The organism is Bradyrhizobium sp. CCBAU 11434, assembly GCF_028128895.1.
GTDB lineage: Bacteria > Pseudomonadota > Alphaproteobacteria > Rhizobiales > Xanthobacteraceae > Bradyrhizobium > Bradyrhizobium zhengyangense.
Window position 1 is genome coordinate 1 of the sequence record NZ_LBJX01000077.1, and the last position, 47,500, is coordinate 47,500.

Genomic DNA, 47,500 nt, shown 5'->3' on the forward strand with positions numbered 1-47,500 from the left:
CGATGGTGATGTTTTGACTAGATCAAGCCGCAAAACGTGACGCACTTATGTGTGTTTTGACGCTCTTATGAGGTGCATCACAGAGGCGGCGCAAGCCCTACGGATCCAGCTCCGTATCCCAGTAGAGGTAGTCCAGCCAGCTGTCGTGCAGATAGTTCGGCGGGAACAGGCGACCGTTGCGGTGGAGCTGGTGCACGGTCGGTGCGAACGCGTTCTGGCGCGGAAACATCTTTGCCTGAGCCGGCGTGAGATTGCCCTTGCGCAAATTACAGGGCGAGCACGCCGCGACCACGTTCTCCCAGGTGGTCTGGCCGCCTTTGCTGCGCGGGATGATGTGATCGAAGGTGAGGTCTTCCGGCGAACCGCAATATTGGCAGGCGAAACGATCGCGCAAGAAGACGTTGAACCGGGTGAAGGCGGGATGCGTGGTCGGCTTGACGAAGGATTTGAGCGAAACCACGCTCGGCAGCTGCATTTGCAGCGTGGGACTGTGAACCGCCTGGTCGTAATGCGCTACGATATTGACGCGGTCGAGGAACACCGCCTTGATCGCGTCCTGCCACGACCACAGAGACAGTGGGTAGTAACTCAGCGGCCGGAAGTCCGCGTTCAGGACCAGCACCGGCCAACTGCCTTGCGAGACATGTGCGTTCAAGTAACGCTCCCGGCCTCCAATATACGCTGCGAAGCAGCATGTACTGACATACTACATGCAGCGTGACGGGATTGTGAAGCCCGTTGAGCGACTTATTCAGGCGCATGCAATGCGGCGGCAGGGTGGCAAACGCCCAGAAACGCCGCGATTTTGGCACGGGGGGCGGCAGGGAGCCGGCGCGGAACAGGCCTTCTGTTGGGCTTTGCGGCAGCAGTTACTCCGACACCCTTTCCAGCTTCTGCAAGCACCGCGTCGCGCGCACCTCTGCGGGCATGTCTTGGTCTCCAAAGCTGGCCTTCCAATTGGTGACGCCGACTTCGCCGAGGTAGATGTCGCCTCTCGAATCAAGTGCGAGGCCGTGCGGCGCCAAGAACTTCCCGCTGGAAACGCCCGGGCCTTTCTCGCCGCCGAGCCGCGCGATGCGCCTTCCCTTGGCGTCGACGATCGAGAGCCGCGGGCCGAGATTGGGAACATGGCGGTTGACGTCGAGGCCGGGGCCGAGCTCGCCGATCACGAAGGTCGGGCTCTTGCGCCCGCCGCAACAGCACAGCGCACAGGGTCGATGCAGATTGTTCCATTGCGTCTCGTATTTGCCCTCGCCATCGAACACCTGCACGCGATGGTTCTCGCGGTCGGCGACATAGACCCAGCCGTCGGCGTCGGTCGCAATATTGTGCACGATGTTGAACTGGCCGGGGTCGGTGCCGGGCTCACCCCAGCTCTTCATCAGCTTGCCGTCCGGCGTATATTTGTGCACCCGCGCATTGCCGTAGCCGTCGGAGACGTAGATCTCGCCTTTCGGCGACAGCGCGGTGTGGGTGCAGCGGTGGAACGGCTCGCCGCTCATGAAGGGCGCCGGCTTTTTGGGGATACCGATCGTCAGCAGCACCTTGCCGTCGGTGGTGCATTTGCGCACGGTGTGGTCGCCGTCGTCGGTGCAGTAGAGATTGTCGTCGGCATCGATATGCAGGCCATGCGCGCGCGAGAACAGGCCTTCGCCAAAGCTGCGCAGGAAATTGCCTTCGCGGTCGAGCACCACCATCGGATGTTCGCCGCGGTTGAAGACGTAGACGTGGTCCTTGCTGTCGACCGCGACCGAAGCGACGTCACTCAGCTGCCAGCCATCGGGAAGTTTCGCAAAGTTTTCGACGACGCGGTAGCGGTGCTCGCCGGTGCCGAGAATGGCTGGCATGGGTGGCCCTTCCTTCAGTTGTCTCTGTTGCGCTTTTCTGTACCCACATCGTCATTGCGAGCGCAGCGAAGAGATCCAGACTGTCTCCGCGGAAAGATGCTGGATCGCCTCGCTGCGCTCGCAATGACGAATGGGCCTAAGCTGTCCCCACCTCACGTCCCAAAATCCGTTCCTCGATCGCCTTGATCTGGAGCGCGAGGAATTTCGAGTTGATCCGGCATTGCGCCAGGCTACCGGCGATGAACCACAGGCCGGGCTGCTTCGTGCGCGCATACATGTTGCGCAGCTCAAAGCCGTCGCCAAAGCCCCAGACCGGGCCGATGCGGTCGGCGACGCCATCGCCGAACAGCTTTCGCACCAGGTATTCCTGCGGCTTGTAGCCGGTGGAGAGCACGATCAGATCGGCTGCGACGGCCGAGCCGTCCTTCATCTGCGCGCCGCCTTCCGTGAAGCTCTCGATGTCCTCGAACTGCTTCAGCTTGATCGCGCCTTCGACGATCAGGTTGGAGCAGCCGACGTTGAAATAATAGCCGCCGCCGCGGGTCAGGTACTTGAACTGCCAGCCGGTGCCGCCCTCGCCGAAGTCGAGCTTGAAGCCGACGCGGCGAAGGCCGTCGAGCAGGTCCTTGTCGAGCTCCTTCGACTGCTCGGTCAGCATCACATGGGTCTTTTTCGCCAGCGGCGTCGGCATTGACGCGGCGATCAGATCGTTGTCCTCCAGCGTGCCGTCATTGTAGGTCGCGTAGGCCAGTTGCGCCGACGGCTCGATATTGGTGACCAGCGTCGGCGATCGCTGCACCAGTGTCACCTCAGCGCCGCTGGAATAGAGATCCTGCGCGATGTCATGGCCGCTGTTGCCGGTGCCGATGACGATGGCGCGCTTGCCTGTCCAGTTCTCGCCGTCTTCATAGCGGCTCGAATGCAGTAGCGTGCCCTTGAAACGATCGAGCGTCGGAATGTCAGGGATGTTGGCGATGCCGCTGACGCCGGTCGCCATGATCACGTGGCGCGGGTGCATGGTGCGCTCGCTGCCGTCGGCGCGGCGCAGCGTCACCGTCCAGTGATCCCCGGCCTCATCATAGGCGCCGCCCTCGAACTCAGCGCCGGTCCAGAAGTTGAGCTCCATGGCATCGACATAAGCCTCGAACCAGTTCGCGAGCTTGTCCTTGGGGATGTAGGTCGGCCAGCTCGGCGGAAACGGCATATAGGGCATGTGATTGACCTGCACCTGATTGTGCAGGGTCAGCGCGTGATAGCGCTTCCTCCAGGTATCGCCGATCCGCGCCCCGCGATCGACGATCAGCGTGTCGATCTGCAACTGCTTCAGCCGCGCGGCGATCGCAAGCCCGGCCTGGCCGCCGCCGACCACCAGCGCGACTGGCTCGCGATCGGCATAGTCGCGCGAGGCGTTGCGCTGATCGAGCCAGTTCGGTCCGCGGAAATCGCGCGAATAGGCTTGTCCTCGCGGCCGCGAGGTGCCGAGCTGTTCCTCGAATCCTTTGAGCTCCTCGAGCGCGGTGAGCAGTGTCCACGCCTTCAGCCGGTCGCCGTCGGCGATATCGGGCACGAGCCGCAGGACGCCGCTGCCGCGGCCGAGCGCGGTCTCGAAACTGAAGATGGTCTCGATAGTGTTGGTGCCGGCGCGCGTCACCCAGCGCGGCGCTGCGCGGTTTGGCGCGATCTTGAAACTGCGCGGCGCCGCGTTGAGTGAAAGTGCGGCCAGCGCCCGTACGATCCCATCGCGACCGGCGAGCGTTTGCAGGTTCCAGCTTAGCGCCAGCACGTCGCGCCAAAAGCAGTCAGCGAGGAAGAGACGGTCGAGCGCGGCGCGATCGGGCTGGCCCAGCGCGCGCTCGAATTCATCGAGCCAGGCTTGCGCGGACACGGCCATATCCTTCGTGCGATCCAGCATGCGCGACCTCGTGGCCGTCTTCGCGGCGTTTCCTCTGAGGTGGACGCTATACTGGTTCGACCGGTGTCAAAAGCGCTTTACCCGAGCAGGGAAAGCATATGCCCCTGCTCAGGCGGAATGCTCCCCTTGAGCGTGTCGAGATAAATGCGCTGCACTGCTTCGGGGCCGCGGCTCTCGACCACGCGGAGGCTGCTCTCCAACATCGGGGTGAACCCCGACCACGCCACGCCAAATCGTTGCTCGATTCCGCCAGGACCCCAATCCTTAGCGCGCTTGCGGATGTGGTCGGGCGCGAAGAACCAGCGCGGCTTTGCGCCGGGCAAGACGCCTTCGTCGGCGTCGGTCGCGCGATGCGTCAGACCGACACGCACCGAGCAAGCCATCTGATGGCCGAAATGCCTGTGCAGTCCGGCCCGCAACGCACTGCTGCCGGCCATGTCGACGAAAGCGACCGGATTTTCCGGTGGCAACGAATGGATTCGATCGTAGGTCACCACCGCGTCGTAGCAGGGCAGCGAGCGGACGAAACCGACATTGTTCGCTGAGGTCAGCCCGATCACGTTGCGGCCACGGCTGTGCAGGAGATGAGCGAGCCCAAACGCGGTCTTGCTCGACGCGCTCGACAGCAGCACGCTGCGTGCACCGAAATCGTCGTTCTCGGCGAGGAAGTCGTCGACCAGGAACGACAACATGAACAGCGGCCGCAGCAGTGCCTGAAGATCACCCTGATGTCCGGCGAAAGCGGGATCGCCGGTGACACGGGAATAGAGATTATAGACCGGCGCGACTTGGCTGCGGTGCGCGGTGCCGTCACGAAGTGCGCGCTTGCTGACATCTGCGGCTTCGATGACGAGATGCGTCGCCATCGGGAAATAGCCGAACAGCCGCTCGCCCACGGCGACATCCGGATGTCGCGAGCCGATAACCTCGCCGAACCCCCACACCGGGATGTTGCCAAATCCCTGCGGCGCCGGAAAGATCTGCCAATATTTCAGCTCGTCGCCCATCACGGCATAGGTGATGTTGTTGGCGGTGAACGCGAAGCGCTCGACCTTCACCAGGAGCGCATCTGCGGGCAGGAGTGCTGCATCGGGAAGGGTGGTCTCGATCAGCTTGCATTGCGCGAGATCGTTGCGTGCGACGACGAAGTCGGTCGATGTCATGGTGAAGGTCCCGGCTTCTTCCGTGCCGGCATCTTCTCCTTTACGGCTGCGCGCTTTGCAACAGCAACATTGTTTGAAACGGCGTTCGCTCCGCCGGCGATGACGCCCTCGCGGTTCTTCATCGCGCGGTAGTAGCTCCACCACAGATGTGCGGCGGCGCCACGCAGCGGACGCCAGGGTTCGGCGAGCGGCGCCATCTGCTTTTCCGTCGGCCGCGCCTTCAGGCCGAGGCCGATCCTGATTCCCTCCTGCACGGCGAGGTCGCCGGCGGGCCAGGCATCGCCATGGCCGAGGCAAAACAAGAGATAGACGTCGGCGGTCCACGGTCCGATGCCCGGCAGCGAGACCAGCGTGTGATGCGCGGCATCGGCGTCTTCCTCGGCGAGCACGTCGAGGTTCAGCCGCTCGGCGACGATCTCGCGCGCCAGATGTTTCAGCGTCTTGATCTTGGCCGCTGATAGTCCGAGCCGTCCCAGCCGGTCGGTGCGGGCGCGGCGCACCGCCTCATGGTCGAACGGATCGAAGGCCGCAGACAGCCGTCCCCAGATCGCGGCGGCGCTCGCGGTCGACAATTGCTGTCCGCAAACGATATGCGCAAGCCCCGCAAAGCCCGGCTCGCGCCGCCGCAACGCCGGCATGCCTGCGATTTCCAGCACAGGCTTGAGGCGTGGATCGCGCTTGACCAGCGTGTGAACGGCTTCTTCGAGGTCGGACTGGGTTTCGAGGTGGATGGTCATTGGCGCTCTACTTGTCACGCACGGGCTTGACCCGCGCATCCATCTCCTATCGTAACAGAGTCTTGGCCATGACGAGATCTTGCCAGATGCCGCCACCCGTTTTCCGATTTGCCCCCAGCCCGAACGGCCTTTTGCATCTCGGCCACGCTTATTCTGCGCTGCTCAATTTCGACCGCGTGCGCGAAACCGGCGGGCGGCTGTTGCTGCGGATCGAAGACATCGACGCGACGCGCTGCCGGCCGGAATTCGAGGCTGCGATCTACGAAGACCTCGCCTGGCTCGGGATCGCATGGGAAACGCCGGTGCGGCGGCAATCGGAGCGTCTCGCCGACTATCGCGCCGCGCTGGAAAAACTCTCCGCACTCGGTCTCGTCTATCCAGCTTTTGAGAGCCGAGCCGAGATCGCAAAGCTGGTCGCCGCCCGTGAGGCGAATGGGCCGTGGCCGCGCGATCCCGACGGTGCGCCGCTCTATCCTGGCGACGCGAATTCGCTGCCGGCCAGCGAGCGATCGCGCCTGATTGCCTCCGGCGCGCCTTACGCCTTGCGCCTCGACATGGCGGCGGCCTGCCGGCAGGTCTCCGGTCTGACCTGGAACGAGTTGGGTGAGGGGCCCGACGGCGAGCGTGGCCTGGTCGCCGCGCGACCTGAGGCATGGGGCGACGTCATCCTGGCCCGTAAGGAGACGCCGACCAGCTATCATCTGTCTGTGGTGGTCGACGACGCGCTCCAGGACGTGACCGAGATCGTGCGTGGCCAGGACCTGTTTCACGCCACCTCGGTTCACCGACTGCTTCAGGCTCTGCTCGGCCTGACCGAACCCATCTATCGGCATCACGGCCTGATTCGCGGCACGGATGGCCGGAAGCTGTCGAAATCGGACCGCTCGACCGGCCTCCGGGAGTTGCGTGCGGCCGGTATCTCGCCCGCCGCCATCCGCACGACCGTGGGATTAGGCTAAGTTTCTCTGGGGGTTAGCACAGCAGCGCCGTGACTCCGGGGTGGCCGCCGTGCCATGGTCGCTTTTGAGCCCGGGGGTTCGAAGAGGATACTTCGAAGGGGATTTATGGCGGCGAAAACGCGCGCAGCGCGCACCACGCGAAAGTCCAGGCAGCCGCCTCGGAAGCGGGCCGGGGCGGTCGGCAAAGTGCGCGAGCGCAGCACCGTTGCGCCCGACGTGATTCAGGCGGCGCTTGCAGCCTTTGCCCACGAGGTCCGCACGCCCCTGACCGGCATTCTGGCGATCAGCGATTTGCTTTCGACCTCCGATCTTGGCGAGCGGGAGCGGCGTTGGGCCGACACCATCAAGGCCGGTGCCGAGCATCTGGCTAACCTCGCTACGCTGTTCGTCGATGCCGCCAAGACCGGCAAGGGCGCCGGCAAGAGCGGCACGCTACGGCAGGATCTGTTTGATTTGCGCGCGCTCGCGCGCAGCACCGGCGATTCGCTCGCTGGTCGCGCCGCCGCCAAGGGTCTTCAGGCCGAGGTCGACATCTCGGACAAGCTCCCGGGCCTCGTGGTCGGCGATTCCGTTCGCCTCCGCGCCGCACTCGAGAACCTGATCGACAATGCAGTCAAATTCACCGAGCAGGGCGCTGTGGCCATCTCGGCCACGCCTTGGCGGCCCGTCAAGGGCAAAGCGAGCGGCAAAGCCAAGGACAAGCGCCGGGTCGGCGTCGCCTTCTCGGTGTCCGACAGCGGCATCGGCCTGACCATGGCCGAGATCAAACGGCTGTTCCGCCCGTTCACCCAGGCCAATGTCACCATCGCCTCGCGCTTCGGCGGCGCCGGGCTCGGTCTGTCTTCGGTCAAGCAACTGGCGCGTGCGATGGGCGGCGACATCACGGTGGCACCGCGGCGTGGCGGCGGCGCCACCTTCACCCTGACCGTCACGCTCGATGCGGCGGGGCCGGCCAAGGCACGCAAGACGGAAGGCGGCGAAGCGGAGCCGCTGGCGGCGCTGCGCGTGCTCAGCGTCGAGGACAATCCATTCGGCCGCGTCGTGCTCAACACGATCCTGACCGAGCTCGGCCATCATGCCGAGTTCATCGGGCGCGGTGAGGATGCAGTGAGCCGGCTCGCGCAGGGTGGCTTCGATGCGGTGCTGATGGACATGGTGTTGCCGGGCATCGACGGCGTCGAGGCCATCAGGCGTATCCGCACAATGCAGGCGCCGCTGGCTCGGATCCCGATCATCGGCGTGTCCGGTCGTGGCGAGGACGAGGCGGCCTCGCGCGAGGCCGGCGCCGACGCCTTCCTGGTCAAGCCTGTGTCCCCGCGGGCTTTAGCGACTGCGCTGCTTGAAGCGACACGCCGTGAGGAAGTCGCGACTTGATGATCGCGGCGTTGAGCTCGCCGCCGAAGACGAAGATCGCGGCAATGAAATACAGAAACACCAGCGCGATGATTACCGAGGCGAGCCCCGCATACATCGTGACGTAATTATTGGCGAAGCGCGCCAGATATTGGCCGAACACGATGCCCGAGATCAGCGAGGCAACGATGGTGAAGACGATGCCGGGCAGGATCTGGAAAAAGCTGCGTCGGCCCGCCGGCAGCCAGGCATGCAGGATGACCAGTGCCACCACCAGCGCGCCTATGGTGATGCCGTAACGCAGCCAGGTGAGAATACTTTCGTTTGACTCGACGAACAGTGGAATGTGCCGCCGCGCCGCCTCGATGAAGAGCGGGCCAAGCACGATCAGGAACGCCATCGCGAGCGCCGTGAAGGCCGCAACCAGCGTGTAGCCGATCGATTCCAGCCGCAGCCAATACCAGCGCCGCATCTCCACCACCGCATAGGCCCGGTTGAGCGCGACCCTGAGCGCCTCGACGCCGTTGGAGGCGAAATAGACCGACAGCACCGCGCCGATGGTCAGCACCCCCGTGCGGGTCGTGGTCAGCACGTCGTGGATCTCTCCCGACAGGGAATCGGCCACTTGCTTCGGCCAGACTTCGAGCATCAGCCCGGCTGCCTGGTCGGCAAGCTCCTTGGAGCCGAAGAAGCCGGCGAGCGAAGTCAGCACGATCAGGAACGGGAATAGCGCCATCAGCGTCGACAGTGCGATATGGCTCGAGATCGCCCAGCCGTCGTCGGCCAGGAACGTGTAGAAGGCGTCTTCCACGATGACATAGATCGTGCGGATGACTTTCACGGTGTGCCCCAGAGCAAGTTTGCTCTCACTTCGCGAGCGGCCCGGATTCGCGCCTCTCCCCGCAAGCGGGGAGACGCGAGGAGGACGGACCATGCGAGCAAATCGGAAATCATTCGGCCAGCTTCTGACATTATGGGATCAAAAGCCAGATTTGGAACGCCATGGCGGAGCGCCGCACACGGTGTTATCACCCCCAAATGGCATCTCTCCTGAGTACTTTCATTCTGCCGATCGCCGTGGCCGCCGTGGCGGTGGTGCTGCTGCTCGGCCTCGTCAACATGATGCGTGGCGGCTCGCCCAACACCTCGCAGAAATTGATGCGTTGGCGCGTGCTGCTGCAGTTCATCGCGATCGTGATCGCCATGGTCGCGGTCTGGGCGATGGGGCGATAGGGCATGATCCGGACCCGAAGGGCCGCGTTTGCGAAAAGTGTGAAGCGGTTTTCCGGCTGGATCTTGCCCTAAGAACAAGGACACTTTCATGGTCGTGCTCAACCGCATCTATACGAAGACTGGTGACGACGGCACGACAGCGCTCGGAACCGGCGAGCGCCGTCCGAAATATGATCTGCGCATCGCAGCCTATGGCACGGTCGATGAGACCAATGCCGCGATCGGCGTGGTACGCCTTCACACCAGGGATGCGCCGGAGCTCGATGCCATGCTCGGCCGCATCCAGAATGATTTGTTCGATCTCGGCGCCGATCTCGCGGTACCCGAGCGTGAAGGCAAGGCGGAGCGACTGCGGGTAGTGGCGAGCCAGGTCGAGCGGCTCGAGCATGACATCGACGCGATCAACGACAAGCTTGCGCCGCTCACTTCTTTCGTGCTCCCGGGCGGCACGCCGGCCGCCGCCTACCTCCATGTCGCGCGCACGATTTGCCGCAGGGCGGAACGCGTGATGGTGGAACTGGCCGCCCAGCCCGGCGAACCCGTCGGCACGGCTGGCATCCAGTATATGAATCGCCTGTCGGACTTCTTGTTCGTGGCCAGCCGCGCCGCTAACCATGATGGTGCCGGCGACGTGCTCTGGGTTCCGGGCCAGAATCGCTGACCCATTGAGATCAGCATTTCAGGGGGCTAAAATTAGGCCCCTTCGCGCGTTGACCGGGCCGGATCAGGCCTTTAGGTTCCGCGCCAGTTGAATAATCCCCCTCCCAAATTGAGTGAAAGAGGATCGATGAAGGTCTTAGTGCCGGTAAAGCGGGTGGTCGATTACAACGTCAAGGTCCGCGTCAAGGGCGATGGATCGGGCGTTGAACTCGCCAACGTCAAGATGTCGATGAACCCCTTCGACGAAATCGCGGTCGAGGAAGCGCTGCGCCTGAAGGAAGCCGGCAAGGCGACCGAAGTCGTGGTGGTCTCCATAGGACCTGCGCAGGCGTCGGAGACGATCCGCACGGGCCTCGCCATGGGCGCCGACCGCGGCATCCTGGTGAAGGCCGAAGGCATCGTTGAGCCGCTCGCTGTCGCAAAGATCCTCAAGAAGGTTGCTGACGAAGAGCAGCCCGGCCTGATCATCCTCGGCAAGCAGGCGATCGACGACGACAGCAACCAGACCGGTCAGATGCTGGCCGCGCTGCTGGGCTGGTCGCAGGCAACCTTCGCCTCGAAGCTCGAGGTCGAAGGCTCCGACTTCAAGGTCACCCGCGAGGTCGACGGCGGCTTGCAGACCGTCAAGCTCAAGGGGCCGGCGATCGTCACCACCGATCTGCGTCTCAACGAGCCGCGTTACGCTTCGCTGCCCAACATCATGAAGGCCAAGAAGAAGCCGATCGCGGAGAAGACCGTCGCCGATTACGGCGTCGACGTCACTGCGCGCCTCGAAGTTCTGAAGACGGCCGAGCCCGCGGGCCGCAAGGCCGGCGTCAAGGTGAAGGACGTCGCCGAGCTGGTGTCGAAGCTCAAGAACGAAGCCGGGGTGCTCTGATGACTGCGCTGTTGATTGCTGAACACGAACACGAGGTCCTCAAGGACTCCACCAACAAGGCGCTGACCGCGGCTTCCCAGCTCGGCGGCGACGTCCACGTGCTGGTCGCCGGTGGCGGGCAGGGCACTAAGGCTGCGGCCGAGGCCGCCTCGAAGCTCGCTGGTGTCGCCAAGGTGCTGGTCGCCGAAGGCGAAGCCTACGCGCACGATCTCGCCGAGCCGCTTGCGGCACTGATCGTCTCGCTGGCCCCGTCCTATGACGCGATCGTCGCGCCCGCGACCTCGCGCTTCAAGAACGTGATGCCGCGCGTCGCAGCCCTGCTCGACGTCATGCAGGTCTCGGAGATCACCAAGGTGGTCGCCCCCGACACCTATGAGCGTCCGATCTATGCCGGCAACGCCATCCAGACGGTGAAGTCGAAGGACGCCAAGAAGGTCATCACGGTCCGTACCTCGACCTTCGCGGCGGCAGCCAGCGGCGGCAGCGCGCCGGTCGAGAGCGTTGCGGCGGCGGCGGATCCGGGCCTGTCGACCTTTGTCGGCGAGGAAGTCGCCAAGAGCGACCGTCCGGAGCTGACCTCGGCCAAGATCATCGTTTCCGGCGGTCGGGCCATGCAGAGCCGCGAGAACTTCGCCAAGTACATCGAGCCGCTCGCCGACAAGTTAGGGGCCGGTGTCGGTGCCTCCCGTGCGGCGGTCGATGCCGGCTATGCGCCGAACGACTGGCAGGTCGGCCAGACCGGCAAGGTCGTGGCCCCCGAGCTCTACGTCGCGGTGGGCATTTCCGGTGCCATCCAGCATCTGGCCGGCATGAAGGACTCCAAGGTGATCGTCGCGATCAACAAGGACGAGGACGCGCCGATCTTCCAGGTGGCCGATTACGGTCTGGTCGCCGACCTCTACCAAGCGGTTCCGGAGCTGACCGACGAACTCGGCAAGCTCGGCAAGTAAAACGCGATAAAAACACCGGCCGGAGGTATAAACTCCGGCCGGTGTTTCATTTCTGAGCCGTTTTCTTTGGCGTGGGGCACGCCTTCGAAGCGATCCAATCTAGGTTTCGGGCCAAGGTTCTGATTAAATCGATCCTCCCGGCTCAGGGGATTAGGCAGGGCGCGATATGCGCGCCGTTCCGGTGGATGACATTATGGCGGCAGTGATCAAGAAGGTCGGCGTGATCGGCGCGGGTCAGATGGGCAACGGCATCGCGCATGTCGCGGCCCTGGCCGGTTTCGATGTGGTGCTCAACGATGTCTCGGCCGACCGCCTGAAATCAGGCATGGCCACCATCAATGGCAATCTGGCGCGCCAGGTCTCCAAGAAGGGGGTCACCGAGGACGACAAGACCAAGGCGATGGCGCGCATCTCGCTGGCCGAGAAGCTGGACGACCTCGCCGACTGCGATCTTGTGATCGAGACCGCGGTCGAGAAGGAAGAGGTCAAGCGCAAGATCTTCCACGAACTTTGCGCGATTCTGAAGCCGGAGGCGATCGTCGCCTCCGACACGTCCTCGATCTCGATCACCCGCCTTGCCGCCGCGACCGACCGGCCCGAGCGCTTCATCGGCATTCACTTCATGAATCCGGTGCCGCTGATGGAGCTGGTGGAGCTGATCCGCGGCATCGCCACCGATGATTCCACCTTCGAGGCCTCCAAGGAATTCGTCGCCAAGCTCGGCAAGCAGGTCGCGGTCTCCGAGGATTTCCCGGCCTTCATCGTCAACCGCATCCTGCTGCCGATGATCAACGAGGCGATCTACACGCTGTATGAAGGCGTCGGCAATGTCGAGGCGATCGACGCGGCGATGAAACTCGGCGCCCACCATCCAATGGGCCCGCTCGAGCTCGCCGATTTCATCGGTCTCGATACCTGCCTTTCGATCATGCAGGTGCTGCACGAGGGCCTCGCTGACTCGAAGTACCGGCCGTGCCCGCTGCTGGTGAAATACGTCGAAGCCGGCTGGCTCGGTCGCAAGACCCAGCGCGGCTTCTACGACTACCGCGGGGCCAAGCCGGTTCCGACCCGCTAATCCATCTTGTGACAATTCATGTTGCGTTAACCCCTCGCGCCTAGGCTGCGGCCGGTACAAGGGTTCGCGTAATGGACATGATGGCGATGGTCAGCACCATGCTGGCCTCTCAGCAGGGCGCGCTGCAGTCGAATATCGCGGCGACGCTGACGAAGCAGAACATGGACATGGAGAAATCCACCGTCCTGACGCTGCTGGGTGCCGGTCAGCCATCCCTTGCCAATGTCGGCCCCGGCGTCGGTGGCAACCTCAACGTCAGTGCCTAAAGCGACGCGGCAGCCGGACCTAACGCGGCCCGAAGCAGCTTGAGCGCGTCGTCGCTCGCCCATTCCGCCGGACCCGCGATCGTCGCGATCTCGCAGCCTTGCGGATCGACCAGCACCGAGGTCGGCATGCCCAAGGCCCGGCCTATCGCCTTAAGATCTTGGAAAACCTTGGCTTTCTGGTCGGTGAAATAGCCGAGCCTGGTCAGATTGGCGTCTTTCAGGAAATTCTTCGGCTTCTCGGGGTCGCGGGTGTCGATATTGATCGCTACCACCTCGAAGTCAGGGCCCGACAGCTTGGCCTGGAGCTGGTCCAGCGCTGGCATCTCTTTCCGGCAGGGCACGCACCAGGTAGCCCAGAGGTTCACCAGCAGGGTCTTGCCGCGGAAATCCGACAGCTTCCTCGGCTTGCCGTCGGCGTCCTCGAAGGTGAGGTCCGGCAGCTTCAGGGGGGCGCTCGCCATGGTCAGCGCGGCCACCTCGCCATGGGCGAGCGGGGCGATCTTCTGGGCTGTGGCGACAGCGGCCTTGCAGGCCGGATCGCCTGACGGAGCCCGGTTCAGGCCGAGCCCATACAGCGCGGCGAAGCCGGCGAGCCCACCGACCACCACGGTGGCGATGACGATGGGGATCCGGCGCGTGGCGGAGGGCTTCTGGTCGAGCATATCGTTTGTCATCCGGTCGCAGATATGGCTATCAGGGGCCTCTTAATACGGCTGGCCTCGGCCAGCAAACATGCGGCAAAGCAAGGCGTGAGCAGGGGATCATGAGCAACAAGATGTGGGGCGGCCGGTTCTCGGAGCGTCCCGATGAGATCATGGAAGAGATCAACGTCTCCATCGACGTCGATCGTCACCTCTACGCCCAGGACATTGCCGCGTCCAAGGCCCACGCCGCGATGTTGGCCGCGAACGGCATCATCACGGCCTCTGATGCGAAAAATATCGGCAAGGGTCTAGACACGATTTTGTCAGAGATCGGCAAGGGCGGCTTCGAGTTCAAGCGCGCGCTCGAGGACATTCATATGAATGTCGAGAGCCGTCTGTCGGAGCTGATCGGGCCCGCCGCCGGCCGACTGCACACCGCGCGCTCCCGCAACGACCAGGTCGCGACCGACTTCCGTCTCTATGTCCGCGACATCGTCGACGAGACCGATGCGTCGCTTGCCGCGTTCCAGCAGGCGCTGGTGGAGCGCGCGCTGGAGCACGCCGGAACCGTGATGCCCGGCTTCACCCATCTGCAGACCGCGCAGCCCGTCACTTTCGGCCATCACCTGCTTGCTTATGTCGAGATGGCCGCGCGTGATCGCGGCCGTTTCCAGGATGCGCGCAAGCGGCTCAATGAATCCCCGCTCGGCGCCGCCGCGCTCGCCGGCACCTCGTTCCCGATCGACCGGCACGCCACCGCAAAGGCGCTGGCCTTCGATCGTCCGATGGCGAACTCGCTCGACGCTGTCTCCGACCGCGACTTCGTGCTGGAGACCTTGTCGGCGGCCTCGATCTGCGCCGTGCACATGTCGCGCTTTGCCGAGGAAATCGTGATCTGGACCTCGCCGCTGGTCGGCATGATCCGCCTCAGCGACAAGTTCACCACCGGCTCCTCGATCATGCCGCAGAAGCGCAACCCTGATGCCGCGGAACTCGTGCGGGCCAAGACCGGCCGCGTCATCGGGGCGCTCAACGGCCTCCTGATTGTGATGAAGGGCCTGCCGCTCGCCTATCAAAAGGACATGCAGGAGGACAAACAGGGCGCCATGGAAGGCTTTGCCGCGCTGTCGCTGGCGATCCGCGCCATGACCGGCATGGTCCGCGACCTCGTGCCTGACGAGGCCAAGATGAGGCTTGCTGCAGGGGAGGGCTATGCCACGGCCACCGATCTCGCCGACTGGCTGGTGCGAACGCTGAAAATGCCGTTCCGCGAGGCCCACCACGTCACCGGCCGCATCGTCGCCAAGGCGGCCGAGGGCGGCGCGGCGCTGCATGAGCTGCCGCTGAAGGAGATGCAGGCGATCGAGCCCAGGATCACCAAGGACGTGCTCGGCGTGCTCTCGGTCGAATCGTCGGTCAAGAGCCGCACCAGCTACGGTGGCACCGCGCCGAAGAACGTGACGGCGCAGGCCAAGGCCTGGGCCAAGCGGCTGGAAAAAGAGCGAAAATTGGGCTGAGGGCCGAAATTTCGCCGATCTTCCGTGGCCTTCCGGCACTCGCCAGCGGGGGCCAACCTCTGTATGGTGCGGCCGCATCGTGGGGATTTCGTCGTGACGTCAAAGTTTCGCCCGGCCGGCTCGGGGTGGGCCATCATTGTCCTTAGCCTGACGGCGCTTGCGCTCGCCGGCTGTGGCCGCAGAGGCCCGCTCGACCTGCCGCCCACCGCCTCCAGCGCGTCCACGGCCAACGTTGCCGCGCCTGGTGACACCGAGACCGAAGCCCAGAAGACGCCGAGCGTGTTCAATCCGACCTATGGCGCGGACGCGCCGCCGGCGGCGACCAAGGGCAGGAAGAAACCGTTTATCCTCGACCCGCTCCTGGACGAAAAGCCCAGCCGATAGGCTGGGGCAACTGAGCCAACGCCATGAACCATTTCGACTACCGCAACGGCGTGCTGCACGCCGAGGCCGTGAACCTGTCCGAGCTGGCCGCGACCGTCGGCACGCCGTTCTATTGCTATTCGACCGCGACGCTGGAGCGGCACTACCGCGTCTTCACTGAAGCCTTTGCCGGCGAGAAGGTGCTGGTCTGCTACGCCATGAAGGCGAACTCCAACCAGTCGGTGCTGCGCACGCTGGCCAAGCTTGGCGCCGGCGCCGACGTCGTCTCCGGCGGCGAGCTGAAGCGCGCGCTCGCGGCCGGTATCCCCGCCAACAAGATCGTGTTTTCCGGCGTCGGCAAGACGGAGACCGAGCTGCGCGCAGCGCTCGCCGCGGACATCCTCTGCCTCAACGTTGAATCCGAGCCCGAGCTCGAATTGCTCTCGCGCCTCGCAACCGAGATGGGCAAGACCGCGCGCATCTCCGTGCGCGTCAATCCCGATGTCGATGCCGGCACGCATGCCAAGATCTCGACCGGCAAGTCCGAGAACAAGTTCGGCATTCCGATCGTTCACGCCCGCGAGGTCTACGCGCGCGCCGCCAAGCTGCCCGGCATCGCGGTCACGGGCACCGACGTGCATATCGGCAGCCAGATCACCGACCTTTCCAAGATGGAGACCGCGTTCCGCATTCTCTCCGAATTCGTGCAGACATTGCGCGCCGACGGCCACAATATCAGCCACGTCGATTTCGGCGGCGGGCTCGGCATTCCCTACTACATGGACCGCGAAGCGCCGCCGGCGCCCGATGCCTATGCCGCCATGGTCAAGCGCGTCAGCCACAATCTCGGCTGCACGCTGATGTTCGAGCCGGGCCGCATGATCGTCGGCAATGCCGGCATCCTCGTCGCCAAGGTGATCTATGTGAAGCACGGCGACGGCAAGAATTTCGTCATCATCGACGCCGCCATGAACGACCTCATCCGCCCGACGCTGTACGAGGCGTATCACGACATCCTGCCGGTGATGCAGCCGGCCAAGGGCGCGGCGACCATCATGGCCGACGTCGTCGGTCCGGTCTGCGAGACCGGTGACTATCTCGCGCTCGATCGCACGCTGTCGACGCCGAAGCCCGGCGACCTCATCGCCATCATGACCGCAGGCGCCTATGGCGCCGTGCAGGCGGGCACCTACAACACGCGGCCGCTGGTACCGGAGGTGCTGGTCAAGGGCGATCAATACGCGGTCGTGCGCCCGCGCATCGAGGTCGAACAGCTGATTGCGATGGACACGCCAGCGCCGTGGCTGTGAGGACGCCGGCGAGCTCAAGCTCGCCGACGTCGCGTATGCGTCACGGCCCGTATTTCGGAGCCGGCTTCTGATTGAAGTCGTTCTCGTCGGCGACACAGGTGAAGTTCGCAGCGTTGTTGGTGTCGCCGCTGCCGTTGTACTTCGCGACCTTCGGGAAGACGCAAAGCGGCCGGGTCATTTGCACCGTCGGCGGCGTATCGGCCACGTATTTCGTGGCGAGGATCGTATCCGGCGCCGTGCCACCCTCGACCCATTTGACCAGCGGCAACAGCGCATCGAACGCGGGAAGGCCGGTGATCGGGCTCCCGCCCGGGGGGACAAAGGTGCCCGTCGCGTTGTCGTCAGCCGAATTGATCACCGTGTGCTGGAATTGTAGGGATCGAAGATTGGTGCACGCCGTCGCCATGGCGGGCGAGGTGCCGAGTGCGACACAGGCAAACAGGGCCGTGGTCGCACCGACAAGTAAGTGTCGATGACGCTTCATTCCGTCCTCCCTGATTTTTTGCAGGCTTCTAGTGAGGACAGGATAGCGCACAAAGATTGCAACTCAAGGATGAAGCATCGTGTCGCGAGTTGATCGACGCTCTCGCGTACCGGTTGCGGAGATGCAGGCTGGGAGTGAGTTATTTCCCAGCCAGGCCGCCGCCCTTCCCACCGACCACCACGCCCGCCTTCTTCTCGATCGGCTTGATCGCCGCGGTGAAATCGGACTCGGCACCTTCCGCTGATATCACGGTCTCCCAGAGGCGTCCGACCGCGTCCGCGACCTCCATCGACAGGCCCAGCTGCTTCATCTCCTCCAGCGCCAGCCGCACGTCCTTCACCATCAGCCCGGTCGCGAAGCCGAAGTCGAAGCTGCGCGGCAGCACCGAGCGCGGAAACTTGTCGCGGCTCGCAGTGTTCATGCCTGAGCCCGCATTGATGACGTCGATCATCACGGCGGGATCGAGTCCGGCCTTCACGCCCATCACCACGGCTTCCGACGTCGCCACGATGGCGGTGGCCGAGAGGAAATTGTTGGCGAGCTTCATGGTCTGCGCCGCGCCCGGCTTCTCGCCGATGAAGAACACCTTTCCGATCACGTCGAGTGCCGGCCTGAGCAGCTCGAACTCAGCCTTTGGCCCCGACACCATCACCGCCAGCGTGCCCTTCTCGGCGCCGCCGACGCCGCCCGACACCGGGCAGTCGATCTGCACGATGTTGCGTTGTGCGAGCAGGCCGTGAATCTTCACAGCCATTTGCGAGCCGACCGTCGAGAGGTCGATGAAGCGTTTGGCACGGCTCCCTTCGATCACGCCGTTCGCGCCGGTGGCGACCTCGAGCGAAGCCTTGAGCGATGGCAGGCTCGCCATCACGGTCTCGACCTTGTCGGCGACATCCTTCGGCGACGTCGCAGCAGTCGCGCCGCGTGCGACAAGCTGGTCGACGGCTTCTCTGCGAGTGTCGAACACGACGAGCTTGTGCCCGGCCTCGATCAGCCGCCGCGCCATCGGGAAGCCCATGTTGCCGAGGCCGATAAATCCAATGTCCATGGTGTTTCCTTTTTGTTTCTTTTCGGTGTTGTGAGAGTGCCCATTTCATCCTCGGTGTCGTCCCGGATCGGCGCTACGCCCTGGACAACGCTACGCGTTGCCGAGGCTTCGCTTGTCCGGGACGACAGCGGAGATCGGCGTACCCCCTCACGTCTTCCCATCGATCTCCGCGAACACCTCGCGCGCGATGCGGAAGCTGTCGACGGCGGCCGGCATGCCGCCATAGATCGCGACCTGCATCAGGATCTCGCGGATCTCGTCGCGGGTGACGCCGTTGGTGAGCGCGCCTTTCAAGTGCGCGCGGAATTCGTGCTGGCGGTTGAGAATCGCGATCATCGCGATGTTGAGCATGCTGCGGGTCTTGCGCGGCAGCTCCTCGCGGCCCCACACCGTGCCCCAGCAATATTCGTTGAGCATCTCCTGGAACGGACGGTTGAAGTCGTCGACGTTCTTGAGCGCGTTGTTGACATAGGCCTCGCCCAGCACCGCTTTGCGGACTTCCAGGCCCTTGTCATGCATCTTCTTGTCCATGGTGTTTCCTTTATTCCCCTTGGGTATTCCTCTTGGGATGGCGCCGCGGAAATTACGGGGTTGCGCCGGGCCAGTCACGTCCTCGTGTTATGCAGGAAAAGGGGTGTCTCCCGTACAGGAACGGATGCCTCAGTGCTGCCGTTGTGGTACGCTCCACTCCGCCGGGTAACTTGGAGAGTTGATTGAACGGCGTCACCCCCGACCCGTCAGCCCCGAACCGTGATGGTGATGCTCTGTCGCGGCTGAAGCTGGCGCAGGCCCTTGTGCGGTCCACCTATGCCATCGCGTGGGAGCGTGCCTGGCCGGGTTTGGCGCGTGTTCTCACCGTTGTCGGCCTGTTTCTGGTGGTGTCCTGGGCCGGTCTTTGGCTGGCGCTGCCCTCCGTCGCCCGCGCCATCGGCCTCGTGATTTTTGCAGGGTTGGCGGTTGCCGCCCTGTTCCCGCTGATTCGGTTTCGCTGGCCGAGCCGCGAAGAGGCGCTCGCCCGGCTCGACCGCGGTTCGGGCATTCGCCATCGCCCCGCCACGACGCTCACGGACACGCTGACCTCGCAAGATCCGGTTGCACTGGCACTCTGGCAGGCGCAGCGCGAGCGCACGCTGGCTTCGCTCAAGCGCATCCGCGCCGGCTTGCCGCACCCGCGCCTCGCTATCCACGATCCCTGGGCGCTGCGCGCGTTGGTGATGGTGATGCTGGTCGCGACCTTCTTTGCGGCTGGCGACGAGCGTGCGATGCGGCTCGGCGCAGCCTTCGACTGGAACGGCGTGCTGGCGCCGACCAATATCCGCGTCGACGCCTGGGTCACGCCACCGCTCTACACCGGCAAGCCGCCGGTGATCCTGTCGGCCGCCAACAAGGAGGCTGCAGCGCTTCCGGCCTCCGGCCCGCTCGCCGTTCCCGCCGGTTCGACCCTGATCGTGCGCTCTTCCGGCGGAAGCCTGGATGTCGTGGTCTCCGGCGGCCTCAAGGAAGCCGAGCCTAAGGAAGCCGCGCCCAAGGGCACCAACGAAAAGCATTTCACCATCACGAGTGATGGCACCGCGCATGTCCGCGCGCCCTCGGGGCAGCCGCAATGGGCCTTTGCTGCGACGCCGGACCGTCCGCCGACGATCGCGCTCGCCAAGGATCCGGAGCGTCAGGCGCGCGGCGCGCTCCAGCTCGTCTACAAGATCGAGGATGATTACGGCGTCACCGGCGCTGAAGCCCAGGTCGCGCCACGGACCGCCGATGCCGGCAAGGAAGGCGACAACAAGACCGCGGCGCGCCCGCTATTCCAGCCGCCGCAGTTTCCGCTGGTGCTGCCGAACGCGCGCACCCGCAACGGCGTCGGCCAGACGGTGAAGGATCTCAGCGAGGATCCTTATGCCGGTGCCGATGTCACGCTGACACTCACCGCCAAGGACGAGGCCGGCAACGAGGCGCGAAGCGATCCGTTCAACATGCGCTTGCCCGAGCGGCTGTTCACCAAGCCGCTCGCACGCGCCTTGATCGAGCAGCGCCGCATCCTCGCGCTCGACGCCAACAAGAATTCCGACGTCTACACCGCGCTCGACGCGCTGATGATCGCGCCCGAACTGTTCACGCAGGAGACCGGGCAATATCTCGGCCTCTACAGCGTCACCCGCCAGCTCGAGGCGGCGCGCACCGATGATGCACTGCGCGAGGTGGTGGCGAGCCTGTGGGCGCTCGCAGTGACGATCGAGGACGGCAACATCTCCGATGTCGAGAAGGCGCTCCGAGCGGCACAGGACGCGCTGAAGCAGGCGCTGGACCGCGGCGCCAGCGACGAGGAGATCAAGAAGCTCACCCAGGATCTGCGGGCGGCGCTGGACAATTTCATGCGCCAGCTTGCCGAGCAGTTCCGCAACAACAAGGATGCGCAAAATCTCGCGCGTCCGCTCGATCCCAATACTAAGATCCTGCGTCAGCAGGACCTGCAGAACATGATCGACCGCATGGAGCGCCTGTCACGCTCGGGCGACAAGGATGCGGCCAAGCAGCTGCTCGACCAGCTTCAGCAGATGCTGGAGGGCCTCCAGATGGCCCAGCCGGGACAGTCCGGCGAGAGCGACATGGAGCAGGCGCTCAACGAGCTTGGCGACATGATCCGCAAGCAGCAGCAATTGCGGGACAAGACCTACAAGCAGGGCCAGGATTCCCGGCGCGATCGGATGCGCGGCAAGCAGCAGCAGGGCGACCAGTCGATGTCGGACCTGCAGCAGGACCAGCAGGCGCTGCGCGATCGCCTGAAGAAGCTCCAGGACGAAATGGCCAAGCGCGGCCTCTCGCAGAAGGGCCAGAAAGGCCAACAGGGACAGAAGGGCCAGGAAGGTCAGCAAGGCGACCAGGCGCAGTCCGGCCAGGACGGCGATCAGGATGCCGATCAGGGTGATGATGATGGCGGGCTCGATTCCGCCGACAACGCCATGGGCGATGCGGGCTCGAAGCTCGGCGAAGGCAATGCTGACGGTGCGGTGGATTCCCAGGGCAAGGCGCTGGAGGCGATGCGCAAGGGTGCGCAGAAGATGGCCGAGGCGATGCAGCAGGGCGACGGCGACGGCCAGGGCGACGGTCCCGGCAATCGTGCCGGTCGCCAGCAGAGCGGCGGCAACCAGACCGACCCGCTCGGCCGTCCGTTGCGCGGCCACGAATTCGGCGACGATTACACGGTCAGGATCCCCGGCGAGATCGACGTCCAGCGCGTCCGCCGCATTCTCGAAGAACTCCGCCGCCGCCTCGGCGACCCCTCGCGTCCGCAGATCGAGCTCGATTATATCGAGCGGCTGCTGAAGGATTTTTGAGGGGCGAAGCCACCACAAACCGGCTGTCATCGCCCGCGAAGGCGGGCGATCCAGTATTCCAGAGACGGTTGTGATTCAATCGAGAGGCTGCGGCGTACCGGATGCCCCGCCTTCGCGGGGCATGACGGCGGAATGTGTGGCGACACTATCGCTGCTAGCCCTTTTTCGCCGCGAGCGCATCGGCCACCGCCGTGCGGATATCCGCAACCGAGAACGGTTTGGTCACGACGTCATGCACCAGCGCATTCAAATTCGAGGCGCGCTCGCGCTGGTCGGCAAAACCCGTCATCAAGAGAATAGTCAGATCGGGAAAGTCGCGCGCGGCGGAGAGCGCCAGAGCGATGCCGTCCATGACGGGCATCTGGATGTCGGTGAGCAACAGATCGAACGCGCCGTCCTCGCGGGTCAGTATCTCCAGCGCCTCGGCGCCGTCCTGCGCGGTGACGGTCTCGTGGCCGTCCATGGCGATGGCGCGCGCCACCAGCTGGCGCATCGAATCCTCGTCGTCGGCAATCAACACTTTTGGCATGAGACGATCCTTGGGGCGATCCTTGGGACGAACCTTCCCGCGCGGGACGTTTGCAAGCTGATTATACGCTGCCACCGGCGATGTCGCGCCGGTTGAAGAAGCGAACGTCGATATTGCGGCCTTCCGGCGGCGGCGAGGCCAGGCGCGAGCGGAAGAAGGCGCGTTCGCCGGGTTGCAGCACGGTCTGCTCCAGCACCGAATTCCAGGCGTAGATCTCGGCGCCCTGCGCGTCGCGCACCGCAAAACGCAGGCGCGGAATATCGAGCGGCTTCTTGCCCTGGCCGACGATTACACCCTCGATCACCAGCACCTGCTTACCGTCCACCGTCTCGGTCGAGAGCTTGACGTCCTTGAAGGCGAGCCCGCGCAGGTTCACCTCCAGCCCGACCAGCTTGTAGAAGGCCGCGGTCTGCGGCAGCAGGCGGACCATGTCGCCGCGCCAGATCACCAGCGCCAGCACCAGCGCGCCCATGGCGGCGCAGGCGATCGGCAGGCCGTAATAGGTTCTGCGCGGGGCGACGGCGGGTGTCGGCCGGCTCACCTTGGCCCCGCGACGGCTGAACAGGCCGCTGAACCAGGATTGGTGCTGGATCCCGACGACTTCTTCTTCCGCGGCCCGGGCCGCCGCCGACCACTCGTCCTCAGCCTCCGCGGCATCTTCGGTCGGCCAGTCGCTGGCGATCGAGGGACTGTCGACCACCGGCGTCTCGGTGGCGTTATCGTCCTTGGCGTAAGTGTTCCACTGCTCGGCGAGGTCGGACTGGTCGTCGGCCTGGCTGGCTGCGGCCATGGCCGGCACGACGGCCTCCTCGATGGCGTCCTCGGGATGGGCGATCCAGGTTTTCTTGCAGCGGGAGCAGCGGACAGTCCGCCCGTTGGCCCCAAGGCTCGCAAGCTTGATGGCGTAGGATGTCATACAATGGGGGCAGACGATATGCATGGACGGCCTCGACGATGACCTTGTCGCAGGGAACCTGGCGCCAAGCTTCTCCTGCGCCAAGCTTCTCCTGAGAAGGGACTTCTAGGAATGCTGCCGGGGATGCTACAGGGCGACCGTTAACGAACCGGAAACCATAACGGTCGCACAACCCCTTGATCGCATGCGGCGAAGCCTCGCTGGCGATGCGGCCTTGAGTCCCCCTCGAACGGAGCTGAGCTTTGGTTCGGTTCGAAAATGTCGGATTGCGTTACGGCCTGGGCCCGGAGATCCTGCGCGACCTCAGTTTCCAGATCCCGGCGCATTCCTTCCAGTTTCTCACCGGCCCGTCCGGCGCCGGCAAGACGTCGCTGCTGCGCCTGTTGTTCCTGTCGCACCGACCGACGCGCGGCCTCGTCAATCTGTTCGGCCACGACATCTCCCAGCTCGGCAAGGACGAGATCGCCGATTTGCGCAAGCGCATCGGTATCGTGCTGCAGGATTTCCGCCTGCTCGATCACATGACGACCTATGAAAACGTGGCGCTGCCGTTCCGCGTCATGGGCCGCAGCGAATCCAGCTATCGCAAGGAGGTCATCGATCTGCTGCGCTGGGTCGGTCTCGGTGACCGCATGGATGCGCTGCCGCCGATCCTGTCCGGCGGCGAGAAGCAGCGCGCGGCGATCGCGCGCGCGGTCATCTCGCGGCCCCAACTTCTGCTCGCGGACGAGCCGACCGGCAGCGTCGATCCGACACTGGGGCGACGCTTGCTGCGGCTTTTCATCGAGCTCAACAAATCAGGCACCGCCGTCATCATCGCCACCCACGATATCGCGCTGATGGACCAGTACGAAGCGCGCCGCTTCGTGCTGCATCAGGGACGGCTGCACGTCTATGAGTAGGACCGACGAGCGCGGCGTGTTGGTCGACCTCGGACAGGAGCGTCCGCCGCTACCGGCCAGGGCGCGCAATTTGTCCCCGATCGTGCCGCGCGCCTCGATCCATGGCCGCGCACTGGTCGCCGTCGTTGCTATCATGACCTTCCTCGCCTCGATGACGACGGGCACGGTGCTCTTGGTGAGCGCTTCGGCCGCGGAATGGCAGTCGGATGTCGCCAGCGAGATCACCATTCAGGTCCGCCCGCAATCCGGACGCGACATCGAGCGCGACACGGTTGCCGTCACTGAAGCAATGCGCGCGCAAGCCGGCATTGTCGAGGTCAAGCCCTTTACCAAAGAGGAGAGCGGCAAGCTGCTCGAGCCCTGGCTCGGCACTGGCCTCTCGATGGACGATCTGCCGGTCCCGCGCATGATCATCGCGCGCGTGCAGCCTGGCACGGCACTCGACCTCGCCGCACTGCGTGCCCACGTGACGCAGGTGGCGCCGAGCGCCAGCGTCGACGATCACCGCGCCTGGATCGAACGGATGCGTTCGATGACTAACGCCACCGTGTTCGCCGGCATCGGCATTCTCGCACTCGTCATCGTCGCGACCATCATCTCGGTCTCCTTCGCAACCCGCGGCGCGATGGCGGCGAACCGCCCGATCGTCGAAGTGCTGCATTTCGTCGGTGCCGGCGATCGCTACATCGCCAATCATTTCCTGCGGCATTTCCTCCGGCTCGGCCTCGAAGGCGGCGTCATCGGCGGCGGCGTCGCCATGTTACTGTTTGGTTTCTCCGAGTCGATCGCCGGCTGGTTTTCCGGCACCCCTGTCGGCGACCAGTTCGCAGCTTTGCTCGGCACTTTCTCGCTGCGGCCATCAGGCTACGTCGTGCTCGCGGTGCAGGCCGTCCTGATCGGCGCAATCACCGCGGTCGCCTCGCGCCAAACCCTGTTCGCGACGCTGAATGACGTGGATTGAGTGCGATAAACCGGACTCCACTTCGCCTCAAAACGTCTTAAAATCATCCGGGGAAGGGATCACCGACATCACATGACCTCGCCGACCGACGATCGATCGCCGAAAATGCCGCGCGGCTGGCTCCGCGCGACCGTCGTGTCGACGATCGCGTTCACCTTTGTCGGCGCGGCGGCGGGCTTCATCGCCTTCCTGTCGCAATTGCGCGGCGTGGAGATCGCCCCCAGCCGCAAGGCTGACGGCATCGTGGTCCTCACCGGCGGCTCCTCGCGGGTTTCGGACGCGATGGAGCTGCTCGCGGCGGGCTACGGCGAGAGGCTCCTGATCTCGGGCGTGCACCCGACCTCGACGGCGAACGATATTTCGCGCACGCTGCCGGAGAACCAGTCCTTCATGACCTGCTGTGTCGACCTCGACCGCACCGCGCTCACGACCCGCGGCAACGCGGCGGAGGCGCGGCGCTGGGCCGAGGGGCGCGGCTTCAAATCGCTGATCGTTGTCACTTCGAATTACCACATGCCCCGCGCGCTCGTGGAATTCTCGCATGCGATGCCGGAGACGACACTCGTTCCTTTCGCGGTGGTCGGTGACAAATGGCGCGAGGAGCCGTGGTGGACCTCGGCCTCGACGCTGCGGCTGCTCATGTCCGAATATGTCAAGTACATCGCGGCCGAGGTGAGGGTGCGGCTGGAAGATTTCGGGATTGACCTTTCGCCCGAGATGTCGGAGCAGCCTTTTGGCCTGCAATCCAGGCGGCCCGCCACCGCACAGGCCAATTGATCGGATTGTTGATGTTCCTGATTTTCCTGCGCTCGCTGCTGTTCAACGTTCTGTTCTATACAGTGCTGGTGTGCCTTGCGATCGTGGCGCTGCCGACCTTCGCGTTGCCGCCGCGCGCCCTGCTGACGGTTGCCCAATGGTGGGCGAAGGCGACGCTGTTCCTGATGCGCGTGGTCTGCAACATCAAGGTCGAATTCCGCGGCGTCGAGAAGATTCCGGAAGGGCCGCTCGTGATCGTCGCGAAGCACCAGTCGTTTTGGGAAACCTTCGTGCTGCCGGGCTTCTTCTATCGCCCGATCTTCATCCTCAAGCGCCAGCTCATGCAGATCCCGGTGTTCGGTCAGTTCCTGGTCAAGACCGGCATGATTGCCATCGACCGCAAAGCCGGCGTGAAGGCGCTGCTCGACATGACGCGGCGCGCACGCGAGGCGGTGCGCGGCGGCGGTCAGCTCGTCATCTTTCCGGAAGGCACCCGCCGCGCGCCGGGGGCGCCGCCTGATTACAAGACCGGCTTTGCTCAGATCTATTCATCCTGCGGCGTGCAGTGCCTGCCGATCGCGCTCAATTCCGGCCTGTTCTGGCCGCGCCGCACCTTCATGCGCTATCCCGGCACGCTGGTCGTGGAGTTCCTCGATCCGCTGCCGCCGGGCCTGCCGAAGGATGAGTTTCTCGCGCGCGTGCAAGCCGTGATCGAGGATGCGACCGGTCGCATTGTCGAAGCAGGACGGAAAGAGCAGGAGCAGTTGATCGGCAGCGCGCCGAGCTATGCTCCGACGGACAGCTAGCGGCTGTCCCGGGTTTCGTCGGGAGCCGGCGCGTGCGACGAATGCACCTCGCCATGCAGCATCATGGCGAGCTGATGCAATTGCGTGTCGCGAAAACCTTCGGCCTCGATCGCCTTCACGGTCGCCGTCACATAATCGCGGTTGGCGCCGGACTGTCCGTGGCCCTGGAGCACATGGCGATGCTGATCGGCGAGCGACAGCCGGCCGGCATATTGCACATGGCCGCGGTCGACGACATAGGCGAGCGCCGAGACACGTTCACGCGCTTCATTCTCCAGCCATACCGAGCGCATCACCTCGCGATAGACCGAGGTCACCTGTTCGCGCGCGCGCAAATAGGCGACGACGTCGGCGCGGTTCTTCTCAGCGACGCGGAAGGCGATGCCGCGGCAGGCGCCGCCGCGGTCGAGCCCGAGCACGAGACCCGGCTGCTCCGGCGTGCCTCGATGCACGAAGGAATAGACGCAAAGCGCGCGGTGCTCGCCGACCAGCCGCGCCGGGACGCGCTCGTCGAATTCGAAGCCCGGCCGCCACATCAGCGAGCCATAGCCGAACACCCAGAGGTCGCCCTTGGCTGATGTGACGGTGGGGAGGGTGATTTCCGACATTTCGGGCACGGCTACCAGAAGCGAGGGCCCAAGCGAAGCGAATTCTCCGCCTTTCGTTGGAGGCCAGCCTCGCTTACATTTGACAAAATCTGGGGCCAAAGGGTCGCCGCATGTCCGATATGACCGTTGCCGCAGGCCGGCGCTCCCGTTGGGGGCTCTTCATTGCTCCCGTCATCCTCCTGATCCTCGCGGTCGCCTGGAGCGGTTTCTGGTTCTATGCGGCCTCGCAGGCCGGGATCGCCGCCGATGCCTGGCGCGCGCAGGAGGCCAAGGCCGGCCGCATCTATGACTGCGCCAAGCGCTCGATCGCGGGCTTCCCGTTCCGCTTCGAGGTCCAGTGCTCCGGCGCCAGCGTCGCCCTGGTCTCGCAGAATGCGAGCAAGACGCCGTTCACGGCCAAGCTCGACAACATCCTGGTCGTCGGGCAGGTCTACGATCCCAAACACGTCATTGCGGAATTCACGGCGCCGGCCACGCTGGTCGACGGCGTGACGCAAAACACTTTCGTGGTGAACTGGAGCAAGGGCCGCAGCAGCGTGATCGGCTTGCCGGCGGTGCCGGAGCGCGCCTCCATCGTGTTCGACGATCCCAGCATCAACAGGCTCGATGGCTCGGTGCAGGTGCCGCTCGCGCGCGCCAAGCAGATCGAGCTGCATGGTCGCCTCGCCGATGGATCGACGTCGGCTCATCCTGTGATCGAGACCGTGCTTCAGGTCTCGCAAGGCAGCATTCAGGGCGTGCATCCCTTGCTCGCCGAGCCGTTCGAAGCGGACACGCGCGCCAAGATCAGCGGCCTCTCCGATCTCACGCCAAAGCCATGGCCGCAGCGCTTCCGCGAGATCCAGGCCGCCGGCGGTCATATTGAGATCGTGCAGTCGCGCATCCAGCAGGGCGAGATGATCGCAGTCGCAGCCGGCACGCTCGGCCTCTCGGCCAATGGCCGACTGGACGGCGAATTGCAGATGACGGTGACCGGCCTCGAGCGCGTTATCCCGGCGCTCGGCATCGAGAAGATGCTGGAAGAGGGCGTGCCCCAGGCCACGCTCGATCGTGTTGTGCCCGGCGTGAAGTCGCAGGACCTCAACAATCTCTTCGGTGCGCTCGATCGTGCCGTTCCCGGCCTCGGCAAGGTCATCAAGCAGAACGCCAATGCCGGCGTTGCCGCAGGCATCAACTCGATCGGCACCGAGAGCACGCTCGAGGGCAAGAAGGCGCGCAGTTTCCCGCTGAAATTCGTCGATGGCGCCGTCCTGCTCGGCCCGTTCAAGGTCGGTCAGATTCCGCCGCTGTACTGATTCGCGGTCACGGCGCCTTCGCGCCGATGTGATGACGCGGCGGCCTCGCATCGGGAATGCGGAGCCGGAAAGTCCGGTCTCTCTCCATGTCGCCCGCCGAATGCAGCGGGCCGAGCAGGCAGGAGAGAACACCATGACGATGTCCAGATTGTTCGTGACCACCATCGCCGTCACTGCCGCGCTTGCGACGCCTGCGTTTTCACAGTGGGAGTCGCGCGGGCCAGCCGCCTTCGATCGCGCTGTCGCGAGTCGGGCAGCACGCAACACCATGGCCAATTTGCCTTCGACATCACCGCGCCCCACGGTGATCCGCGCGACCAAGGGCCAATAGCCGCCATCCCCCTTGAGATTTTGCGCGTCGCGGAGTTGGGCCCGGCCATGTCCCGGCCGGGCCCAATGCGCGTTGCGTGAGTCCCGCAGTCATCGCGCGCATGCGGATCGGGGACGCCACCAAAATATTCCGAACATGATCGTCAGGAAAACGTGATGCAGAAGATGCACGAGCCAGCGAATAACAGCAGTCCCAATCCCATCACTCCACACCAGGGAAGCACGCACGCGCCGGGGGCGCGACGGCCAGAATCTGCTTCCCAAGCGGAGGGAGGCTTACGTGCGGATCATCACACGCGGACTGATGCTGGGACTACTCGCTGCCTGTTCGGGACAGGCGCGTGCCGACGACAATGTCGCGTCCGAAATCCAGGCGCTGAAGGCGAAGCTGAAAGAGCTGCAGCAGAAGGTGGATTCGGAGGCACGTAAGACGCGCCAGGTCGAAGCGGCGCAGTCGAAGGCCGCACCGATGGCGGCAACCTACAAGGCGCTGCCCGCCGATCCCTGCGCGTCCGGCAAGATCTGCTACAAGGGCATCACGCTGACATTCGGCGGCTGGGTCGATCTCACCGGGATCTACCGCTCCCGCAACATCGCGTCCGACACCGGCTCGGTCTACAATTTCATTCCCTATCAGCAAGCCCACAATTTCTTCGTGCCGGAGACGCGCTTCTCGGCGCGCCAGAGCAGGTTCTCGGTGCTCGCCGAAGGCAACGCCAATCCCGATACGCATCTCGCCGGCTACGGTGAAATCGACTTCGAGGGCGCTGCGCAGACGGCGAGCTCGGTTGCGACCAACTCCTTCAACCCGCGCATGCGGCAGCTCAGCCTCGAGCTCGACCGCACCGATCTCGGCCTGCACTTCCTGGCCGGCCAGTCCTGGTCGCTGAACGCGCCGACAAGGTCGGGCATCGATCCCCGCGGCGTCGACGCGCCCGGCGTGATCGATTTCGAATCCGTTCCGGGATTCCTGGCAGCACGGCAACCGGGCTTGCGCGTCTGGCAGGATATCGGGCCCGAGTTCAAGATCGCGGCTTCAGTCGAAAATGCGCAGACCGCGTTTTTTGGCGGCAACACGCCGACGGTTGGTACGCCCGCGGTCGGCCCGCAGGGCGTGATCAACCCGAACGTCCAGGTCAATCTGACCGGACCGGGCGGCAGCTTCTTCAACAACCTCAACAATGTTAGCTTGAACCAGGTGCCTGACGTCACCGCCAAGGCGGCGTGGGATCCGCGGCTCGGGCCCTACAAGCTGCATGTCGAAGCCTGGGCGCTCTATCGCCAATTGTTCGATCGCTTCAACGGCGCCAACCACACCTACGACACCGGCAGCTTCGGCGGTCACGTCTTCGCGGAGCTGATTCCCAAGACCCTCGACCTCCAGCTCTATGGTGCACATGGCGTGCTCGGCCGCTTCACGGCGACGCCGTTCCCCGATGCGGCTGTGGCGCAGGATGGCACGGTGCTGCCGCTGACGATCACCGCCGCCGCGGTCGGCCTGATCTGGCACGCAACGCCTGAACTCGACGTCTACAGCTACGCCGGTCTCGAAAAGGCCAAGGCGAATTTCGCCAATGTGGGAACGGTGCCGTTCGGTTACGGCAATCCGCTCTACAATAACACCGGCTGCTTCACCGAGAACACGCCGGCCGCGACCTGTAACGGCAACACCCGGGAAGTCCGGCAAATCACCGCGGGCATCTACGACACCGTCTACCAGGGCAATTACGGCACGCTCAAAGCCGGCGTGCAGTATTCCTACACGCAGCGCTTCGCCTTCGCCGGTGTCGGCGGAGCACCCAAGACCGACGACAACATCGTCATGACGCAGATCCGCTACTACCCGTTCTAGACCATCGTGAGTGGCAATTGTCCGACGGTCTTCTGATCCTTCGGCTCGCGCAAATCGTCGCCCGGCTTGGCCTGGCGATGTCGGGCGCGGTTGGTGCGACCTTTGTCGCGGCCTTGTTGATGCGGGCCGAGCTGCCCTGGTTCGACACCGTCGAGTTCACGCTTCTTCTGATCGTGCTCGGGATGATCGGCGCATATCTCGGGATCGACATTCCGCGCGCTCCCTTGATCGGTCTTGCCAGCGCGACCGGCACGTTCCTCGCGGCGGGAGCCGGCCTGCTCGCGCTTTACGCCTTCGTGTTCGACGAGACGTCCGATGCCGCGGACAATCTGTTGTTCGGCGCCACCTGGATGCTGGGCGTGTGCCTGCAGATTGGCGCCGGTCTTGCCGGGCGGCGCCGCATCGCGCGGGTGAGGGATCGCCGCTAGCTCTGCTTCTTGTCGAGCTGCCCATGCTGGCGGCCGAAGTCTGCTGCGGCCGAATCCTGGCCGATCTCGACGATGCCGCGACGGATGGCGCGGGTGCGGGTGAAATGGTCGAACAGCGCCTCGCCGTCGCCGCGACGGATCGCGCGGGTGAGTTTTGCCAGATCCTCGGTGAAGGTGCCGAGCATCTCCAGCACCGCATCCTTGTTGGCGAGGAAGACGTCGCGCCACATCGTCGGATCTGACGCCGCGATGCGGGTGAAGTCGCGGAAGCCGCCCGCGGAGAATTTGATGACTTCGGACTCGGTCACCTGCGCCAGCTCGTCGGCCGTGCCGACGATGGTATAGGCGATCAGATGCGGCAGATGGCTGGTGATCGCGAGCACGAGATCATGATGATCCGGCGTCATCACCTCGACCTTGGCGCCCATCGCCGCCCAGAATGCGCGCAGATGCGCGGTCGCCTCGGCGTCGGTACCTTCAGGCGGTGTCAGGATGCACCAGCGATTGATGAACAGCTCGGCAAAGCCGGAATCAGGACCCGAATGCTCGGTGCCGGCGACGGGGTGCGCCGGCACGAAATGAACGTTCTTCGGCAGATGCGGCGCCATGTCCTTGACGACAGCGCCCTTGACCGAGCCGACGTCGGAGATGACGGCGCCGGGCTTCAGATGCGCAGCAATCTCCTGCGCCACCGGCCCGCAGGCGCCGACGGGAATGCAGAGGATGACGAGATCGGCATCCTTCACCGCTTCCGCATTGGTCGCCACGACTTTGTCGACGATGCCGAGCTCGAGCACGCGCGCGCGCGTCTTCTCCGAGCGCGCGGTGGTGACGATCTCGCCGGCCAGGCCTTGAAGCTTCGCAGCGCGCGCGATCGAGCCGCCGATCAGGCCGAAGCCGATCAGGGCGACGCGCTGGAAGTGCGGGTCCACGCTCATTTGCCGGCCATGAAGTCGCGCAAGGCTTCGACGACGAGGCGGTTGGCCTCCTCGGTACCGATGGTCATGCGCAGTTGATGGTGCAGGCCATAGTTCTTCAGCGCGCGCAGCACGAGGCCACGCTTGGTGAGATAGGCGTCTGCCGCATCCGACGTCTTGCCTTCTTGCGGGAAGTGGATCAGCACGAAATTGGCGACGCCGGGCGTCACCTTCAGCCCGAGCTTGGTGATCTCCTCCGTAAGCCAGTTGCGCCAGGTCTCGGTGAACTGCTTCGACATCGCCTGATGCGCGGTGTCCTCGATCGCGGCGACCGCGGCATACATTGCCGGCGTCGACACGTTGAAGGGGCCGCGGATGCGGTTGACGGCGTCAATGATGTGCTCGGGGCCGAACATCCAGCCGACGCGCAGCGCCGCAAGGCCGTGGATCTTGGAGAAGGTGTGCGTCACCACCGTGTTCTCGGTGGTGGCGACCAGCTCGATCCCCATCTCGTAATCGTTGCGCGAGACGTAGTCACAATAGGCGGCGTCAAGCACCAGCAGCACATGCGAGGGCAGGCCGGCGCGCAGGCGCTTGACCTCGTCGAACGGGATATAGGTGCCGGTCGGGTTATTGGGGTTCGCGAGCCAGACCAGCTTTGTCTTCGGCGTCACGGCATTCAGGATCGCGTCGACGTCGCAGGTGAGGTTCTTCTCGGTCGCAACGACATTCTTGGCGCCGACCGCCATGGTGGCGATCGGGTAGACCAGGAAGCCGTGCGTGGTCGAGATCGCCTCGTCGCCGTGGCTGAGATAGGTGTGAGCGAGCAGATTGAGGATCTCGTCCGAGCCGGCGCCGCAGATGATGCGGTTGGGATCGAGCCCGTAGTGGCGGCCGATCGCCTCCCGGAGCACACGCGAGGTTCCTTCCGGGTAGTCCTCCAGATGATCCGCGACGTGCCTGAAGGCCTCGATTGCCTTGGGCGAGGGTCCGAACGGCGTCTCGTTGGCCGAGAGCTTGAACACCTTGCGGCCCGGCTCGGCGACCGGAGTCTTGCCGGGCGTGTAGGGGGCAATATCGAGAATGCCGGGATTCGGCACGGGGCGGGACATCTTCAACTCCGGATAGGCTTCAGGCGGTACGCGATTTACGATTTCGGCCCGGTCGGGGGCACCGTATAGCGCGTTGCGTGGCTGCCGACGAGGGCCGTGGAGCGCACCGAGGCCCCCGCTTCGATCAAGGCAGCCCTGATCTTGTCGATGTTGGTGTCTGATGTGACCGAGACCAGCAGCGCCGCGCCGTCGAAGGCGGTATCCGGCACCGCCACGATGTCGGCGAGCGGCGACAGCGCCCTCGCGACCTCGGCGTTCCACCCCGACACGCGCACGCTGAAGGTCTCGACCTCCGTCACAACGGCGCTGTCGGCCACGCGCGAGATCGCGAACACGGGCAGTGACGCCGGATGGTCGGCGCGCTCGACGAAGGGCATGCGCGCGATGATCTTCGGTGCGCCCACCGCTTCCAGCTCCAGCCACCACGGCGTGCGGCTAGACGTCGCCGAGACGAGTGCCAGGTCACCCTTGGATTTCGCCACCGCCTCGACCGCGGCCTGCGCACTGAAATGCGCGACGTAAGGCACCGTGAAGCCGAAATGGAAGCGCACGGAATCGCGCATCGCGGGCTCGCTCGCCGAGATGTCGGCATGCACGGAGAACGGCGCCTGGACATAGGTGAAGGTCGAGATGATGACGCGCCAGATGCTCTCGACCGTGTCGAGCGGCAGGATGCCGCGATGGCGCTGCACGATCTCGCGCATCATCGAGGCCTCGCGCGCGGGCCGGAACGCCGAGCCGACCTCCTGGGTCTGCTTCACCTGGATCAGGCGGTCGATGATGTCGCCGCGCTGCATCAACAGGCGATGCATGGCCTCGTCGATCGCGTCGATCTCCTTGCGCAATTCCTGGAGCGATGGTGGCGCGGGCGGACGTTGGGACATATCTGACTAAAGCTGTTGAGAGGCGTTCCAATGCGGATCGGCCAAGCCCGTTGGGTAGCTCGGATCCACTGCGGTCAATGTCCTGATTAGGCAGTCAGGGCGGCGAAAGCAAAGAGAAATGACGGCCTGCAAGGCTGCCAGGTGAGAGGCTGTTTTGCCCAATCCGGACCGCGACTTGACGAAATCAGCCCAAGCCAGTAGGTTTTTCCCTGTTCCGTGGTCATTTGAGCCGGCCGGCTTGCAGCCACGTTAAAAAACTCGCTAAACAGGCCGGGGACGCTTCCGATCCCGGCCGAACCTATCGTTCAGGCCGGGTTTTTCATGGCCTGATGTCAGTCGCGATCTGAAGTCGGATCGCAAACGAGGTCGATGGTCAGAGATGGTTGGCGTCAAGTCTGTCCCAAGTCCCACGATCAGTGCCGACGATCGGTCGCATGAGGTCGATCATCCGAGTTCGGAGGTCGCGCTGTTCGGCGCCGAGCAGCCGTTGCGGCTCGACTGCGGCATCGATCTCACCCCGTTCCAGATCGCCTACAAGACCTATGGCGAGCTCAACGCCGATCGCTCCAACGCGGTGCTGATCTGCCATGCACTGACCGGCGATCAACACGTCGCCAATGTGCATCCGGTCACCGGCAAGCCCGGCTGGTGGGAGACGCTGGTCGGTCCCGGCCGGCCGCTCGATCCCGGCAAGTACTTCATCATCTGCTCCAATGTGATCGGCGGCTGCATGGGCTCGACCGGGCCCGCCTCGATCAATCCCGCCACCGGCAAGGTGTGGGGCCTGGATTTCCCTGTCATCACCATCCCCGACATGGTGCGCGCGCAGGCTATGCTGATCGACCGGCTCGGCATCGATACGCTGTTTGCCGTCGTCGGCGGCTCGATGGGCGGCATGCAGGTGTTGCAATGGACCGCGGCCTATCCGAGCCGCGTCTACTCCGCGCTGGCGATCGCCTGTTCGACCCGGCACTCGGCGCAGAACATCGCCTTCCACGAGCTCGGCCGCCAGGCCGTGATGGCCGATCCCGACTGGCACAACGGCGCCTATGCCGATCAGGGCATCCATCCGCATCGCGGCCTCGCGGTCGCGCGCATGGCCGCGCACATCACCTATCTCTCGGACGCGGCGCTGCATCGCAAGTTCGGCCGCCGCATGCAGGACCGCGAGCTGCCGACCTTCTCGTTCGACGCCGATTTCCAGGTGGAGTCCTATCTGCGCTACCAGGGCTCGTCCTTCGTCGAGCGCTTCGACGCCAACTCCTATCTCTATCTGACGCGCGCGATGGATTATTTCGACATCGCCGCCGATCATGGCGGAGCGCTGGCGAAGGCGTTCGCGGGGATCGAGACGCGGTTCTGCGTGGTCTCCTTTACCAGCGACTGGCTGTTCCCGACCTCTGAATCGCGCGCGCTGGTGCACGCGCTGAACGCGTCGAGCGCGCGGGTGTCGTTTGCCGAGATCGAGACCGATCGCGGCCATGACGCCTTCCTGCTCGACGTGCCCGAGTTCTTCGATATCTCCCGTGCCTTCCTGCAATCGGCGGGCAAGGCGCGCGGGCTCACGAACAAGGACGGCTAGCGATGTCTGTACAGCAAGTGCTGCCGCTGAACGGCCTTGCCTCCGAGCAGTCCGGCCCATTTCGCGCCGACCATCTGCTGGTGGCCGAAATGGTCAAGCCGGGCTCGAAGGTGCTCGACGTCGGCTGCGGCGATGGCGATCTGCTTCAACTGCTGGAGACCCGCGGCATCGACGGCCGCGGCATCGAATTATCGCGCGAGGGCGTCAATCGCTGCGTCGCAAAGGGCCTCGCCGTGGTGCAGGGCGATGCCGACACCGACCTCGTCAACTATCCCGATGATGCCTTCGACTACGTGATCCTGTCGCAGACGCTGCAAGCGACGCGTCAGCCCAAGGTCGTGCTCGAAAACCTGCTGCGCATCGGCCGCCGCGCCATCGTCTCGTTCCCCAATTTCGGCTTCTGGCGGATGCGCCTCCAGCTCCTGGTCGGCGGCCACATGCCGCGCACGGAGAATCTGCCGGCGAGCTGGTACGACACCGCCAACATCCATTTCTGCACCATCAAGGACTTCGTCGAGCTCTGCGACGAGATCCACGTCAAGATGGAACGCGCCGAAGCGCTCGATCTCTACGGCCGTCCGCTGCGGCTGCGATTGCCATGGTGGGTGTGGAATCTGTTCGGCGAGCAGGGCGTGTTTCTGTTGAGCCGCGGCCAGGGGAAATAGCTTCTCGTCATTGCGAGGAGCTCGCGACAATATTGCGTAGCAATTTTGCGCCGCTGCGACGAAGCAATCCAGACTGTCTCTGCGGAGGGTCTCTGGATTGCCTCGCTGCGCTCGCAATGACGGAGTGCGCGGCAGCGCCGTCACCCTAGTGCGCGGTCAGCGACCGAGGATCGCGCGCGGGCCACCGTCCCGCTTCCACCAATGTCACGAACCGCGCCACGCTCTCGTTGAACAACGCCGGCTCTTCCAGATTGAGCACATGACCGGACTTCGGAAAAATCGCGAGGCCCGCGGCCGGCAGATGCTTCTTCAGGAACAGGCTCGCTCCGATGCAGGGATCATCCTCGTCGCCGCAGATGATCAGCGCGGGCGTTGCCACCTTCCTGATCGCGTCGGTCATCGCAAAGATCGAGGGCCTGCCACCCTGGAAGCCGCGCATCGTGTTCGCCGATCCCCTGGAATCGTGCCGCGCCAGTGCGGCATAGAAATCCGCATGACCGCGCGGGTCTTTCACCAGGAAGGGAATACGGCTCGGCGCCTCGCGCGTGATCTTTGCGACTTCAGCCGAGCCCAGCGTCTCGAATTGCTCGGCATTGGCGCGGCACTGCTCGCGCCAGGCGTCGAGAGTCGCGAGCTCCGAGCCTGAGCCGACACCTGCGAGTGTCATCGACATCGCGCGCTGCGGCGCGTTCAATCCGATCTGGAGCGACGAGTACGCGCCCATCGACAGGCCGACGAGATGCGCGCGCTCGATTCCGAGATGATCGAGCACAGCCAGCGCATCGGTGTAGAAGTGAGTGTAGGTGTAGACCTCGCCATTGGGCACGTCAGATGGCGTGTAGCCGCGTGCGGAATAGGTGATGCAGCGGTGGCCGCGCGAGAAGTAGCGCATCTGCGGCTCCCAATTGGTGTAGTCGGCCGCGAACTCGTGCAGAAAAATGATCGGCGTTCCCTGACCTGCCTCTTCGAAATAGATGCGGACGTCGTCCCTGGTCGTGGCGTGGGGCATTAACCGTTTCCCTCTCTTCAAGCCGCACCTTCAGGATCGCAGTTAATGCAGATGTCCGCAATAAGGCAGCTCCATCAGAGCATTGCCGCAAAATCATCGCAGCTATTCGCTGCCGCAGCGTCTTTTTCTCGCCACATCGGATGGCTTAACGGCCCTATCGATGTTTGGCCATCGCACGGGCCGACTTTGGGAAGGGGGGGTGTCAACGAAGGATGAAGAATGTTTGAGTTGTTTGCGTCTCGCCTGTCGCGTCGTGTTGTCGCGCTGGCGATGTTCTTCGCGGCTCTTGTCGCGTTCGTTTCTCCGGCCTCGGCGCGGCCGCATCATCGTCATAGCGCAGAGCGGCACGCTTACGTGCATCACGCCAGCAGACATCATCACGTCAGGCACTCGGCCCGCAGCTCGCGCTTCGAGCGCAGCGCGGCCGCGTTGCAGGCGGGTGGATTCGGCAACACGCAGGCGAGCTATGATCCGAGCGCCAGTGCCGGCGCGAGCAGTGGCTTCGGTGGTGGTTCGGGCCTCGTGTCCGAGGCACGCCGCTATCTCGGCGGCAACCCGACGGGCCGCGGCAGCCTGTGGTGCGCGCGTTTCATGAACATGGTGCTCGAGAAAACCGGCCACCAAGGCACCGGATCGGACATGGCGAACTCGTTTGCGCATTACGGCACGCGCGTCTCCGGCCCGCAGGTCGGCGCCATCGCAGTGATGTCGCGCGGTCGCCGCGGCGGTCATGTCGGCATCATCACCGGCATCGATGCTCAGGGCAATCCGATCATGATTTCCGGCAACAACGGCAACCGCGTTCGCGAAGCCCCGATCTCGCGCGGCCGGATCTATGCGTATGTGATGCCGAATTGACGACGGTGCCGTAGGGTGGGTTAGCTAGCGGTCGCGCGAAGCGCGATCCGCTGGCGTAACCCACCTCTTTGGTCGCCGCGGTGATAGAGGTGGTGGGTTACGCCGCGCGAATTGCGCTGCGCGCAATCGCGGGGCTAACCCACCCTACGAAGCTCACACGAGCTGCGGCTGCTCCACCGCGACCGCATCCCCCACGCCAATCTCGCCGTCGGCGACCACCTCGGCATAGATGCCGCAATCCATGTGGCCGAGATGGCGCGAGAGCGTCGGTGGTATCTCGAGATCGCGCTTCGCCGTCACCGGGTCCACGTTCGTGGCCGGGCAGCGGACGATGCGCTTGATCACCTTCAGCCGCGCCTGTCCGATTGCGAGCGTCTGGCCGACGAGGTCGAGCTCGGACCAGGCCGGCCAGCCATCCACGTAAAGATTGGCGCGGAAGCGTAGGGGATTGACGGCAACGCCACCAAGCATGGTCTCTACGGCGCGGACGCTGTTGAGATTGATGATCGAGACGACCTTGCGGGCGACGTCCGAAAAACTGTGATCGCGACCTGACAGAACCTTGGGCGGGCCCTTCAGCTCCGGCCGAAAGTTCTCCGTGAAGTAGGCCTCGATCGCCGCACGCCCGGCGGCGGTCTCGAGATCGCCGCTGACGACGATCTGGCCGTCCTTGCGGATGGTCAGGCGATTGGTCGCGTCCTCGAACCGGCTGTCGAGAGAGGCCAGGCGCTCGTTGCGCGCCAGCATCAGGAACTGGATTTTCGGCCTCCACTCGGGGGCTTCAGGGTCGAAACCGCTGGGGCCGTTCTCGATGGCATAGCGGCGGTCGGCGGGAAGGGTCTGGCCCGACCGCACGACGACCCGGAGCAGGGATTCCGGCGTCAGGCCCTTGATCGGGTAGCGGTAAAGGCCGTTGATTTCGGCAGTCTGGCTGGCTGTCATGCCGCTACTTAGGGGATTCGACCCGCACCCGCCAAGCCGGCCGATCTGCGCACGAAATTGTGAAGTCGCCTCTTTCGGTCTGCGGGCCCGCTTCCCACATCTGTGTCAGGCCGGCGCCAGCGCCGGCTGATAACGACCGTTGCCGGTTGAGGAAAGTCAACGCGGGTACCGGAAACCCAATGAAGATGCCGTTTGGGGTGCCTTAGAGGGCCCCGAGGGCAGGCCGAGGGACAGAAAAGACCATGAATATCGACAAATATACCGAACGCTCCAGGGGCTTCATCCAGTCCGCGCAGTCGCTTGCGGTGCGCGAAGGGCATCAGCAGTTTTCCACTCTGCACATGCTGAAGGTGCTGCTGGATGACAATGAAGGCCTGGCTGCCGGCCTCATCGACCGCGCCGGCGGCAATTCCCGCGCAATCCTGAAGGCGACCGAGGACGCCCTGGGCAAGGTGCCGAAGGTCAGCGGCGGCGGCGCCGGGCAGATCTATTTGGCGCCCGAGCTCGCGCGCACCTTCGACGCGGCCGAAAAGGCCGGCGAGAAGGCGGGCGACAGCTTTGTCACCGTCGAGCGGTTGCTGCTCGGGCTGACGCTCGAAAAGAACAGCGAAGCCGGCACCATCCTGAACAAGGGCGGCGTTACCCCGCAAAATCTCAACGCCGCGATCGAGGCGCTGCGCAAGGGCCGCACGGCTGACTCCGCGACGGCCGAGAACACCTATGACGCGCTGAAGAAATATGCCCGCGACCTGACCCAGGCTGCGCGCGACGGCAAGCTCGACCCGGTCATCGGTCGCGACGAGGAGATCCGCCGTACGATTCAAGTGCTCTCGCGCCGGACCAAGAACAATCCCGTCCTGATCGGTGAGCCCGGCGTCGGCAAGACCGCCATCGCCGAAGGCTTGGCGCTGCGCATCGTCAACGGCGATGTGCCCGAGAGCCTCAAGGACAAGAAGCTGCTGTCGCTTGACCTCGGCGCATTGATCGCCGGCGCAAAGTATCGCGGCGAGTTCGAGGAGCGGCTGAAGGCCGTGCTCCAGGAGGTTACTGGCAGCGAGGGGACCTTCATCCTGTTCATCGACGAGATGCACACGCTGATCGGCGCCGGCAAGGGCGACGGCGCGATGGACGCCTCCAATTTGCTCAAGCCGGCGCTTGCGCGCGGCGAGCTGCACTGTATCGGTGCGACCACGCTCGACGAGTATCAGAAGCACGTCGAGAAGGATGCGGCGCTGGCGCGTCGCTTCCAGCCGATCTTCGTCAGCGAGCCCTCGGTCGAGGATACGATCTCGATCCTGCGCGGATTGAAGGACAAGTACGAGCAGCACCATGGCGTGCGGATCACCGATTCGGCGCTGGTGGCCGCGACGACCCTGTCCAACCGCTACATCACCGACCGTTTCCTGCCGGACAAGGCGATCGACCTCATGGACGAGGCCGCGGCGCGGCTGAAGATGCAGGTCGATTCCAAGCCGGAAGAGCTGGATTCGATGGATCGGGAAATCATCCGGCTCAAGATCGAGCAGGAAGCGCTCAAGAAGGAAAGCGATCTCGGCTCCAAGTCGCGTCTTGAGTCGCTTCAGAAGGAGCTCGCCGAGCTCGAGGAAAAGTCTGCGGCGCTGACGGCGCGCTGGAGCGCGGAGAAGAACAAGCTCTCCGACGCCCAGAAGCTGAAGTCGGAGCTCGACGCCCTGCGCGTTGATCTGGCCGATGCGCAGCGGCGCGGCGAATTCCAGAAGGCGGGCGAGCTGGCCTATGGCCGGATCCCGCAGCTCGAGAAGCAGCTCGCCGATATCGAGGCGCGCGACGGTTCCGGCGAGATGATTGAGGAGGCGGTCACCGCCAACCACGTCGCGCAGGTGGTCTCGCGCTGGACCGGCGTGCCCGTCGACAAGATGCTGGAGGGCGAGAAGGAGAAGCTCCTGAAGATGGAGGAGCAGCTCGGGCAGCGCGTCGTCGGCCAGGCTGAGGCCGTGCGTGCGGTCGCGACCGCCGTGCGTCGTTCGCGCGCAGGCCTGCAGGACCCGCACCGGCCGACCGGCTCGTTCATGTTCTTGGGCCCCACCGGCGTCGGCAAGACCGAGCTGACCAAGGCGCTTGCCGAGTATCTCTTCAACGACGAGACCGCGATGGTCCGCCTCGACATGTCCGAGTACATGGAGAAGCACTCGGTCTCGCGGTTGATCGGCGCGCCTCCGGGCTATGTCGGTTATGACGAGGGCGGCGCCCTCACCGAAGCGGTGCGGCGCCGGCCTTATCAGGTGGTGCTGTTCGACGAGATCGAGAAGGCGCATCCTGACGTCTTCAACGTCCTGTTGCAGGTGCTCGACGACGGCCGTCTGACCGATGGCCAGGGCCGTACGGTCGATTTCCGCAATACGCTGATCATCATGACCTCGAACCTCGGTTCGGAGTATCTGGTGAATCAACCCGAGGGCGAAGATACCTCTGCCGTGCGTGATCAGGTGATGGGAATGGTGCGCGGACATTTCCGCCCCGAGTTCCTCAACCGCGTCGACGAGATCATCCTGTTCCACCGCTTGCAGAAGAGCGAGATGGGCCGGATCGTCGAGATCCAGTTCACCCGGCTCCAGAAGCTGCTGACCGATCGCAAGATCGTGCTGACGCTCGATGCTGCGGCCCGCGACTGGCTCGCCGCCAAGGGCTGGGATCCCGCCTACGGCGCAAGGCCGCTCAAGCGGGTGATCCAGCGCTACCTGCAGGACCCGCTCGCGGAGATGATCCTGGCCGGCGACGTCAAGGACGGCGACAGCGTCGCGATCTCGTCCGAAGGCAACGTGCTGACCTTCAACGGCAAGGCGCCGCAGACCGCGGAGATCGCCCAGTTCGAGGCACCGGTGTCGAAGCGGAAGCTGAACTGACGGTAGCGCTCACTGCGACGTGAAAAATGCCCCGGAAGGCGACGCCTTTCCGGGGCATTTTTTCGTCGTCGTCTGATCCGGAGAATTACCGATTCGTGACCTGCAACGGCCCACCCGTCGCATCCGACATGCGTGCGATGGCGCCGTTGCGGCCGCTCATCATCGCATCGAGCCGGTCGCGCTCCTTCTCGAAGCCTGACAGCATCGGGCCTTCCAGCGAACGGCCGCGCGGCAGTTTCACGCGCATCGGGTCGACGAAGCGGCCGTTGACGAGGATTTCGTAGTGGACGTGGGGGCCGGTTGACTGGCCCGTCGAGCCGACGAAGCCGATGACCTGGCCCTGCCGCACCTTCTTGCCTGGCTCCATGCCCTTGGCGAAGGCTGACATGTGGCCGTAGGCCGTCTCGTAGCCGTTGTTGTGCTTGATGCGGACGTATTTGCCGTAGCCGCCTTCGAGCTGCGCCTTCTCGATCACGCCGTTGCCGGCGGCGAAGATCGGCGTGCCATAGGCAGTGGCCCAGTCGACGCCGGTGTGCATTTTCACGTAGCCGAGGATCGGATGGCGGCGGCCGCCGAAGCCGGAGCGCATGATGGCGCTGTTGACGGGCTTGCGGACCAGGAACTTCTTCGCGCTCTTGCCGGTCTCGTCGTAGTAGTCGACGACGCCGTCGTCGGGGCTCTGGTAGCGGTAGTATTTCTTGGTTTCGCCGCCGACCGTGAGCGAGGCGAACAGCACTTCGCTCTTGTCGACCGCCGCCGAGCCCTCGTCTTCGCCGGCGTAGAACACATCGAACGAGTCGCCCGGCGCGACCTTGCGCTGGAAATCGACGTCGTAGGAGTAGATCTTGATCATGTCGTCGATGACGGGCATCGGCACTTTGTTGCGCATCGCGGTTTCGTAGATGCTCTGATAGAGCCGCACGCCGCTGCCGTCATCGTCGTCATCGTCTTCGCTGCTGGCGTTGGCCGTAGCGTCGGCGACGGTGTTCATGCTGGACACGTCGACCGCGACGTATTTGCCGAGATCGGACAGCGCCGCGATCGCCTCGACCACGGTGTCGTTGGCGACGACGACGCGATAGGGCTGCAGCCTTGCGCCGGGGCTTGCGGGCGCCATCAGGATGCGAAGCTTTTCGCCTTCCTTCAGGCCGCCGTCGCGGCCGCGGGGGCCGAGCGTTGCGGCAATCGCCTTGATCTCCTCGGCCGTGGCGCCGAGATCGCGCAGCACGGAGCCGACGCTGTCGCCCTTCTTGACGACATGGACGCGCTCGCCGTTGGGATTGCCGCCGGTGATCTGCTCCTTTGTCTTCGGCAGCAGCGTCACGTTTTCCGGCACCACGCGGGTCTCGAAACCGGCATAGGGATCGGATGACGACGCTTCGGTGGCGTAGGCCATCTTCATGTCGGATGCGCCGGTCGCGCCGGAGACGTCGGCGGTGGCATTGGCGAGCGAGGCGTAGCGCACCCCGCCATTGCCGCGCCAATTGGCGGCATCGCGCACCCGCATCAGGATGTCGTCGAGCGCCACCACCGCGGAAATCTTGGCCTTCGGCAGCACCGGCGAAAGATCCTTGGTGACGAAGGAGACCTCCGCGTCGGGCTCGACGGCCTCGGGATTGTTCGGATCGTCGGTCGCGGTCTTCGGATCGGAGCCGACGTCGGTGAGCATGCGCTGCGCGTTGAACGGCGGAATCTTCGCCGACAAATCGCTCGTCGTCATCGACAGGTTGCCGGCGATCCGGATGAAGGGGCGCACCCGCATCACGTCGCGGTTGCCGACGCGGGCGACTGTCGAGACGCGGACGATGTTGCGCGAGGCGGTCGAGTCACTGGGCGGCGGCAGGCGATCGCTCTTGTGCAGCGTCACGGTGCGATCGGCCGCGCCAAAGGCTCCGCGCAGCGCGCCCTCGACCCGCTCCGGCACCTTGGCGAAGGTCATTTCGCCGTCGAGAGATGCGAAAACGGCGCCGCCGATCAGGGCTGCGCCGCAGAGTCCGGTTAGAATTGTGCCGCTGAACCATTGCACCGAGACGCGACGGCGATCGATGACGGCGGCTTCCGAACCATCGACGGACAGCGGCGGCTCGTGGCCGAGATCGATGATCCCGGTCTCACGCCCGTAAGCGCCGCGTGACGTCCTCTGGTTCAACCCAAGTCCCCCAATCAACGACCCGAAACCTTCGCTTTCAGCGCCTCATTCCGGTCGCCCTCTTGCAGGGGCATCTCGGAAAAAGCCTTATCGCACAAATGCTCGCGCTCAGAAGGCCTCGGATGAGGCCCGGCCGAAGTTACGAACAGCTGGGCAGGTGAAGGTCTCTCGATGTCTTTCGAATGTCCGAAGAAGGCCGCGTCATCGTCAGATCGCCTTCTCTGAACCCCATGAAAATCGCTGGCAGCCCCCACTGGCACTCCGCGATTCAAGCTTGTCTCATACCAGAACGCCGCGGGATTGTGGCTCTAGTACGGCGCCCAATATGGAAAAAGTTTCCTCAACGACCCGTCGCAGGCCCCCCGGACCCTGGGACGGGGCGAGGCCGCTTTCGCCCCCTCAGGAGCCCCCTTCTGGGCCCCTCAGGAGCCCGCCGGGGCCCAAACTTTTTTTCAGATTTTTTACCGAGCCGCGCGCCTCCGCTCGCTCTCCGCCTCTCTAATTGGCTGTGATCATTGGATTTTTTACGCCAATCCACTGTGCGACGATTTGTTGACGATTGGCGTTGACAGCCCGGAAGGTGGGGCCTATAACCCCAACCACTGAGCGCGGCGCCGCCGGGTCACTGACCAAGGCGAGCGAACGCGCCACTGATGCTCCTCACCTTGTTGAGTGACACAACAGCCGACACAATCGGTTGGAGTCATTCGACGTCGGTAAGGGTGTCGGAACCCTTCCACTCTGGAAGGTTGGGGCCTCCACGGTCCCGGGCTGTTTGACAAGTGAAGATGAAGAAAGAGAAACGTGGACGGCGGAGTCCTTGCGCCTCTCGGACCACTTAAGAGCTTCGGCTTTTGAGTACTGAGAGAGGACGAAAGACTTCGGCGGTACACGTTTCAAAGGAAACACCATCGTTGTCCGCGATGTGAATCGCAGACAGCAAGTCGATTTCGGTCGACAATGGTGGGACCTCGTCAAACGTTGTGATCAGCCGGTTCAAAGTTCAAGTCCAACTTGAGAGTTTGATCCTGGCTCAGAGCGAACGCTGGCGGCAGGCTTAACACATGCAAGTCGAGCGGGCGTAGCAATACGTCAGCGGCAGACGGGTGAGTAACGCGTGGGAACGTACCTTTTGGTTCGGAACAACACAGGGAAACTTGTGCTAATACCGGATAAGCCCTTACGGGGAAAGATTTATCGCCGAAAGATCGGCCCGCGTCTGATTAGCTAGTTGGTAGGGTAATGGCCTACCAAGGCGACGATCAGTAGCTGGTCTGAGAGGATGATCAGCCACATTGGGACTGAGACACGGCCCAAACTCCTACGGGAGGCAGCAGTGGGGAATATTGGACAATGGGGGCAACCCTGATCCAGCCATGCCGCGTGAGTGATGAAGGCCCTAGGGTTGTAAAGCTCTTTTGTGCGGGAAGATAATGACGGTACCGCAAGAATAAGCCCCGGCTAACTTCGTGCCAGCAGCCGCGGTAATACGAAGGGGGCTAGCGTTGCTCGGAATCACTGGGCGTAAAGGGTGCGTAGGCGGGTTTTTAAGTCAGGGGTGAAATCCTGGAGCTCAACTCCAGAACTGCCTTTGATACTGAAGATCTTGAGTCCGGGAGAGGTGAGTGGAACTGCGAGTGTAGAGGTGAAATTCGTAGATATTCGCAAGAACACCAGTGGCGAAGGCGGCTCACTGGCCCGGTACTGACGCTGAGGCACGAAAGCGTGGGGAGCAAACAGGATTAGATACCCTGGTAGTCCACGCCGTAAACGATGAATGCCAGCCGTTAGTGGGTTTACTCACTAGTGGCGCAGCTAACGCTTTAAGCATTCCGCCTGGGGAGTACGGTCGCAAGATTAAAACTCAAAGGAATTGACGGGGGCCCGCACAAGCGGTGGAGCATGTGGTTTAATTCGACGCAACGCGCAGAACCTTACCAGCCCTTGACATGTCCAGGACCGGTCGCAGAGATGTGACCCTCTCTTCGGAGCCTGGAACACAGGTGCTGCATGGCTGTCGTCAGCTCGTGTCGTGAGATGTTGGGTTAAGTCCCGCAACGAGCGCAACCCCCGTCCTTAGTTGCTACCATTTAGTTGAGCACTCTAAGGAGACTGCCGGTGATAAGCCGCGAGGAAGGTGGGGATGACGTCAAGTCCTCATGGCCCTTACGGGCTGGGCTACACACGTGCTACAATGGCGGTGACAATGGGATGCTAAGGGGCGACCCTTCGCAAATCTCAAAAAGCCGTCTCAGTTCGGATTGGGCTCTGCAACTCGAGCCCATGAAGTTGGAATCGCTAGTAATCGTGGATCAGCACGCCACGGTGAATACGTTCCCGGGCCTTGTACACACCGCCCGTCACACCATGGGAGTTGGTTTTACCTGAAGACGGTGCGCTAACCGCAAGGAGGCAGCCGGCCACGGTAGGGTCAGCGACTGGGGTGAAGTCGTAACAAGGTAGCCGTAGGGGAACCTGCGGCTGGATCACCTCCTTTCTAAGGATGGCTCTTCAGAAGCTTGCTTCTATCGAGCTGTTTTAGAAACATCAGGGGCCAACAGATCGCCAGATCGTTGAGCTCCATTGGCGGGATTTCGCCGTCTACGTTTCTCTTTCTTCGCGGACGAACACGCGCTGGGGCTGCAACCTTGCAGATCCCTGGTCCTTGACTGGATATGCGTTAGGGGCTTGTAGCTCAGTTGGTTAGAGCGCGCGCTTGATAAGCGTGAGGTCGGAAGTTCAAGTCTTCCCAGGCCCACCACACTCATCGAGTGAGCATTCGTCTTCTGGTTACGGGGCCATAGCTCAGCTGGGAGAGCGCGTGCTTTGCAAGCATGAGGTCGTCGGTTCGATCCCGTCTGGCTCCACCAGATGGTTTGATCATCGACTGATCGTGCACCGTCGTCCGCGAAACATCACTTCGCATCCTGCTAGTCTGGATAGACAGCAAGATGCGTGTTTTCTGACATCGTAAAGAGGAGATCGATCCGAGTTGGGTCGTGCAGCAGATTGTTGCGCGAATCCTCCATTATCTCCGGATCATTTTCGGCGCTCGACGCTGACCGCAAGGTTGGCTGAGAGTTGTAAAATGATCCTTTTAGCGAAGCTTGACCGCCTCGCTATCGGAACGATCTTACGAAGCAAGCTGGTCTTTCTAATCATTGTCCGGCTGCAGATAGCGTTCATCGAGGGCGCGTGCCGCAAGGCAATTCTGCAGACAACATTCTGCCGAGTGTGTGGACATTGATAATGAGAGCAATCAAGTGCCTTAAGGGTGTTCGGTGGATGCCTTGGCGCTGAGAGGCGATGAAGGACGTGCTACGCTGCGATAAGCCGTGGGGAGCTGCGAAGAAGCTTTGATCCACGGATTTCCGAATGGGGAAACCC

At 63.9% G+C, this 47,500-nt stretch carries 43 protein-coding genes, 2 tRNA genes, 2 rRNA genes and 1 riboswitch (1 of these 48 cut by a window edge); of the genes, 28 read left to right on the forward strand and 19 right to left on the reverse strand.

Annotation, left to right across the window (positions count from 1 at the left end):
- Nucleotides 1-97: 97 nt before the first annotated feature.
- The 5 genes from XI06_RS16400 to XI06_RS16420 form a co-directional block, all read right to left on the reverse strand.
- On the reverse strand, nt 98-655 hold the full coding sequence (locus XI06_RS16400; RefSeq protein WP_028134115.1) for an HNH endonuclease: 558 nt from the start codon (nt 653-655) through the stop codon (nt 98-100).
- Nucleotides 656-869: 214 nt separating this feature from the next.
- Nucleotides 870-1,847: a peptidyl-alpha-hydroxyglycine alpha-amidating lyase family protein gene (locus XI06_RS16405; RefSeq protein ID WP_237863932.1), complete on the reverse strand. Its 978-nt coding sequence runs from the start codon at nt 1,845-1,847 to the stop codon at nt 870-872.
- Nucleotides 1,848-1,983: 136 nt separating this feature from the next.
- Nucleotides 1,984-3,759, reverse strand: a complete 1,776-nt coding sequence (locus XI06_RS16410) for a flavin-containing monooxygenase (protein ID WP_271605885.1) — start codon at nt 3,757-3,759, stop codon at nt 1,984-1,986.
- Between the two features lie 77 nt (nt 3,760-3,836).
- Nucleotides 3,837-4,922 (reverse strand): DUF2855 family protein, encoded by a 1,086-nt coding sequence (locus XI06_RS16415; RefSeq protein ID WP_271605886.1) that lies wholly within the window; start codon nt 4,920-4,922, stop codon nt 3,837-3,839.
- Complete coding sequence (locus XI06_RS16420; RefSeq protein WP_237870921.1) at nt 4,919-5,659, reverse strand: DNA-3-methyladenine glycosylase family protein; 741 nt, start codon at nt 5,657-5,659, stop codon at nt 4,919-4,921. The genes XI06_RS16415 and XI06_RS16420 overlap by 4 nt, the downstream gene beginning before the upstream one ends.
- A gap of 86 nt (nt 5,660-5,745) precedes the next feature.
- Between XI06_RS16420 and gluQRS the strand changes: the two genes are divergently transcribed.
- Both gluQRS and XI06_RS16430 read left to right on the forward strand, forming a co-directional pair.
- Nucleotides 5,746-6,618, forward strand: coding sequence for a tRNA glutamyl-Q(34) synthetase GluQRS (gluQRS, locus tag XI06_RS16425; protein ID WP_271605887.1), 873 nt, complete (start codon nt 5,746-5,748; stop codon nt 6,616-6,618).
- A gap of 105 nt (nt 6,619-6,723) precedes the next feature.
- Nucleotides 6,724-7,992 (forward strand): ATP-binding protein, encoded by a 1,269-nt coding sequence (locus XI06_RS16430; RefSeq protein WP_271605888.1) that lies wholly within the window; start codon nt 6,724-6,726, stop codon nt 7,990-7,992.
- On the opposite strand, the gene XI06_RS16435 is transcribed toward XI06_RS16430, so the two are convergent.
- Nucleotides 7,919-8,812, reverse strand: coding sequence for a YihY/virulence factor BrkB family protein (locus tag XI06_RS16435; protein WP_237863926.1), 894 nt, complete (start codon nt 8,810-8,812; stop codon nt 7,919-7,921). The genes XI06_RS16430 and XI06_RS16435 overlap by 74 nt on opposite strands.
- Nucleotides 8,813-9,009: 197 nt before the next feature.
- Here XI06_RS16435 and XI06_RS16440 point away from each other — a divergent pair, with 197 nt between their 5' ends.
- The 6 genes from XI06_RS16440 to XI06_RS16465 all read left to right on the forward strand — a co-directional run bounded on the left by XI06_RS16440 (nt 9,010) and on the right by XI06_RS16465 (nt 13,032).
- On the forward strand, nt 9,010-9,204 hold the full coding sequence (locus XI06_RS16440; protein WP_057746671.1) for a twin transmembrane helix small protein: 195 nt from the start codon (nt 9,010-9,012) through the stop codon (nt 9,202-9,204).
- Between the two features lie 88 nt (nt 9,205-9,292).
- Complete coding sequence (locus tag XI06_RS16445) at nt 9,293-9,865, forward strand: cob(I)yrinic acid a,c-diamide adenosyltransferase (RefSeq protein WP_237863925.1); 573 nt, start codon at nt 9,293-9,295, stop codon at nt 9,863-9,865.
- 126 nt (nt 9,866-9,991) lie between these two features.
- Complete coding sequence (locus XI06_RS16450; protein ID WP_237863924.1) at nt 9,992-10,741, forward strand: electron transfer flavoprotein subunit beta/FixA family protein; 750 nt, start codon at nt 9,992-9,994, stop codon at nt 10,739-10,741.
- On the forward strand, nt 10,741-11,691 hold the full coding sequence (locus tag XI06_RS16455; protein ID WP_237863923.1) for an electron transfer flavoprotein subunit alpha/FixB family protein: 951 nt from the start codon (nt 10,741-10,743) through the stop codon (nt 11,689-11,691). The genes XI06_RS16450 and XI06_RS16455 overlap by 1 nt, the downstream gene beginning before the upstream one ends.
- 193 nt (nt 11,692-11,884) lie before the next feature.
- The gene (locus tag XI06_RS16460; protein WP_237863922.1) at nt 11,885-12,766 is read left to right on the forward strand and encodes a 3-hydroxybutyryl-CoA dehydrogenase; all 882 of its coding nucleotides are present in this window, start codon (nt 11,885-11,887) and stop codon (nt 12,764-12,766) included.
- 71 nt (nt 12,767-12,837) lie between these two features.
- Nucleotides 12,838-13,032, forward strand: a complete 195-nt coding sequence (locus XI06_RS16465) for a putative motility protein (RefSeq protein ID WP_237863921.1) — start codon at nt 12,838-12,840, stop codon at nt 13,030-13,032.
- Here XI06_RS16465 and tlpA read toward each other — a convergent pair.
- Nucleotides 13,029-13,694, reverse strand: coding sequence for a thiol:disulfide interchange protein TlpA (tlpA, locus tag XI06_RS16470; RefSeq protein WP_271605889.1), 666 nt, complete (start codon nt 13,692-13,694; stop codon nt 13,029-13,031). The two genes, XI06_RS16465 and tlpA, sit on opposite strands and share 4 nt — an antisense overlap.
- A 101-nt stretch (nt 13,695-13,795) precedes the next feature.
- Here tlpA and argH point away from each other — a divergent pair, with 101 nt between their 5' ends.
- From argH to lysA, 3 genes are all read left to right on the forward strand, one after another.
- Nucleotides 13,796-15,193 (forward strand): argininosuccinate lyase, encoded by a 1,398-nt coding sequence (argH, locus tag XI06_RS16475; protein WP_271605890.1) that lies wholly within the window; start codon nt 13,796-13,798, stop codon nt 15,191-15,193.
- A 93-nt stretch (nt 15,194-15,286) separates the two neighbouring features.
- The gene (gene lptM / locus XI06_RS16480) at nt 15,287-15,577 is read left to right on the forward strand and encodes an LPS translocon maturation chaperone LptM (RefSeq protein ID WP_271605891.1); all 291 of its coding nucleotides are present in this window, start codon (nt 15,287-15,289) and stop codon (nt 15,575-15,577) included.
- Nucleotides 15,578-15,600: 23 nt separating this feature from the next.
- Entirely contained in the window at nt 15,601-16,866 is a 1,266-nt protein-coding gene (lysA, locus tag XI06_RS16485) for a diaminopimelate decarboxylase (protein WP_271605892.1), read from the forward strand.
- 40 nt (nt 16,867-16,906) lie between these two features.
- On the opposite strand, the gene XI06_RS16490 is transcribed toward lysA, so the two are convergent.
- From XI06_RS16490 to XI06_RS16500, 3 genes are all read right to left on the reverse strand, one after another.
- A complete protein-coding gene (locus tag XI06_RS16490; protein ID WP_271605893.1) occupies nt 16,907-17,350 on the reverse strand; it encodes a tannase/feruloyl esterase family alpha/beta hydrolase in 444 nt (147 codons plus the stop codon).
- 139 nt (nt 17,351-17,489) lie between these two features.
- The gene (locus XI06_RS16495) at nt 17,490-18,398 is read right to left on the reverse strand and encodes an NAD(P)-dependent oxidoreductase (RefSeq protein WP_237863916.1); all 909 of its coding nucleotides are present in this window, start codon (nt 18,396-18,398) and stop codon (nt 17,490-17,492) included.
- A gap of 147 nt (nt 18,399-18,545) precedes the next feature.
- Complete coding sequence (locus tag XI06_RS16500) at nt 18,546-18,929, reverse strand: carboxymuconolactone decarboxylase family protein (protein WP_254098972.1); 384 nt, start codon at nt 18,927-18,929, stop codon at nt 18,546-18,548.
- Nucleotides 18,930-19,111: 182 nt separating this feature from the next.
- Here XI06_RS16500 and XI06_RS16505 point away from each other — a divergent pair, with 182 nt between their 5' ends.
- Nucleotides 19,112-21,730 carry a TIGR02302 family protein gene (locus XI06_RS16505; RefSeq protein WP_237863915.1) on the forward strand — a complete coding sequence of 873 codons (2,619 nt, stop codon included), beginning with the start codon at nt 19,112-19,114 and terminating at the stop codon, nt 21,728-21,730.
- Nucleotides 21,731-21,884: 154 nt separating this feature from the next.
- On the opposite strand, the gene XI06_RS16510 is transcribed toward XI06_RS16505, so the two are convergent.
- Both XI06_RS16510 and XI06_RS16515 read right to left on the reverse strand, forming a co-directional pair.
- Nucleotides 21,885-22,259 (reverse strand): response regulator, encoded by a 375-nt coding sequence (locus XI06_RS16510; RefSeq protein WP_128954176.1) that lies wholly within the window; start codon nt 22,257-22,259, stop codon nt 21,885-21,887.
- A gap of 61 nt (nt 22,260-22,320) precedes the next feature.
- The gene (locus XI06_RS16515) at nt 22,321-23,199 is read right to left on the reverse strand and encodes an MJ0042-type zinc finger domain-containing protein (protein ID WP_237863914.1); all 879 of its coding nucleotides are present in this window, start codon (nt 23,197-23,199) and stop codon (nt 22,321-22,323) included.
- A 218-nt stretch (nt 23,200-23,417) separates the two neighbouring features.
- On the opposite strand from XI06_RS16515, the gene ftsE reads away from it, so the two are divergent.
- The 4 genes from ftsE (at nt 23,418) to XI06_RS16535 (ending at nt 26,600) form a co-directional block, all read left to right on the forward strand.
- Nucleotides 23,418-24,077, forward strand: coding sequence for a cell division ATP-binding protein FtsE (ftsE, locus tag XI06_RS16520; RefSeq protein WP_128954174.1), 660 nt, complete (start codon nt 23,418-23,420; stop codon nt 24,075-24,077).
- Entirely contained in the window at nt 24,070-25,038 is a 969-nt protein-coding gene (locus XI06_RS16525) for a cell division protein FtsX (RefSeq protein WP_271605894.1), read from the forward strand. The genes ftsE and XI06_RS16525 overlap by 8 nt, the downstream gene beginning before the upstream one ends.
- Nucleotides 25,039-25,110: 72 nt before the next feature.
- Nucleotides 25,111-25,815 carry a YdcF family protein gene (locus XI06_RS16530; RefSeq protein WP_237863911.1) on the forward strand — a complete coding sequence of 235 codons (705 nt, stop codon included), beginning with the start codon at nt 25,111-25,113 and terminating at the stop codon, nt 25,813-25,815.
- 11 nt (nt 25,816-25,826) lie between these two features.
- Nucleotides 25,827-26,600 (forward strand): lysophospholipid acyltransferase family protein, encoded by a 774-nt coding sequence (locus tag XI06_RS16535; protein ID WP_271605895.1) that lies wholly within the window; start codon nt 25,827-25,829, stop codon nt 26,598-26,600.
- Here the strand turns inward: XI06_RS16535 and XI06_RS16540 are convergent.
- Nucleotides 26,597-27,208 (reverse strand): gamma-glutamylcyclotransferase, encoded by a 612-nt coding sequence (locus XI06_RS16540; RefSeq protein WP_237863909.1) that lies wholly within the window; start codon nt 27,206-27,208, stop codon nt 26,597-26,599. The two genes, XI06_RS16535 and XI06_RS16540, sit on opposite strands and share 4 nt — an antisense overlap.
- Nucleotides 27,209-27,318: 110 nt before the next feature.
- On the opposite strand from XI06_RS16540, the gene XI06_RS16545 reads away from it, so the two are divergent.
- The 4 genes from XI06_RS16545 to XI06_RS16560 all read left to right on the forward strand — a co-directional run bounded on the left by XI06_RS16545 (nt 27,319) and on the right by XI06_RS16560 (nt 31,113).
- Complete coding sequence (locus XI06_RS16545) at nt 27,319-28,503, forward strand: DUF2125 domain-containing protein (RefSeq protein ID WP_271605896.1); 1,185 nt, start codon at nt 27,319-27,321, stop codon at nt 28,501-28,503.
- A 133-nt stretch (nt 28,504-28,636) separates the two neighbouring features.
- The gene (locus XI06_RS16550) at nt 28,637-28,834 is read left to right on the forward strand and encodes a hypothetical protein (protein ID WP_271605897.1); all 198 of its coding nucleotides are present in this window, start codon (nt 28,637-28,639) and stop codon (nt 28,832-28,834) included.
- Nucleotides 28,835-29,113: 279 nt separating this feature from the next.
- Complete coding sequence (locus XI06_RS16555; RefSeq protein ID WP_271605898.1) at nt 29,114-30,685, forward strand: hypothetical protein; 1,572 nt, start codon at nt 29,114-29,116, stop codon at nt 30,683-30,685.
- A 17-nt stretch (nt 30,686-30,702) separates the two neighbouring features.
- Complete coding sequence (locus XI06_RS16560) at nt 30,703-31,113, forward strand: hypothetical protein (protein ID WP_237863905.1); 411 nt, start codon at nt 30,703-30,705, stop codon at nt 31,111-31,113.
- Here XI06_RS16560 and XI06_RS16565 read toward each other — a convergent pair.
- Genes XI06_RS16565 through XI06_RS16575 form a run of 3 tightly spaced genes read right to left on the reverse strand, consistent with a single transcriptional unit; the run spans nt 31,110 to nt 34,026 of the window.
- Nucleotides 31,110-32,051, reverse strand: coding sequence for a prephenate/arogenate dehydrogenase family protein (locus XI06_RS16565; protein ID WP_237863904.1), 942 nt, complete (start codon nt 32,049-32,051; stop codon nt 31,110-31,112). The two genes, XI06_RS16560 and XI06_RS16565, sit on opposite strands and share 4 nt — an antisense overlap.
- Complete coding sequence (gene hisC, locus XI06_RS16570) at nt 32,048-33,142, reverse strand: histidinol-phosphate transaminase (protein WP_237863903.1); 1,095 nt, start codon at nt 33,140-33,142, stop codon at nt 32,048-32,050. Before hisC ends, XI06_RS16565 begins: the two co-directional genes overlap by 4 nt.
- Before the next feature lie 35 nt (nt 33,143-33,177).
- Nucleotides 33,178-34,026 (reverse strand): chorismate mutase, encoded by an 849-nt coding sequence (locus XI06_RS16575; RefSeq protein WP_237863902.1) that lies wholly within the window; start codon nt 34,024-34,026, stop codon nt 33,178-33,180.
- Nucleotides 34,027-34,232: 206 nt separating this feature from the next.
- Nucleotides 34,233-34,312, forward strand: a riboswitch (SAM riboswitch).
- Between the two features lie 93 nt (nt 34,313-34,405).
- On the opposite strand from XI06_RS16575, the gene metX reads away from it, so the two are divergent.
- Nucleotides 34,406-35,608 carry a homoserine O-acetyltransferase MetX gene (gene metX, locus XI06_RS16580; protein WP_271605899.1) on the forward strand — a complete coding sequence of 401 codons (1,203 nt, stop codon included), beginning with the start codon at nt 34,406-34,408 and terminating at the stop codon, nt 35,606-35,608.
- A 2-nt stretch (nt 35,609-35,610) separates the two neighbouring features.
- Nucleotides 35,611-36,273 (forward strand): methionine biosynthesis protein MetW, encoded by a 663-nt coding sequence (gene metW / locus XI06_RS16585; RefSeq protein WP_237863900.1) that lies wholly within the window; start codon nt 35,611-35,613, stop codon nt 36,271-36,273.
- A 145-nt stretch (nt 36,274-36,418) separates the two neighbouring features.
- Here metW and XI06_RS16590 read toward each other — a convergent pair whose 3' ends face one another.
- Nucleotides 36,419-37,282 carry an alpha/beta fold hydrolase gene (locus XI06_RS16590; RefSeq protein ID WP_271605900.1) on the reverse strand — a complete coding sequence of 288 codons (864 nt, stop codon included), beginning with the start codon at nt 37,280-37,282 and terminating at the stop codon, nt 36,419-36,421.
- Nucleotides 37,283-37,501: 219 nt separating this feature from the next.
- Here XI06_RS16590 and XI06_RS16595 point away from each other — a divergent pair, with 219 nt between their 5' ends.
- The gene (locus XI06_RS16595; RefSeq protein WP_271605901.1) at nt 37,502-38,140 is read left to right on the forward strand and encodes an NlpC/P60 family protein; all 639 of its coding nucleotides are present in this window, start codon (nt 37,502-37,504) and stop codon (nt 38,138-38,140) included.
- 153 nt (nt 38,141-38,293) lie between these two features.
- Here XI06_RS16595 and XI06_RS16600 read toward each other — a convergent pair whose 3' ends face one another.
- Nucleotides 38,294-39,082 carry an MOSC domain-containing protein gene (locus XI06_RS16600; protein WP_271605902.1) on the reverse strand — a complete coding sequence of 263 codons (789 nt, stop codon included), beginning with the start codon at nt 39,080-39,082 and terminating at the stop codon, nt 38,294-38,296.
- Between the two features lie 242 nt (nt 39,083-39,324).
- Between XI06_RS16600 and clpB the strand changes: the two genes are divergently transcribed.
- Nucleotides 39,325-41,964: an ATP-dependent chaperone ClpB gene (gene clpB, locus XI06_RS16605; RefSeq protein WP_271605903.1), complete on the forward strand. Its 2,640-nt coding sequence runs from the start codon at nt 39,325-39,327 to the stop codon at nt 41,962-41,964.
- Between the two features lie 85 nt (nt 41,965-42,049).
- Here clpB and XI06_RS16610 read toward each other — a convergent pair whose 3' ends face one another.
- Complete coding sequence (locus XI06_RS16610) at nt 42,050-44,113, reverse strand: M23 family metallopeptidase (protein ID WP_237863895.1); 2,064 nt, start codon at nt 44,111-44,113, stop codon at nt 42,050-42,052.
- A 1,010-nt stretch (nt 44,114-45,123) separates the two neighbouring features.
- On the opposite strand from XI06_RS16610, the gene XI06_RS16615 reads away from it, so the two are divergent.
- From XI06_RS16615 to XI06_RS16630, 4 genes are all read left to right on the forward strand, one after another.
- Nucleotides 45,124-46,610: ribosomal RNA gene (locus XI06_RS16615) — 16S ribosomal RNA — on the forward strand.
- Between the two features lie 187 nt (nt 46,611-46,797).
- Nucleotides 46,798-46,874, forward strand: a tRNA-Ile gene (locus XI06_RS16620).
- Nucleotides 46,875-46,907: 33 nt separating this feature from the next.
- A tRNA-Ala gene (locus XI06_RS16625) sits at nt 46,908-46,983 on the forward strand.
- A 387-nt stretch (nt 46,984-47,370) separates the two neighbouring features.
- Nucleotides 47,371-47,500, forward strand: a 23S ribosomal RNA gene (locus tag XI06_RS16630) (it continues 2,716 nt past the right edge of the window).
- The 16S and 23S rRNA genes sit together here with 2 tRNA genes alongside, the layout of an rRNA operon.

What these genes read in the sequence shown, in the direction of transcription:
- XI06_RS16535 (WP_271605895.1), top strand. Translation starts at nt 25,827, where the DNA reads ATGTTCCTGATTTTCCTGCGCTCGCTGCTGTTCAACGTTCTGTTCTAT.
- XI06_RS16575 (WP_237863902.1), bottom strand. Translation starts at nt 34,026, where the DNA reads ATGTCCCAACGTCCGCCCGCGCCACCATCGCTCCAGGAATTGCGCAAG.
- XI06_RS16455 (WP_237863923.1), top strand. Translation starts at nt 10,741, where the DNA reads ATGACTGCGCTGTTGATTGCTGAACACGAACACGAGGTCCTCAAGGAC.
- XI06_RS16465 (WP_237863921.1), top strand. Translation starts at nt 12,838, where the DNA reads ATGGACATGATGGCGATGGTCAGCACCATGCTGGCCTCTCAGCAGGGC.
- XI06_RS16595 (WP_271605901.1), top strand. Translation starts at nt 37,502, where the DNA reads ATGTTTGAGTTGTTTGCGTCTCGCCTGTCGCGTCGTGTTGTCGCGCTG.
- clpB (WP_271605903.1), top strand. Translation starts at nt 39,325, where the DNA reads ATGAATATCGACAAATATACCGAACGCTCCAGGGGCTTCATCCAGTCC.
- XI06_RS16440 (WP_057746671.1), top strand. Translation starts at nt 9,010, where the DNA reads ATGGCATCTCTCCTGAGTACTTTCATTCTGCCGATCGCCGTGGCCGCC.
- XI06_RS16530 (WP_237863911.1), top strand. Translation starts at nt 25,111, where the DNA reads ATGACCTCGCCGACCGACGATCGATCGCCGAAAATGCCGCGCGGCTGG.
- XI06_RS16460 (WP_237863922.1), top strand. Translation starts at nt 11,885, where the DNA reads ATGGCGGCAGTGATCAAGAAGGTCGGCGTGATCGGCGCGGGTCAGATG.
- XI06_RS16430 (WP_271605888.1), top strand. Translation starts at nt 6,724, where the DNA reads ATGGCGGCGAAAACGCGCGCAGCGCGCACCACGCGAAAGTCCAGGCAG.
- XI06_RS16565 (WP_237863904.1), bottom strand. Translation starts at nt 32,051, where the DNA reads ATGAGCGTGGACCCGCACTTCCAGCGCGTCGCCCTGATCGGCTTCGGC.
- argH (WP_271605890.1), top strand. Translation starts at nt 13,796, where the DNA reads ATGAGCAACAAGATGTGGGGCGGCCGGTTCTCGGAGCGTCCCGATGAG.
- XI06_RS16445 (WP_237863925.1), top strand. Translation starts at nt 9,293, where the DNA reads ATGGTCGTGCTCAACCGCATCTATACGAAGACTGGTGACGACGGCACG.
- gluQRS (WP_271605887.1), top strand. Translation starts at nt 5,746, where the DNA reads ATGCCGCCACCCGTTTTCCGATTTGCCCCCAGCCCGAACGGCCTTTTG.
- XI06_RS16540 (WP_237863909.1), bottom strand. Translation starts at nt 27,208, where the DNA reads ATGTCGGAAATCACCCTCCCCACCGTCACATCAGCCAAGGGCGACCTC.
- XI06_RS16405 (WP_237863932.1), bottom strand. Translation starts at nt 1,847, where the DNA reads ATGCCAGCCATTCTCGGCACCGGCGAGCACCGCTACCGCGTCGTCGAA.
- XI06_RS16590 (WP_271605900.1), bottom strand. Translation starts at nt 37,282, where the DNA reads ATGCCCCACGCCACGACCAGGGACGACGTCCGCATCTATTTCGAAGAG.
- XI06_RS16415 (WP_271605886.1), bottom strand. Translation starts at nt 4,922, where the DNA reads ATGACATCGACCGACTTCGTCGTCGCACGCAACGATCTCGCGCAATGC.
- metW (WP_237863900.1), top strand. Translation starts at nt 35,611, where the DNA reads ATGTCTGTACAGCAAGTGCTGCCGCTGAACGGCCTTGCCTCCGAGCAG.
- XI06_RS16500 (WP_254098972.1), bottom strand. Translation starts at nt 18,929, where the DNA reads ATGGACAAGAAGATGCATGACAAGGGCCTGGAAGTCCGCAAAGCGGTG.
- XI06_RS16420 (WP_237870921.1), bottom strand. Translation starts at nt 5,659, where the DNA reads ATGACCATCCACCTCGAAACCCAGTCCGACCTCGAAGAAGCCGTTCAC.
- XI06_RS16600 (WP_271605902.1), bottom strand. Translation starts at nt 39,082, where the DNA reads ATGACAGCCAGCCAGACTGCCGAAATCAACGGCCTTTACCGCTACCCG.
- tlpA (WP_271605889.1), bottom strand. Translation starts at nt 13,694, where the DNA reads ATGCTCGACCAGAAGCCCTCCGCCACGCGCCGGATCCCCATCGTCATC.
- XI06_RS16550 (WP_271605897.1), top strand. Translation starts at nt 28,637, where the DNA reads ATGACGATGTCCAGATTGTTCGTGACCACCATCGCCGTCACTGCCGCG.
- lysA (WP_271605892.1), top strand. Translation starts at nt 15,601, where the DNA reads ATGAACCATTTCGACTACCGCAACGGCGTGCTGCACGCCGAGGCCGTG.
- XI06_RS16450 (WP_237863924.1), top strand. Translation starts at nt 9,992, where the DNA reads ATGAAGGTCTTAGTGCCGGTAAAGCGGGTGGTCGATTACAACGTCAAG.
- hisC (WP_237863903.1), bottom strand. Translation starts at nt 33,142, where the DNA reads ATGTCCCGCCCCGTGCCGAATCCCGGCATTCTCGATATTGCCCCCTAC.
- XI06_RS16490 (WP_271605893.1), bottom strand. Translation starts at nt 17,350, where the DNA reads ATGAAGCGTCATCGACACTTACTTGTCGGTGCGACCACGGCCCTGTTT.
- XI06_RS16515 (WP_237863914.1), bottom strand. Translation starts at nt 23,199, where the DNA reads ATGCATATCGTCTGCCCCCATTGTATGACATCCTACGCCATCAAGCTT.
- XI06_RS16410 (WP_271605885.1), bottom strand. Translation starts at nt 3,759, where the DNA reads ATGCTGGATCGCACGAAGGATATGGCCGTGTCCGCGCAAGCCTGGCTC.
- XI06_RS16495 (WP_237863916.1), bottom strand. Translation starts at nt 18,398, where the DNA reads ATGGACATTGGATTTATCGGCCTCGGCAACATGGGCTTCCCGATGGCG.
- metX (WP_271605899.1), top strand. Translation starts at nt 34,406, where the DNA reads ATGGTTGGCGTCAAGTCTGTCCCAAGTCCCACGATCAGTGCCGACGAT.
- XI06_RS16525 (WP_271605894.1), top strand. Translation starts at nt 24,070, where the DNA reads ATGAGTAGGACCGACGAGCGCGGCGTGTTGGTCGACCTCGGACAGGAG.
- XI06_RS16510 (WP_128954176.1), bottom strand. Translation starts at nt 22,259, where the DNA reads ATGCCAAAAGTGTTGATTGCCGACGACGAGGATTCGATGCGCCAGCTG.
- XI06_RS16545 (WP_271605896.1), top strand. Translation starts at nt 27,319, where the DNA reads ATGTCCGATATGACCGTTGCCGCAGGCCGGCGCTCCCGTTGGGGGCTC.